This window comes from Candidatus Cloacimonadota bacterium, from assembly GCA_028706475.1.
GTDB lineage: Bacteria > Cloacimonadota > Cloacimonadia > Cloacimonadales > Cloacimonadaceae > UBA5456.
The window spans coordinates 1-46,582 of sequence record JAQWBI010000013.1 but is presented as its reverse complement, the minus strand read 5'-3'; the positions used below and the strand labels follow the sequence as shown (position 1 = coordinate 46,582).

Sequence of the window (46,582 nt, the reverse complement as noted above, 5' to 3'; positions counted from 1 at the left end):
TTTGGGATGTTCATGGTATGCGTAGTCGGGATAAGGATGTGAGTATCGACAAGAATCTAATTGACATAAAACCCAAGTTCGGAAGAATTGAACATAAGTTCACATCAAACACCGAACTCAATACCGATAAATAGGAGATAAGATGCCACGTGCCAAGAACTTACGTACACTGCAGGAGCTGCCAATAGTGAAGGGATTTCGCCCGTTATGGATGCGAACTAACTACAGGCAGGCGGTAACTCTGAATCTGGAAGAGTACGAAGTAATCCGGTTGATCGATTATGAAAATCTCATCCAAGAGCAGGTAGCAGAATTGATGAATGTCTCCAGACCCACCGTTACCCGCATTTACGAGAGTGCGCGCAGAAAGCTGGGAACAGCTTTGGTGGAAGGCAGAACTTTTGTGATCGAGGGTGGAGATGTGCAGATGTCCAATACATATTATCAATGCGAAGAATGTCAGCATCGTATAGCGCTTTGTCCTCATGAGGAAAGCCCCCGCGTATGTCCCGCTTGCGGTTCCGAACGCATCATTTCTTTGGCAGATTGCTTTATACGTGGTTGCCGTCGTTGCAGAAGATGTAGATAAAGGAGAATACATGAAAGTAGCAATTCCAGTAACACAGGGAAAACTCAGTTCACACTTTGGTCACTGCGAGGTTTTCGCGGTTTTCCAAATTGAAGATAACAGGATTGTTAAGGAAGAAATGGTAGATCCTCCGGTACACGAGCCCGGATCTCATCCCAGGTTCCTGCACGAGATTGGGGTTAGCGTGGTTATCTCCGGTGGGATGGGTATGAAAGCTCAGGAACTGATGAATCAGAACGGCATTGAAGTGATCATCGGAGTATGTCCCCTGCCCCTCAGAGAGATCGTGGAAATGTATTTGCAACACAAATTAGAAAGCGGCGAAAACCGCTGTGACCACTAATGCGCATCGCTATCGCCAGCGGTAAGGGTGGTACGGGAAAGACTACTCTGGCAGTAAACCTTGCTCTCTTTGCCGCCGAGAATGAGCCCGTCTTGCTGATGGATCTGGATGTGGAAGAGCCCAATGGCAGCATCTTTGTGGAAGGCGAATTGCAGAATGAGACTGTTGTCTATCGGGAAGTTCCACAGTGGGATCAAAGCGCTTGCACTCTGTGCGGAAAGTGTAGTTCCCTATGTGCTTATAATGCACTGTTAAAGCTGGGCGAAACAATTCTGGTGATGCCAAATTTATGTCATTCCTGCCATGCTTGCAGTGAGCTTTGCCCCGCGGAAGCCTTGCCAATGAAGCAAGAAAGCCTGGGCAAGCTGCGCCATCTGCAAAGTGGAGATTTGAGATTTGTGGAAAGCAAGCTGGATATCGGTTTGGAGCAAGCATCTCCCTTGATCGCAGAAAGTCTGAAGTATGCAGACAAGATGTTTCCCGACATAGGTTTACAGATTATTGACAGCCCTCCCGGAACAGCTTGTGCGATGCTCTCTTCGGTAAAAACTGCAGACTTTGTAGTGTTGATCAGCGAGCCTACTCCCTTTGGTTTACACGATCTGAATCTCGCCGTAGAGACGATACGCCAATTGAGCATTCCCTTTGGCGTGGTGGTGAATCGCGATGGTATTGGGAATGATGATATTTATAAGTACCTAGAGCAAGAAGGTATTGTGCTATTGGCGCGGATACCTCATCAACGCAGGATCGCCGAGATCTATTCGCAAGGAGGGTTGTTGTACAAAGCAATCCCGGAAATCCGGACTGCACTGGACAAAATACTCTGCTATGCAAAGGGAATACGATGAAAGAAATAGTAATCATATCCGGAAAAGGCGGAACCGGCAAAAGCTCAATCTGCTGTGCCTTGGCTCATTTGTGGAAGGATAATGCGGTAATCGCAGATTGTGACGTTGATGCTGCCGATATGCATTTGATTCTGCATCCGCAAAGCTCTGACAGCAAAGATTTCTTCAGTGGGATAAAGGCGACAATCGAAGTATCGACTTGCAGTTCCTGTGGTTTGTGCGCCTCGGTTTGCCGATTTGGCGCAATCTCCGAACATGAGGGCAAGTATCTGGTAAACCAGCTGGATTGCGAAGGTTGCGCATATTGCTATCGCATCTGCCCCACGGGAGCTATCAGCATCCCAGAGCAGAAAGTTGGGCAATATCACATATCACAGAGCAGGCTGGGCTGCACACTGATCCACGCACAACTGAATATCGGGGCGGAAAACAGCGGCAAGCTGGTCTCGAAAGTAAAAAGCGTAGCGAGGCATCAAGCCAAACAGGAACACAAGGATTTCCTTCTGGTGGATGGCTCTCCGGGAATCGGTTGCCCCGTGATTGCGTCTCTTTCCGGAGCACATTTAGTGATACTGGTTACAGAAGCCAGCAAATCTGGCTTTAGCGACCTGAAACGAGTGTGGGAACTGGTAAAAAGATTCAATATCCCGGGAGCTTGTATAGTAAACAAGGCAGACATAAATTCTGCTATCTGTAAAGAAATCAAAGAGTATCTACGTAAGGAAAAAATCCTGGCATTGGGTGAGATTCCCTATAGCGAGGATTTTCCTGCCGCCATCTCAATGGGAAGGACATTAATAGAACAAAACGAATCAACATGGCGTCCGATCTTTGAAAAGATGGGGAATGCCATAAAGGAGATATTGTGAAAATAATCTTTACATCCAGCGGAGAAGGCTGGGATGCCAAAATTGATCCCCGCTTCGGCAGGACAGACTTCATCTTGCTGTACAATGAAGAGACAGATGAACTGAGCAGCATAGATAACAGAGAAATCCAGGGCGTGGCACATGGTGCTGGGCCTAAAACGGCAGAAAAGATCTTCAACCTTGGCGCAGATGTCTTGATCACTGGTAACGGCCCCGGTGGCAATGCTGCCTCCATCTTGAGCAAAATGCCGCTGAGAATATATATCAAAGCTAGTGGAATGACTATTCGCGAAGCTTATGAGGCCTATAAGAACAATAAACTAACAAAAGGAGCATAGGATGCCTAGAATGGATGGAACAGGACCTTGGGGCATGGGACAATTGGGCAGAGAAATGGGCCCCTGCGGCAGGGGAGCCGGTTGTGGTAGAGGACGCGGTTTGGGTGCACGCTTCCGTACTCGCTTGACAGATAATGCTGGATTTTCAGACATGTACCCTTATAACAAAGACTCGCTTCAGACTCAGAAGCAAGAGCTTGAAGCTCAATTGAACTGGATTAATAATGAACTGAATAAGGAACAGTAAATGACAGACGAGAAAGACCAAAAAGACCTCCAAGTTCAAGCGAACCTGAAGAAAATCAAACACCGCATTATAGTAATGAGCGGCAAAGGCGGTGTGGGCAAAAGCTTTGTAGCCACAAACTTGGCTTATGGCCTGGCCATGCAAGGCAAAACCGTGGGCATTCTGGATGTGGATGTGCACGGACCTTCAGTGGTAAAACTCACAGGCATCGAAGGCATGGGAATCCCCACTGCTGTAAACGGCATGCCGGCACCTATTAAAGTACTGTCCAACCTCTATGTGCTTTCTGTGGCATCGCTGATCAAATCCGAAGATAGCGCACTGATCTGGCGCGGACCCATGAAGATGACCTTGATCAAGCAGTTCTTCAGCGATTTTGAGTGGCCGGAATTGGATTATTTGGTAATTGATTGCCCTCCGGGAACTGGCGATGAACCGCTTTCCGTAATACAAACCATGGGCACATTGGATGGCGCTGTGATAGTAAGCACTCCTCAGGATTTGGCTGTTTTGGACGTCAAGAAATCCGTGAATTTCGCCCAGCAATTGAATCTGCCAATCTTGGGACTGGTGGAAAACATGAAGTACTTCCGCTGTCCGGATTGCGGAAAGACAACCAGGATATTCAGTGGTAATGGGTTGGAAAGATTGATCTTCGACCATCAATTGGATCTCTTGGCTGAACTGGAAATGGATCCCAACATTGGCCTTTCTGCAGATCAGGGTAAGCCATACATCTATTTCTACAATAAAATGCCCTCGGCGCAGAACCTGATGGATATGGTGCTGAAAGTACTGGAAAAAGTAGAAGAAGCAAAATAACATCAAGGTCTATATTGCTAACCGGGTACAAACATCGACCTCACAGACAGAATGCCTGCCTTTGAGATACAAGGATATTTGGATCCGGTTCAGCATTTATAGAGCTTCAATTTTCCCATGTGACGATAAATTTATATTGACGGATTTCTGAATCCTCGATAGCATGCAAACGAAGTTAATTTTGTGTTATTATGTGATAAATCTATGCCTAAAATAGAGATCTTGACTGTGGAGGAAAGATGCTGCAAGGATCTTATGTTGCACTAGTGACGCCATTCAAAAATGGCAATGTGGATTGGAGTGCTCTAGAAAACCTGATTAATTTTCATTTAGACAACGGCACAGACGGGATACTGCTTCTTGGTACCACCGCCGAAGCAGCCGCCTTGGCAGGGGATGAGAAAGACGCCCTCCTTCGCTTCGCACAACAGAGGATTGCCAAAAAAGTCCCGGTAATGATTGGAACTGGTACGAATAACTACATGCAGAGTCTCGCCAACACCAAAAAGGCAGAGGAATTTGGTGCGGATTATGCCCTTGTAATCACTCCCTATTACATAAAACCCACTCAAAGTGGCATGTACGAATACTTTAAAAGCATAGCGTCCAAAGTAAACATCCCGATCGTGATCTACAATGTTCCCGGACGCACTGGAGTGAATATCTCCCCTGAGACCACCATACGCCTTGCTCGTGAATGCCCCAATATCGTCGGTATAAAAGAGGCCAGTGGCAACCTTGTACAAGCTACCTTTATCCTGAGAGACGCCCCAGATGGCTTTAGCCTGATGAGCGGGGAAGATGCCCTGAACATGCCTCTGATGGCGATAGGAGCCAAAGGGTGCATTTCGGTAACTGCAAATGTTGCTCCAAGATTGATGAGTGAACACATGTCCAGTTGCCTAAATAACGATTTCACCGCAGCCAAAGCTCAACATGCCTATTTGGCGCAGTTGAATCACTTGATGTTCATAGAAACAAACCCCATCCCAGCCAAAGAAGCACTGCATATGATGGGCTATATGGATCTGGAATTCCGTCTACCCCTCTGCAAAATGCAGGATAACCACCGCGAGATATTACGCGAAGGGTTGAAAGCATATAATCTCATCTGAAACAATCTTAAGGAATACACTCATGAAGAAAACCAAGCTATTACATGGCTTTGAGCTGATTCAAAGCCAGGAGATTAGCGAAATCAACTGCAACTACAATCGCTACCGTCACCGAAAGAGCGGAGCAGATCTGATTTTTCTGGCATGCTCTGACAACAATAAAGCATTCAATATCACCTTCAAAACCATCCCAGAAGACGATACGGGATGCCCGCACATTTTGGAGCACTCTGTGTTGAACGGCAGCAAGAACTACCCCGCAAAAGGCACCTTTATGGAACTGGTAAAGGGTAGCCTGAATACATTCATAAACGCCATGACCTCAGCCGACTGGACCAGCTATCCCGTTGCGTCCACAAATGATAAAGACTTCATAAACCTGATGCGAGTGTATTTGGATGCAGTGCTGTATCCCAGAATCTACGAAGAATCACGCATCCTGGATCAAGAAGGCTGGCACTACGAACTGTTTAGCGAAGATGCCGAGATAAACTATCGCGGTGTGGTGTACAACGAAATGAAGGGCGCATTTTCGTCTGTCGATAGCATAATAAACCGCTATTGTCAGCATGCTCAATTCCCGGATACTCCTTATGGCTTCGAGAGCGGTGGCGACCCAGATTCAATTCCGGAGCTTACACAAGAGAAATTCACACAATTCCATAGCAAGTATTATCACCCCTCAAACAGTAAAATTTGGCTGTATGGAGACATGGATATTGACGCCACGTTGAAGATCATCGATGAAGAGTATCTCAGCAACTTCGATGATCCCGGGATCAGGATTGAATTACCTGAACAAAAACCCTTTAAGGCGCTCAAACAAATAGATTGCCAATATCCTTTGGGCGACGATACGGATCCCACGGATCAATATTATCTGGCCTTGAATTTCACCTATGGGAAGGTCACGGATACTTATCTAGATCAAAAGCTCTCGCTTCTATGCGAATTACTGATGTACTATCCCGCTTCCCCTCTGAAAAACGTGATTCGGGAATCGGGCTTGTGCAAGGATTCCACCATTTCAGTGCAAAATGATATTCTTCAGCCCACAATCACAATCATCTGTAAACAAGTTCAAAAGGACAAGCTAAAACCTCTTAGTGAGCTCATCCGCAAAGAATTGAGCCGGATATCGAAAGAGGGATTCGACAAAAAGATGCTGGAAGCGATGATAAATTACAAAGAGTTCTTCCTGCGCGAAGCTCAATTGAATCGCTTTCCCAAAGGTTTATTCTACAATTTATACTGCTTGGGCTTATGGAATCATGGCGGCGACCCTAGCAACTTCCTGGCCTTTGAAGGTTACCTGAAAGAATTGCGTAGGGGCTTGAAAGAACCCATGTTTGAGACTCTTGTCCAAGAGGTCTTTTTGGAGAATACACACAGTACTGAAGTTCATTTTGAGCCGATTCCTGGATTGATCGCAAAGCAAGAAGCAATTACCAAAGCTAAGCTGGATGCATATAAGAAAAAGCTGAGCAAAAAAGAGATAAGCGAACTGATAGCCTACAACAAAGATTTGAAAGCTTGGCAAGAAGCTTTGGATAGCGATGAAGATATCCAGAAAATCCCGCTGCTCAACCTTAGTGATGTGGATTCCAAAGCCCAATCGCTACCCTGCGAAAGCGATATCCAGGGGACATACACAATACTGAAGCACCCCGTGCATACCAATGGGATAGTTTATCTGAAGGCTTTTTTCGACCTTTCTCATGCTAATGTCCAAGACCTGCCCTGGATAAAGCTCTATACACAGCTCTTGGGGCAAATCAACAGCGAAAACTTCAGCTTTGGTGACCTTTCCAACGAAATCAGCAACAATACCGGTGGCATAAACCTGTATGTTGATGTGGCAAACAGCTATCAGACTCCTGATGACATTCTGCCCAAACTGGTACTCTCCGGTAAAGCTATTGCTTCCAAGACTGCCAAATTGATGGATCTTTGTACTGAATATGCCCTGAGACCTGCCTTGGACAATCCCTCTCGTATCAAAAGCCTGATCATGGAATTTAAGACTGCCATGGAGCATAATGTGATAAACAGCGGAATGCAGATAACCGTGCAAAGAATGTTTGCTCCCTTCTCGCAGTATCATGCCTTCAAAGATAAAATCAACGGTTTGGACTATCTGAATTTTCTCCGTGATCTAGCCAATAACATGGAAAGTGATATCGATAAGATCATAGGAGAACTGAAATGGGTTCAGTCGCATTTCTTCAATATTCACAAAGCCATATTCAGCATAACGGCAAATGAAGAGCTGATAGATGATGTAGTAAATAAATTACCTGCCTTCACGAAAGAGTGTGGCACAGACGAACATCCGGCTGTGGAAAATGAATTTATCACGAGCAGCACCAATGAAGGAATTGCCGCTCCGATCAAGATCCAGTATGTAGTCCAGGGCGGAAACTTTTTCCGCAAAGGCTATTCCTACTCCGGCCGCCTGCGTGTATTGGCAAACATCCTCAGCAATGAATTCCTCTATAAAGAGCTGCGAGTGAAGGGTGGAGCTTACGGTGGCGGGACCAGTTTCGGTATGGACGGATATCAGTATTTCTATTCTTACCGGGATCCAAACCTCCGTGAAAGCCTGGATGTCTACAGTAATGTCCCGGAATTCATCCGCAGCTTCAAATGCAGTAAACGTGACATGAACAAATACATCCTGGGCGAGATTTCTCAGTTGGATTATCCCAAAACACCAGAAGCCATGGGAACTACTGCCGCGATGGATTATATCACCGGATTTACTCAGGAAGACCGTCAACAAATCCGCGATGAAGTACTCAGCACAAATCTGGAGGACCTGCGGCAATATGCAGATTTGATTCAAGCTATATTGGACAAAAATCATTACGCCGTAATGGGAAACGAAGCCAAGATCAAGGATGCGGCAGATCTGTTTGATATGATCACACCCTTGTTCAAAAAGTGAAACAGAAAGATAAGAAAAGAACCAAAAAATATACCGGCAGGCTGAAAAACATCTGTCTGCCGGATCTTGATATATTGGACGACGAACATCATGACATAGGCTTCAAAAGCTCTCGCAGCGCTCATAAACGAAACCTTGTGTTAAAAAGCGATACCGAGCTTAGAAAAGCCAGGGTAATCGAGGTGATGAGTAATTACCAATGCCGGATCAATCTTGACGACAAACAGGTCAACGCCTCAATCGGCGGACGTCTGAAACAGTTCAAGAATGAGAGTAGCGGCATTTTGGCCGTAGGGGACTATGTGGAAGTGGACATTACTTACGAACCCGACTACCGCATCGAGAACATTCTGCCGCGCAGAAACAGCATGATCCGCTACAGCGGCGGCTCTTTTCAAAAAGAGATCACCCTGGCTGCAAACATCGACCAAATTGTAATCACAAGCTCCTGGCGGATGCCAATCTTCAAACCGGGATTGGTGGACAGATATCTCATCATGGCAGCGAAATTCAACATCCGGCCCATTCTGGTGCTGAACAAGATTGACCTCTGTGAAGATTTTGATGAACTGGAGGATGAGATAACCTATTACAAGGATTCTGGCATCAGAGTGATTCTCACTTCTGTGGTCGATGGTCGTGGCATGGAAGAACTTAAAAATGAATTGAGGGATAAAGACTCTGTGTTTTCCGGACACTCCGGAGCAGGAAAAAGCTCTCTGATAAACTCTTTGGAGCCGGGACTGGAGTTGCTAACAGCCGAGATAAGCGATTTCAACGAGAAAGGCAAACATACCACCACTCAAGCTCTGATGTTACCCTTTAGTTTTGGCGGATACCTGATAGATACACCTGGGATCAAGACACTTACTCTACATCAGCAGGACAAAGAATACATCCCCAAGCTATTTCCGGGCTTCGATCGCTTCTATCCCCAGTGTCTGTTCCGGGATTGCACCCACATCCACGAAGAAGGTTGTGCGGTGCTGTCAGCAATGGAAGAAGGCAATCTAGACCCTTTTCGTTATGAATCCTATAGATGGATAATGGACAATATATGAGAAACTTCGCCGTTTACATAAATCCCGGTTTTGCAGACAAAGCCAGCATATTCTGTTTGCTGTACCGACTCAAGGATGAAGATAAGAGCCAAAACACATCCGGAAAGGAATTGCTTTTCTTTGGAGAACTCAGCCAGAAAGACATCCTGCAAGAGCCCGTTCAAGTAGTCGATTTTTACCACAAAAACAAGGGAGTATCCATAGATTGCATTTTAGTCTTTGGCGGTGATGGTACCATCCTGAAAGCCAAAGATTTGGCCTTGAAAACCGGAGCTCCCATTCTGGGTATCAATCTGGGTTATCTGGGCTTTCTATCCGAGAGCACACTTCCGGAGATTAGCGCTTCCATCCGCGATTTGGTAGCAGGCAAGTACAAGATTCTATCCCGCATGCTGATTACTTGTACGCTGAAACGAGGAGACCGGGTAATCCGGCAAGGACAGGCATTGAATGACGTGGTAGTGTATAAAGGTGAAAATCCCGGTTTGATAAATGCCCGCATCTTTGCCAAAGGACGCTATGTGTTCGATGCCCGTTGCGACGGAGTAGTGGTTTGCACTCCCACAGGTTCCACAGCCTATTCACTATCCGCTGGAGGACCCATTCTTGCACCTCAGATGAAGGCCATGGTTCTCAGTCCGCTCAATCCGCATTTACTCACGATTCGTCCCATGGTATTCCCCGCCGAGGAAAAACTGTGTCTCAAGATCTATAGACTCTCCCAAAACGCATGGCTTCAGATCGATGGCAGTAATGTCTGCCCGGTACAGGAACAGGATGAGTTACACATCACCGCTTCCCCCCACGAAGTTCGTTTTATCAAACTCTCCAAACGCACTTTTTACCGTATTCTGCGTAACAAGATGCACTTGGGAAAATAATGCTGAGCGAAATCTATATCAAGAACTACATACTCGTTCCTGAACTAAGGATGAAGTTCAATCCCGGTCTGAGCGTTATCACCGGAGAAACTGGAGCCGGGAAGTCGATCCTGGTAGGCTCCATCGGGATCATCCTGGGCGACAGCCCCGCAGGATTGGAAGCTTGGGACAAAGATCACGCCATCTACCTGGAGACATGCTTCAAGCAAGGTGATAACGACGAGCTTAATGCCCTCCTGCAAGAGATCAACAACGATCAGGAAGAAGAGCTCATCCTGGCAAGAGAGATCTCTCAGAATGGCAAGTCTGCCTACTACATAGGTGGACGCAGAGTCTCGGCAGCCGTAATGAAATCCATAAAGCCCCTGCTGCTGGATTTTCATCATCAGCGGGATCAACAGAAGATACTGCTCTCCTCCTATCAATTGGAGATAGTGGATCGCTTTGCCGGATGCGGGGACTTACGTGAGCGTTTTCGACGAGATTGGATAGCTCTGAAGCGGCTTCGGGCAGATTTGGATGCCATGCAAAAAGAGCAAGAAGAACAACGCCAGATGATCGAACTGTATCGCTATCAATTTGCGGAATTGGAGAGCGCAGCCATCAAACCGGGAGAAGATTTGTCCCTGCAAAAGGAATATGAATTACTCTCCCACTCCATGGATATCCTCAGCTTGGGCAACACCATGAATCAAGCTCTATTTGAAAGCGAAAACAGCATATTTGACCAGTTGGGACACTTTGCCTCACAGCTGGAGCAGTACAAGGGGCTGAACAACGCTCTTCAGAATGTAGTTCAGAACCTTACCGAAGCATTGGAAGCCCTGCGCTCCACCTCCTTTGAGCTTTCGGGTATTCTAGATAACCTCAATCCCGATCCCACCCGCATCAATGAGATCGAAGAACGTCTGAACCTGATCAACTCTCTTCTGCATAAGCACAGGGTAAAGAGTGTGGAAGATTTACTACAGCTATTTGAGCAACGCAAAGCCGAGATAGCTGCAGCGCAAAACATTGACAGTAGTATCATAGAAGCCCGTAAAAAGATGGATGAGAGCATCTTAGCCATCATCAAACAAGCAGACGAGTTAAGCCGAATCCGTAATGAAGCAGCACAAAGATTAAGCAGGGACTTGGAGCAAAGCATTCGCAATTTGGGCATGAATGATGCCCGCTTCAAGATTAAGATTGACAAAAAAAGAGAAATTGAAATAAACAAGCAAGATGCTTTACTTGCATATTCAGAAACAGGACAGGATAGCGTTGAATTTCTGTTCTCGGCAAATACCGGCAGCGAATTGAAGAATCTTGCTGCAGTTGCCAGTGGAGGAGAGATGAGCCGCATCCTATTGGGAATAAAGGAAGTATTGGTTAGCAAAGAGAGTGCAAGGCTTCTGATTCTGGACGAAATTGACGCTGGGATCGGAGGTAAGACAGCCGATAAAGTTGCCGCTTGCATTGCTCAGATAGCAAAAAAGCATCCTGTTCTTTGTGTTACTCATCTAGCACAGATAGCAGCCGTTGCAGACACTCATATCGCGGTTGTGAAAAGCGCAGAGTCCAGAACCAGCGTGAGCCTAAGCGTTCTAGACAGAGACGAGCGTATTGCCGAATTGGCCAGAATGCTTTCCGGCAGCGCTTCACCTCTTGCACTGAAGCACGCAGAGGAACTTATAAATAGACATAATAAAGAGGAATTAAGTGAGCAAAAGATCTAGAAGCAGAGCTAAAGGTATAGCAGTATTTGTGGTTTTTTTGGCACTGGTTGCCACCATTATCCAGTATGAAAAGAGCAATACCGGAAAGGTGAATATCGATTTTAAAACCAGCACCAATGAATACAGGGATCTGATGTTTATAAACAAAGCTCAGGTACAATTCAGCGCCAAAGATATCGCTGCAGCCCAGGAAGGAATAAACCGGATCATCAATGAAAAGGGAAAGCAACGTATCCGCAAACAAAACGAGAGCAACTTCGGGGCATACCTGTTTTCCGTTCCTCAAAATGAACTGGACGGGATTATCGCAGAATTGAAAACATTTGGTGTGATTAGCTCACAAACAGAGCAGATTGATACCTCTCTGGTAAATCTCGATTACGACACAGAAAGCGCACGCTTGGCCAGCTATGAAAATGAACTGACTGAACTCGACAAAGTCCGCTTTCCTTCAGAGCAGCAAAACCGCAGAAAAGAATCTTTACACCTGTTGATCCGGGAATCCGGTCAGAAGCTGGATAAGCTTCGTGAACAGGAGAATGTGTTGCTATACATCACACTAAGACCCCTCCAACGAAGTATCGGCTGGTTTGGTATGGTGAAGACTCTTGTTCTCATCTATCTCAAATGGCTCGGCATCTTTGCAATTGGCGTAGTTCTATTATTCTTTGGTTCAAAATTAGTAATGTATTTCCTTTCTGCCTTGGGAGTAAAGAACATCAATACCAGTGGATTGGGCGGCGGTTACACATATGGAGGCAACTATTCCAGTTATGGCCGTTACAATTCCCGCTACGGATCCGACTCCAGAAAGCGGAAAGTGAAGCGAATTTACAAGGATAAAAGCGCATCTTCAGAGAACAAGGACGATACAGAAAAATAAAAGTATAGCAGGAGATTATTATGGTTCTACTCGCCTGGCACATTTGGATGATCCTGGGGATTATCCTGATAATCATCGAAATCTTTGATCCTGCCTTCTTCTTTGTGTCCCTGGGTATCGGAGCTATAGTAACCGGCCTCTTTGCCTTGCTCCCCTTCGTTCAATCCAGCATCCTGCTGCAGATCATGCTCTTTGCCATATTCAGCTTCATCGCCTTTCTATTGATGCGCAAATTGGGCAAAAAGGTACTGGCTCATCCCGGGAAAGAAACCAACGTATATGCCTTGAAAGGCAAGTTCGGTCACATTGTAACGCCAATTCCTCCAGATGGAAAGGGATATGTGAAAGTGGGCGGTGAAGAATGGGTAGCAGTTACAGAAGGTCATCTACCCATAGACGCCGGAGAGAAAGTATTGATTACTGGTATCGACGGCAACAAGCTGATTGTCCAGAAACACGAATAACCACAATATGGAGCCCGGTTATGATCGGGCTCTTGCTTTAAACCAGGAGATGTTCATATGAAAAAAAAGCCGGTTTTATTGGTATTATGCCTTTTGGCCATTACCTTTCTCGCTTCATGCGGCAACAAAGAGAAGCCCGTATTGCGCATCGGCATGAATGCGGAATTCCCTCCTTTCGCTTCCATTGTGGACAGCACTTTTGTGGGAGTTGACGTGGATATCAGCCACAAAATCGCTGAAAAACTTGACCTACCCTACGAGATTGTCAACATGGAGTTTGGTACCTTGATCAATGCCCTGCAAGCTGATAAGGTGGATATAATCATCTCCGCTATGTCCATCACACCAGACAGAGCTCGCATACTGGAGTTCAGTGAACCATACTACAGGGCAACCCAAGTCTTGATCGCCGGTGAGAAGAGCCCGCAGATGCCGGATAGCGAAGAGCAATTGAAGAACTACAGGATCGGTGTTTTACATAGCAGCACAGCTCATAAATACATCAATGAGACTTTTGTGGACAAGGATATGATGCCCCATGACGCCTTATTACTGTATTCCACCAATGTTGAAGCGATCAACGACCTAATCGCGGGAAACATAGACTTTATGGTAAATGATAGCAGCGCAGCATACGGCTTCTCACAAAGCTACCCCGTATCTATGGGACTGCACCTCAATACAGTGGAAGAATATGCCATCGCAATGCCCCGTGATGGTCAATACAACGAAAAGATAAAGAAAGCCTTGCGAGAGCTTATCGATAGCGGAGAAGTGACCTCGATTATCTCTAATTACTTCTTCTAGTTTACAAAGTAAAAAACAGCAAAGCCGCTATAACTTTGCTGTTTTTATATCTCTAGCTTATTAAACTATTCGCTTATTGGCTCCACGCTTACGAACTTTTTACCAGCTTGCTTGGTTTCGAATTTCACGTGTCCGTCGATAAGGCTGAATATGGTAAAATCTCTGCCGAGTCCCACATTGGCTCCGGGATGAATCTTGGTGCCTTTCTGGCGCACAATGATATTGCCAGCGCTTACATATTCACTGCCGTATTTCTTCACTCCACGGTATTTGGGATTGCTGTTCCTACCGTTACGACTGCTTCCAACACCTTTCTTATGTGCCATATATGTATCCTTCCTTAAGCCCGAATCTCGGTAACTTTAATGTCGGTGAATTGCTCACGGTAACCCTTTTTTACACGATAGCCCTTACGGCGTTTGTGATGGTAAATTACCTTTTTCTTGCCTTTACCGTGGTCAATAACTTCTGCTACGATCGCGGCGCCTTCGACTACGGGAGTGCCGACAACTACTTCTTCGTCTTTACGAACCAGAAGTACGCGGTCAAATTCAAGAGTCTGACCGGGCTCTGCCGTATTCAGCAAGGGAACGCGTAGTACTGCGTTTTTTTCAGCCCTGAACTGAAATCCTTTAATGTCAACGATGGCGTACATCATATCTCCTTGTAAATTGTCTATGAAAGCTCATGTTTTTTAGTACCCAATATCTGTCAAGCAGAAAGCGCTGAGCTTTCCATAAGTCCCTACAATAAGCTCACTTAAGCTATACGATAAAAGCAATATCAGGTAATTGCACTATACATCCAGACATTCGGGCTGATAATGAATACAGCGATTTTTACCCGCCTGCTTGGCCGCATACATAGCTTGGTCTGCTTCCTGGACGATAGTTTCCCCAGTATCTATGCCCATGTGGTAGGAGAGTCCTATACTAACGGTAAAACTAAAGTCTCCATCGGGAACCGGTATCCGGATCTTTGCCACTTGCTCCCTTACCCTCTCGATTACTATCATTGCTCCTTTGCACGTGGTTTCAGGAAAGACAAAGAGAAACTCCTCGCCACCCCAGCGCCCCACATAATCGGTGGTGCGAATCTGTTCCTTCAAAACTTTGGCCAGTTCTATCAAAGCTACATCGCCAACATCATGCCCATATTGATCGTTAATTTTTTTGAAGTTATCCACATCTGCCATAGCTACTGCCAATCCGCGTTTACTACGAGATGAACGCTGAATTTCTTTATCCAAGATTTCAGTCAGAACTCTGCGATTGAGCAGTTGTGTAAGGCTATCATGCCTGGCAAGTCTACGTAGTTCTTCCATGGCCTGTTGTAGTTCTTGGTTCGACAAGCTCAGTTTGCTATTCAAATCCCTCAGGTCTGCTTCTGCTTGCTTTTGTGGATCGATGTCCACAAAAATCCCCACCAATCCTGCTGCTTGTCCTTCCCTATCTGTAACCCTGGAGACATGCAAATCTGCCCAGAAGTAAGTACCGTCCTTCTTTACATATCGCCTACTCAGGCGGATTCCGGGGAGCTCACCGGATATCAAACGATCATAGTTCGCTTTGCTGGACTGTCTGTCTTCCGGAGGAGTCACATCGTTCACATGCAATCTTTTAGCTTCCTCTGCAGTATAGCCCATCATGCTGCACCAGGCTGGGTTTACCATCACATACTTCCCTTCCGTATCGGTAAGCCCTATTGCTACTACGGCAGAATCGAAAATCGTTAAGTAAAGATCTTCCAGCTTCCAGTTTATCATGATTGCTCCTTTCTCCGAGGTGTATCAAGCATAAGGGGGAACCCATGGCCCATTATGCCGGGTTCCCCTGATTGCACTATTATCTTAGTTTTGTGCTTCGTTTACCGGGATATAGACACGTTGTGCCAGATCACGATCTATCATCATGATGCCATGTACATTATCTCCTACCATTTTTAGCATGTTTACTATTTTGTCCACCGAAGCTTCTTCTTCCACCTGCTCGTCGATATACCACTGCAGAAAGCTTCGAGTAGCGTGATCGTTGTCTTTAATCGCCAAATCCATCAGCTCATTGATGCTTTTGGAGATGAATTTCTCGTGCTCCAAAGCCATCTGAAATGCCTTAAGAGGGTTATCAAATTCATGAGTCGGCTCTGCGATTGCTTTCAGCTTCACTCTTCCGCCACGTTCTACCAGATAGTTGAAGAACTTCATGGCATGAAAGCGTTCTTCTTTGCCCTGAGCGTCCATCCAATTTGCCATGCCGTCCAGATTTTGGTCTGCAAACCATGCTTGCATAGAGATATACAAGTATTCCGAATATAGCTCACGGTTAATTTGTTCATTTATGGCATTTACCATTTTGTTGCTAATCATTGTTCCTCCAGTTTTGTTTTTATGCTTTGTTCCAATTTATGCTTTATACTTTCCAAGTCCTCTTTAGATGGGATGTACTGATGTTTGATAGGTTCCAGCATCTCAAACCCGCATTCCTTGGGATCACCCAGTAGTTGATGCAGGATGGGTATGCTTTGGCCGCCCCAACCGTAAGAACCAAAGGCAAGGCCGATGCGATCTTTGGGCGAAAGTCCTTTCAGATAATACAGGAATGCCGCCACTGTGGGCAGGATGGATGAATTCAATGTGGGTGAACCCACTGCGATGAATTTGGCATCGATGACATCAGTCATGATATCCGAAATATGGTTATGTTGCAAAGAGAGCAGTTTGGCTTTTATGCCCAGGTTTTCGAAGCTCTCGTGAATCGCCTCTGCCATCATCTGAGTAGATTTCCACATACTGTCGTAGATCACCAACCCGCGATGCTTATCGGACACATTATAAGCCCAATCCTTGTAGCCTGAAACAATCTGCTCGATATTCTCCTCCGTCCAGATCACACCATGACTGGGGCAGATCATCTTTATCTTCAGTGGCGCTGCCAGATCCAATACCTTTTGTACCTGTTTGGAATACGGCAGCACGATATTGGCATAATACTTCTTGGCTTCTTCCATCACTATGCCTATGGGTAGTTCGTTTGCGAACCTTTCGGATGAAGCTATGTGCTGTCCAAATGCATCATTTGAAAACAGGATTTCTTCCTCGGGACAGTATGTTACCTGATTATCCGGCCAATGTACCATCGGTGTAGTAATAAAGCTAAGCGTGCGCTTCCCGATGCTGATGCTGTCTCCAGTCTTTATCTCGCAAAAATTCCAATCCTGCTTGTAGTGAAGCTTTAGCCCCTTGATGCCGTTTGCATTGGTATAGATCTTGGCGTTGGGAATCAATTTTTGGAGCATGGGCAGACCGCTGGAATGATCCATCTCCACATGGTTTTGGATTACCACATCGATCTTGGCGGGATCTACCACATCCTTGATGCGGGCGATCATCTCATCGTATAGATAGTACTTTACATTGTCTATCAAAGTGATCTTTTCATCCATGATCAGGTATGCATTGTAGGTAGAACCCCTCTGAGTAAGGTATCCGTGAAAACTCCTCAGATCCCAATCCACTCCGCCTACCCAATAGATACTTTCCTGCAGTTTTATCGCTTTCATCCGTACTCTCCCGTAATAATAATGTTAACTGTTGGCAAACACAATATCTGATCCCCAAAATCTGGGGCAATACCTATATTATAGTGTGGATGAACTCAAAATCAAACGGTAATTTTCGCTTGAAGAAGATATCATACATCTGCCATCTGTACGATCATCCCGGAGCTTTTTTAGCTCATAATAATATTGTTACATCTCATCATAGAACTTCCTAACGCCACGATCTATTAACAATCTGAAGCACCCAAAAAAAGATAATCCTTGACCATTCTTACTACTCGTGCAGGCATATACCTAAATAATCTAAAGCAAGGAGTTCATAACACATGGCCAGCACCGCAGAAACAATGGAATACATTCTGGAGCGCCTTCAGGCACTACCCGGCGTGTACAGCCGCAAGATGTTTGGGGAATATGCTTTTTATTATATGGACAAAGTGATCGCCATGCTTTGTGACGATCAGTTGTTCGTAAAACCCACAATTGCCGGCAAGGCTTACCTTGGCAATCCGGAATACGCTCCGCCCTACTCCGGAGCAAAGGACTATTTCCTGATCCCCGAAGATATGTGGGATGACTCCATCTCCCTTTGCGAGCTGTTCCGTATATCCGAACCCGAGATCAAAAAGCCCGCCAGGAAAAAGCCAAAATCCACATAGAAGCAGAAGATACTACCTGCCGGTTTTATGGAATAACTATTTCTGGCACACGGGGCAGTAGAAGCTGGAGCGCCCTCCCAGTCGTATGTTTTCCAGCCTGTGTCCTTTGGGGCATTCCTTCTTTTGATACACTTGCAGATAGTTCTGAAATTCCCCCGTCTTATCATCAATCCGCCGATAATCCGAAATGCTGGTTCCTCCCACTTTCAGTGCCTCTTCCAAGACCGCCTTCCCGTGTTTGACCACCAGCTTCAGCTCCTTCTTTGTGATGGACTTCCCGGAGCGTTGGGGTCTCACCCTGGCCATATACAATAGCTCGCATACATAGATGTTTCCCAGACCCGCGACTAGTCGCTGATCCAGGAGCAGGTTTTTGATGGGTGCATTGCGCTCTGCCAGCATCATTTGCAGATAATCTGCACTAAAATCGTCAGATAGTGGTTCTACTCCCAGTTCGGGCATAAAGTATCTTAAATTTGTGCTTTTGATCAGGCTTATCTTGCCAAAGGTCCGCGGATCGATGAAGCGTATAACATCCCCGCCCTGAAGCAGTATGCGCGCCCGTTCGTGCTTGTGTGGCTGATGGGCGTTAGTATCGTACACCAGTTTTCCTGTCATCCGCAGATGCACAATCGCCGTAGTACCGTTATCCAGATTTAGCAACATATACTTACCTCTACGGATCGCGGAACTTAGAATTGCAGGGAAAGGATCGGCTCCCAGATCCGGATCCAGAATTACTGTACCCGGATAGTAGCATTCCAAGCCTGTGATTGTACGATCCTTCAATACAGATATCAGTCCGTCCAAAACGGTTTGTACTTCTGGCAATTCCGGCATCATGCACCTTCCATAATCTTACAGAGACTCTTTGATCTTTGCCACTATCATATGTTCCGGAGCTGCACCTTCCTGAAACCATTTCTCATTGATCAAAGTGCGGGGGACACCTTGAACATTGTATTTCTGAGCCAAGTGTGGAAATTCCGATATCTCCACCATATCCGCCTTTACCTTGTCACTGTAAAATGCCATCTGATGCGCCAGGATAACTGCTTTGGGACAATAGGGACATGTGGGCGTTACAAATACCTGCATGTGTACAGGCTTGGCCAGATTGTCCAAAAAGCTCCGTGTATCGTTGTTTAGCTTTGTAATACCAGTGGATACCATCAGGATCGCCGAGAGCAGCGATGAAAATTCATATCCCGCCGGGATGCCATAAAACCTGATCCCGTAATCCTTTTCTCCCATCACTGCGATCGCAGGGATCTTGTCCACATCGTACTTCTCTACCGCTTCTTTGTCGCTTTCAAACTGATGCACTTCAAGATTCAATAAGGGATTGGCAGAGCAAAGCTCTTCCAGTAATTGATGCGTCTCCTGGCAGTGTGCGCACTCAAAGGCTTGAGTAAAAAGCACCAAGCGCACTTCATTCTTCATATTTTGCAAAGCTTTCTTCACTTCGTCTATTACTTTATCATTGAGAATCGGCATTATATCCTCCTGTGGATTTATTAAATTACGATTAACAATATAATGAACCTTCGCCACATGGCAAATCTTTCCTGTATGCTCCATATATAGTTAGCACTATTGGTGCTTATGCCACCTGTTTTCAGAGATATGGGGATAAAAATGGAGGATTCCGCAGCTCCGAACTATAGCGGAGGATTCCGCTCCTCCGAGAATGAAAGAGACGTTGCATCGAAATGCTACAATACGGTATGGGTGCAGATTTCACTGACACTTAAATAGTTGAATCTGCGTGATCTGCGTTATATGCGTTCGATCACTCCAATATGCATCAAGCAGTGCCGAAGCCGATATAAAGCCGTTATCATGCAGTGTTCACTCGATGATCACCCGATGATATCTGCTTCATATCAAGACGAAGGAAAGACTATAATGAGGATTGCAGACTTCCGGATTTTGTGTCGCCCATGAAGGGCTCCGATGGTGGTTATATCACCCATTTCGAGGGGCTTTGCTATCGCTACGCACCCTCGCTGTGATCTGTCTCGCCCCTGACGGGGCTTGATCGCCGTCTCGCCATCAGCAGAGAGTAAAGCGAGTATTCAACTGCAGCACCGATCAACCACGAATGTTTAGTGGGGCTTCCGGGGTCCTCGCGCAAATGCGAAGTTTTCGTGGGGCGCTTCAACAGTGAAGCGAAGCGGAACATTCAGCGAAAAAGACATGCCGAGGCACGTGGACTAGCGTAGCTTTCCGTTCCTCCGGAAGCGTGCATCGGAATGATGCGATACGGTATAGATAACTCTTTACAAACAGTGTAAAACGCTTATATTGTATAGAAAACAGCACATCACCCAAAGAAAAAGGTTGACTAAGCCTTTGGAGGCAAAATTGTGTCCTTATAAGAGCATATTTATAGAAGTGACATCTCATGCCAGGTCGCTTGCAGGCACGCGAACCATGTATTCGCGATTGATTTTTATTCTTTTCTTTACCATCCTGATAGTCAACATCTCTGCTGAAGTACAGACAGAGGATTATCTTATGGTAAAGAATTGGGATTTGCCTGAGGATGCAGTTTTGCTTTCGGAATTGCATACCCAGGACAATCTCTTGTACCAGAATGATGTACCCTTTTCAGGCTGGACTTATGAACTGTATCCCGAAGGCAGTCTGCAAAGGGCCGTGGAATACAAAACCGGCTTGCAGAACGGATTGAACCTGTTGTGGTATCCGGACGGTAGCCCGCAAATGAGTGCGAACTATCGCAATGGAGTATTACATGGCCGTTTTGTAGGTTGGTATCTAAACGGCAAAGTGATTTATGACATGTTTATAAACAGAGGAACATATGCCTCAGACAACCTGGAGAGCAGAGATAATCTCCGGCAGGAAGAGGTGGAAATATATGAAAGAGAAGGTAATACCGATGACAGCACCGGCGAATAAGACTAATAGCGCACAAAGCTTTGCTCTTATGAAACAGAAGCATCAGAAGATCACGATGATCACTGCCTACAATTTTGCCGAAGGCCGTGTAGTTGCAGCTACCGATATCGACGTGATCCTGGTAGGCGATTCCCTGGGGATGGTGGTATTGGGTTATGACAGCACTCTGAAAGTGACGATGGAGGACATGATCTCGCATAGTGCGGCGGTTCGCAGAGGAGCGCCGGATAAATATATCATCGTGGATATGCCATACATGAGCTATCATCTGGATTCCCGTGAGACCCGGTTAAACGCATCCCGTTTGGTGCGTGACGGTGAAGCCAATGCAGTGAAGCTGGAAGGCGGATATACATCGCGTCTGAATGCCATCAGGGAAATCGTGGACATGGAAATCCCCGTATGTGCCCACATCGGACTCACTCCCCAATCCGTGCTGAAATTTGGTGGATTCAAGGTTCAGGGCAAGAGCGAAAGGGCTCACGAAGAGATCTTCAGGCAAGCTAAAGCCGTGGAAGAAGCAGGAGCCTTTATGCTGGTACTGGAGGGAATCCCCGAGCTTTTGGGCAAAGAGATCAGCGAATCACTGCATATCCCCACCATCGGCATTGGAGCAGGAAGATATTGTGACGGCCAGGTCTTGGTCTATCACGACATGCTGGGTTACAGCACAATGCAGGCGAAATTTGTAAGACAATATGCAAACTTGAATAAAAGCATTCCCGAAGCCATTATGGACTACAGCCGGGAAGTGCGGGAAGGGCTATTCCCCGCCCGCGAACACAGCTACTATCCCATAGATTAAGTGTGAGGAAAACGACATGGCAAACGAAAGAACAGAAAATATGAGTCCCGACGAGAAATTTACAGCAATCGCGAATCTTAAAGAGAAATTGGAAGACAACTTTGTAGCTCTGGGCGAGCTATTGAGTGAGATAAAGCGCAGCAAACTATATCGCTTCAAGGGTTATGACAGCTTCAAGGACTTTGTGGAAGCGGAATATCAGCTTTCCGGGTCTCTGGCGGGAAAATTGGCCTCAACCTTCGACCTCTATGTGGAAGAGATGGATGTGGACGAGGTAAGCGTGAAAGAGATAGGTTTTGAGCGCTTGCAACTGATCAAACCAATGGTACAAAAAGCTAATTGGGACGAGCGGGAACTCTGGATGCAGAAGGCTGTAGAGACACCTACAAATGAGCTTCGCAGCGAGATTAAAGAGCTGAAGAAGAAAGATAAAGAGGACGACTCGGACCTCAAAAAAGTGTTTATAGATCAATATCTGGAGAAGATGACAACATGGTTCAATTGCTCTAAAAGTGAGCTGAATTTCAAGCTCGCTCTTTACTTTCAGGAGAGTGACCTGGAAGCCGTAAAGAAATTGGTGAAAGAGCGCCAACGCGCTTTTGAACAGGAAATCCAAACGAACAAGGAGTAAGCTGCATGAAATTGATGAAAATACTCTGGGTCGATGATGAGATCGATCTTTTGAAACCATTCGTGCTCTTTTTGGAAGAGCGGAATTATACAGTAGATACCTGCAACAACGGGGCAGACGCCATCGAGCAAGTAGTGGAAAACAAATATGACCTCGTGATATTGGATGAGATGATGCCCGGTCTGGACGGTCTGGCTACGCTGCAGGAGATAAAACGCATCAACAATGCTCTGCCCATCGTGATGGTAACCAAGAGCGAGGAAGAGGGTTTGATGAACAAAGCCATCGCCTCGCAGATCTCGGATTATCTGATCAAGCCCATCAATCCCTCTCAGATCATCATGGCAATAAAGAAGATATTCCAAGCCGATGAAATAAGGGCAAATGAGATAGGTCAGCAATACTCGCAATATATGGCAAAGCTGAATCAGCGTCTGTTCTCCAATCCCGATTGGAATGAATGGGGCGAGATATATCGCGAGATGGCACAGTGGGAATTGCGTATTGATGAGGTGAACGATGATGGACTGCGTCAGACCCACTTTCTGGAAAAGCGTAATTGCAATTCTGAATTCACCAGTTATGTAGAACGCAACTACAAAGACTGGCTAAGGACTGATGAGCGTCCCAACCTTAGTTTTGACCTTATATCGCAGTATGTGGCACCTCACTTTGAGTCCAATGTGCCGATCTACTTTATAATCATCGACTGCATGCGCCTGGATCAGTATATGGCGATTCAGCCTTATGTTCAGGAGCTTTTTGAGGAAGAGCTGGATCTGTATTTCTCAATCTTGCCCACTGCTACGCCATACTCCCGAAACTCCATCTTCAGCGGACTCCTTCCCATCGATATTGCCAAGCGCTTCCCAGAATACTGGGTAAACTCGTCGGAGATGGACAACAGCCGCAATCGCAATGAACATCAACTGCTGAACGAGCATATCACAGAACTGGGTTATCAGATGGATCCCAGCTCCAAATATGTGAAGATATTCAACATGGATGAAGGTAATTTCGTGTTGCGCAAGATTGAAACCTGGAGCAAAGAGAACCTGATAGTTCTGGTTTACAACTTCCTGGATCTCTTGGCGCATCACCGTTCCCGCGACCAAATCCTGCAGGAAGCCATACCTCATGAAGAAGGCCTCAGAGCTTTCACCAAACACTGGTTCCTGCATTCATCGCTATATGAAGCCTTGAAACTGATCGCCAAACAAGACGCCATCGTAATCATCTCCACAGATCACGGTTCCATCAAAGTGAATCGCGCCACCCAGGTGATAGGCGATAAAGATACTTCAGTAACCGTTCGTTACAAAGAAGGTAAGAACCTCACTGCTAATGATCGGCACGCTCTCTTTGTGAAGAAACCTGCCGATTATGGCTTGCCTTCAAAGAGCATTGTGGACAACTTTATCTTTGCCAAGGATGATTACTATTTCGTGTATCCCAATAGCTATCACCAGTATCAACGCCAATACAACGGTACTTTCCAGCATGGTGGTGTCTCTATGGAAGAGATGATCCTGCCCATCGTGACCTGCCGCAGTAAAAAGAAAAGATAGGAGGGAATATGTATCTCTCAAATTTCTTGGATACAAGGACAATTCTGCATGAGAGTCAGATTCTTTCCAGAGAACAGATATATCGCATGCTGGTAGAACGTATATCCAAGTACAACCAACTACCTGTCTGCGGTGATAAATTAATCGAGCTGATTATGAAGCGGGACGAACAGAGTAGCACTGCTTATCCCACAGGAATCGCCATCCCCCACATCCGGATGGATGGTTTTCATGACACCGTGATTGGCATGGCTTTTCTGCAGAATCCGCTAATTTATGAGGAAACAAAGGTACATTGGGTCTGCCTCATCATCTCGGATAAAAGCTCGTCTAACCTGTATCTGAACATCGTGGCAAACCTCTTGAATATCTCCAAAGACACTCAGAAAATGGATAACCTGATGAATGCTCATGATGCTGCACAGGTGCTTCATTTCTTCAAAGACCCCGAGATTGTTTTGAAAAAAGAGGTTACACTATCCGATATCATGGTTACAGATATGGTAACAGTACACCCAAAAGCTCTATTGAGCGAATTGAGCGACGCTCTGTGCAGCCGTAACCTATCCTACGTTCCCGTAGTAGATGAAAACAATATCTATATTGGGGAAGTCAGCATATTGAACCTCCTTAAGGTAGGTGTACCGAATTATCTGATGATGCTGGACGATGTAAGCTTCCTGAGGTCATACGAGCCCCTGGAAAAGTTGTTTGAACAGGAAGACATCCTATGCGTTAAAGATGTGATGATACCGGATGGTCGGCATCTCAGCCCAGATACCTCCATCCCCGAAGCAGTATTTGAGATGATTCACAATAAAAAACGCTTCTATTCTGTTGTAGATGAAGAGGGCAAGCTGCAGGGGGTGGTAACTGCCATGGACATCTTTAGAAAAGTAATCAAGGCCTAAAACAAAATGACTCTAATGCTTATCGCTCTAGCCATTTTCGCCATCACATACGTCTTGATTATCACAGAATGGATCAACAAGATGCTGGCCGCACTGATGGGCGGTTTTGCAATAATACTTACTGGTATCGTGCATCAGGAGATTGCCTTTGCCGCCATCGACTGGAACGTTATCTTCTTCCTGATTGGGATGATGCTGGTGATATCTGTGATGCGCCAGACGGGACTCTTTATGTATATGGCCATCCGCATCGCCAAGATAGCAAAAGGCAGACCACTGTCCATCCTGATTCTGATGTATCTGCTTACTACCTTCATCTCTGCTTTCATGGGTAGCGTAACCACCATCATGATCCTGGTACCAATCGTGCTTTTGATCGCCAGTGAACTGAAAATAAGCCCCATTCCCTTCATTATTACCATGGTGATTGGGTCAAATGCCGGTGGCGCTGCCACAATGATCGGAGACCCGCCCAACATCCTGATCGGCTCTGCTACGGACTACAACTTCATGGATTTTCTGCTCAATCTCACACCACCGGTTCTTATAATCACAATATTCTCCGTGGGATTGATCTGGCTACTGTATCGCAAAGGCATGCAAGTTACCAATGAAGACCGCGCCAAACTATTGAGTTACAACGAAAAGAACCTGATTAAGAGTAAGCCCCTGCTGCGGATTAGCCTGATCGTGCTTGTCCTGATGCTTACAGCTTTTGCCCTGCAAGGAGTATTACATATTGAGACCGCCACCATTGCCATGAGCGCAGGACTCTTTTTACTGGTGATTTCTGACCGCAAGAAGGTAGAACACATCCTTTCCGACGATGTGGATTGGGTAACCATCTTCTTCTTTATGGGACTGTTTATGATCGTGGAATCTTTGGTGGAGACTGGCTTTATCAATATGATAGCGGAAGGAGTGATGATGATCAGCAAAGGAGAACCCCGCTCCACATCGATGCTGATTCTGTGGATCTCCGGGGTCTTCAGTGCGTTTATCGACAACGTACCGTTTGTGGCAGCCATGATCCCGGTGCTGGAACGTTTGGGCATCCTGATAGGAAAACCCGAAGTGATGCATCCCATCTGGTGGTCTTTGGCACTGGGCACTTGCCTGGGGGGAAACGGTACACTCATCGGTGCTTCAGCGAACATCGTGGCGGCGGGCATTGCCAATCGCAACGGCTTTCACATCAGCTTCAAAGAATTCACCAAAATCGGAGTTATCTTTACTTCAAGCTCCATAATCCTGAGTACCTTATACATACTGCTGAGGTATTATTAACAGCTGAATCTGACCGCAGGATCGGTCTGAGCCACAGCCTTATATCCTGCTAACTGGCATAGCCTTCAAAAAAAGCTTGCCAAAAGTAGCATAATTTGTTTTTAGGTTATTATATAATCCATATGAGGACGGATATCAAATGAAACGGCTTGCAATATGCATTCTGGCATTATTTACGCTATTTGGATGCGTGCATTATGAAGAAGAGCTCTGGCTGCATCGAGACGGCTCAGGCAAGGCAAAGCTATGCTTGATCAACCGCTCACCCTATGAGAACACGGAAGAGATTTTGCGCAAGGCAGATCTTCCGGGCATCAGCCTTGTAAGCTACGATGTAAGTCGTCAGGGTCAGAACGTGATATATGATATTGTCTTCAAATTCCAAGACATAGAATCCTTCAACAATGTAAATGACCAGTTGGGCGCTGCAGATTTTTGGGGCAAGATTACTCTAAACAAAGAGCCGGGGCGGCGCATCACTTTCAAGCGCAGAATTGCTCTGGGCAGCCAGGATAATGATGATGAATTGGAAAGCTTCTTCACCCAGATGTCGGGAGAAGGGCTTACCTGGACTTATAAACTGAACGTTCCCTGGGAGATAGTGGATACCAATGCCCTGCCGGAAAACGTGGATGTGAAAGGCAAAAGCATCTTGTGGAAATACGATACTGCTCAGATGTGGAATTCTCACGAGTTTATGACTGCGGAGTTTCGTAAGGAACTGCCGTGGTTCGTTTTTGTGATTGGCTTTATAGGGCTTTTCCTGATTGTGTTTGTGATCTTTTGGCTATTCAAAATCAGCCGTAAATCACATCTGTTGGAGCGTCTGAAACACCAATCCTAATGCGCTTCAAACCAGTTTTTGCCCACTCCGGTGTCAACCGCCAGCCTTACGATCTTACGATAATCTGAAGGCATAGCGTCCTCCATCTCTTTCTGTACCAAGCTGATAGCCTCTTCCACATAGTCTTTGCGCACCTCAAAGACCAGCTCATCGTGAACCTGCATAATCATCTTTATGCGCTCATCATCCCGTATTGTAGCATGGATACTTAGCATCGCTCGTTTGATGATATCGGCGGCGCTTCCCTGGATGGGCATATTTACCGCCACCCGTTCTGCTTCGCTTCGGATACCCTGGTTTTTACTGTAGATTCCAGGGAGAGCCAACACTCTGCCAAAGAGCGTACGCACTTGTCCTTCGGCCTTGGCTTGAGCAATGCAAGCCGCCCGGTACTCCCGTATTGAAGGAAATTGGGCAAAATATCTCTCTATCATTGCTTTTGCCTCGGCCGCGCTGATGCTGAGTTCACTGGCCAGCTTCCTCTGTCCCATACCGTACAAGAGGCCAAAATTGATGGTTTTTGCTGCCCGGCGCTGCTCGGAACTCACCGCATCTACGGATATTCCGCCTATCTGTGCAGCGGTCTGGCGATGGATATCTACATTGTCCCTGAAAGCCTGTAACAGCATTTGGTCTCCGGACATCAATGCCAAAAGGCGAAGCTCTATCTGAGAGTAATCCGCCGCCAGGATCACGCTGGAATCGTCCCCTGCAACAAAGGCTTTGCGTATCTCTCTACCGATCTTGGTCCTTACCGGGATGTTCTGCAGATTAGGGTTGGTGGAAGACAATCTCCCGGTGGAGGCCACGCACTGATTGAAGGAGGAATGAATGCGGCCGGAATTGGGATTCACCAGCTTTGGCAACGTACTTACATAGGTGCTTTCCAACTTCACCAGCTGCCTGTATTCGATGATCTTGCCTGCGATCTCATATTCTTCCGAGAGTGCTTCCAATACGCTGTTGTCGGTAGAATATCCGCTTTTGGTCTTCTTCTTTGCAGGCAGCCCCAAATCTTCAAACAAGAGTTTTGCCAACTGTTGCGTGCTATTCAGGTTAAATTCGTAACCCGCTGCTTCATAAAGCTCCTCGCTGAGGCTCTTGATCTGCTCATTCAGATGGTGCGAGATGTCTGCCAGGATCCTCTCATCGATGCTTACACCATTATCTTCCATCTTCATCAGTACGGGCAAGAGCGGTATATCCATCTGATAAAACACATCGCGGGCAGGGCTTTTTGCAATGCGATCCTTATAGATTTCATACAGCCGAAAAGCCGCCCAAGCATCTTCCGCAGAATAAAAACATGCATCATGTTGAGACACAAGATCAAAGCTGATCTGCTTTTTGCCACTACCAATCAAAGCCGAGATCGGCAACATGGTATAATTCAGTTCCTGTTTCGCACATTCATCCAAAGAAAAGCTGAAACTACCGGCATCTAGGATGTATGCGGCAATCATGGTATCGAAGTATTTCATGGGTATTTGCCAGCCATATCGCGTCAGCACCATGAAGTCATACTTGAGATTGTGTCCTATTATCTCTTTGCCTTTCAGCGCTTTGTGCAGTGCTTCCAAGCTCTCCTTCAAGGGTAGATTATCCTCCATCTGATGTCCCAGAGGCAGGTAATATGCCCGCTCCGGCCGCGTACAAAGCGAAATCCCCACCAGATTCGCCTCCCTGGCATCCAGAGAATCCGTCTCCGTATCCAGGCTGACTACTGCGACTCCGGAGATCTCTTTTAGCACACTGTCCAGATCGTTCACAGTTACTAATTGCACTTCGAAGGGAGCTTTGGAACCTGCCTCAATCTCAGGAGCAAGCGAATCCGGAACCGGGTTGGTAAAGATGTCGGCCTGCTCTTCTTTGATGCTTTGTACAGGTTCATTGGCATGGATGCGCGCTTCTATCTTCTTCTGTAAACTGCTAATCTCGTAGCGTTTCAATAGCGGCAAGGATTCGGAAAGCCGGGCAGCATCAAAAGAGAGTTCTTCCGCCCGAGGTATTTCCAACTTGGCATCCCGTACTATCCGTGCCAAATGCTGCGAGAGGTAGGCATTGTCTTTGTTCTCTTCCAATTTCTGGCGATACTTCGGCTCTACCTTGTCCAAATCCGCATAGATCGCATCCAGACTCTCATGCTGCTGCAAAAGCTTAGTGGCAGCCACAGGTCCTATGCCTCGTACCCCCGGGATGTTGTCAGAGCTATCCCCTACCAGGGCCAAATAATCCACAAATTGATCCGGTCGTACGCCATATTTTTCGAGCACCGCTGCTGCATCCATTATGTGGTCTTTCATGGGATCATACATCACCCCCGCTTCATCCACCAATTGGCAATAATCCTTGTCGCTGGTTACGTACACAATGTCAAATCGATCCCGAAAATGCGTTCCAAGAGTGCCCAAAGCATCATCTGCCTCATAGCCGTCTGCTCCGATCTGCGGCACTTTGATGAGGCGGAAGAACTCAATTACCGGCTCTATCTGACTCTGCAGATCATCCGGCATCGGGGGGCGGTTTGCCTTGTAATCTTTGTAGTCCTGATGTCGAAAAGTAGCTGCTTTACGGTCAAACGCTATTGCCACATAGGCGGCATCCATCTTGTCCACAAGGGTGATGAAGGAATTCAATACACCAAAGATGGCAGAGGTGTTCTCCTGTTTGCTGTTTATCAGCGGATTGCGGATGAAAGCAAAGTAGGCGCGATACAATAGCGCCGTACCGTCGATAAGATACAGTTTATCTTTCATTTTGTCCCACCATCTTTTTGTTACTCAGTGCTTTGCCATGGGCAGTTATGCTCTGCTCAAGGCTGAATATCCTTCAGCTTTTGTAAAGGAAAATCTTCCCTACGCACCAAAAAGACGCTAGTATAGTATGCTGATCTTCAGATGATAAAGTTATGTCGAAGCTGATATAATCGAGTTCTTGTCGAGTGAACACTAGATGATAACGGTTTTATCTTGATCAACAAAGGAGAGTCCAAGGAGGGAGGAAAGCACTTTAAGAGGAGATCGGAATGGAGGGACTAACTATTCCTTGCTGCGCGGATGCCCCTTTTCATAGGCTTCTTTGATCTCTTCCAGAGTAAGGTGAGTGTAGATCTCGGTGGTGGAGAGTTTGGAATGCCCCAGCATTTCCTGAATGACACGCAATTCTGCACCTCTGGAGAGTAAATGAGTGGCAAAGGAGTGCCGGATAGTGTGCGGAGAGTAGCCCTTATCCCGTGCGATAAGATCCAGGTAGCGGGAGAGAATTCTGTTCAGTTGCGTCCGGTCAAAATCCTTGCCGGATTTGGTGAGAAAAACGCGGTTGGAGCTGTATTCATAAACCAGCATATTTCTCTTTTCCAGATACTGTTTCAAAGCGTCAAAGGCCTTTGATCCCACGGGAATCATTCTTTGTTTTTTGCCCTTGCCCATTACCCGGATTATCCGGCGGCGAAAGTCGATATCCTCCAGGCTGAGATTTGCCAATTCCATCAAACGCAGGCCGCAGCTGTAGAGCAGCTCCAGCATTGCCAGGTTTCTGATACCGAAGATGTCTGAAGTATCTGGTATTTTTAGGAGCAGTTCCATCTCTTCTTCGCTGAAGACCTTTGCCAGGGGAATCTCAAACTTCGGCCTACGAATCCCGCGCATCGGGTTATCGCTTCTAAGTCCCCGGTATTTCAGAAATTTGAACCATGAGTTCAAGGAGGCAAGTTTGCGAGCTAGGCTGCGGTTGCAATCCGGCAAACCGGAAAGCCACTGCAGGAAGGCGCGGATGTGGAGCTTTTGAATATCGGCTGGATTTTGCAGTTGAAAGGACTCCAGCAAGAAGCTGGCAAACTGTTCCAAATCGCTCTGATAGGCATCCAGAGTATGCTGACTTTTACCCTCCAATTTCAGGTATTGCCTGTGTTTTTCAATCCACTCTTTCATGCAAAAAAACTCCTTATCTACTGCTATGCACATTTTTTGCTTGCCTTAATCCTTGTCTATAGAAAACTTGCTCAAGTGAAATGGAGGTAATATGAACCATCATATAGATTGCAGTGCCAGCTTAGGAAAAGATGTTACGATCGGTTTCAACAGCGTGATACTGGAAAACGTGACAATAGGCGATAACTGCCTGATAGGCCACAATGTAGTTATTCACGCCAATAGTGTCATCGGAGCAAATGTGCGCATCGATGACAATGTGATAATCGGCAAGAAACCTCTTTCCTCTCCGCGCAGCATATTCAAGATTCCCGAAAACCTGGCTCCGGCAAAGATCGGCAGCTATTGTCAAATCGGTGCGAATGTGGTGATATATGTGCAAAGTGAGATCGGTGAACGCAATCTGATAGCGGATATGGTCACCATTCGCGAAAATGTGAAAATAGGCGATTTGAACATCATCGGACGCAACGTAACCATCGAAAACTATGTTGAGATAGGTTCTCGCAACAAATTCGAGACAAACTCCTATATTACCGCATATTCGAAGATTGAAGATTACTGTTTTGTGGCGCCCTGCGTTGCCACCAGTAATGATAACTATATGGCTCGCGATCCAGAACGCTTTAAACACTTCCAGGGCATCACCATGAAAAGCGGTGCCCGCATCGGTGTGAATGCCACCATCCTTCCCGGAAAGACCATCGCCACAGACGGCACAGTGGCTGCAGGAGCGGTTGTCACCCGGGATGTAGAAGCAGGCAAGATCATGGTTGGCAACCCCGCCAAGGCGTTTCGCAATGTGCCGGAATCCCAACTGCTAAAGAATAATATGGATAAGTAATGAAAACTCTGGTAATAATACCCACTTACAACGAAGTAGAAAACATCGAATGCCTGCTGGGCATATTGCTGAAGAACAATCCGGATCTGGAAATCCTGGTGCTGGACGACAATAGCCCGGATGGGACTGCCGGGGTAGTGAAACGGATGATGGAGCAGGAAAACAGAATCCATTTGATTGAGAGACCCAGAAAAATGGGATTGGGCTCAGCTTATGTTACCGGCTTTAAATACGCTTTGGATAGCGGCTTTGAATACATTATGGAGATGGATGCCGATTTTTCGCACAATCCGGACGATGTCCCGCGCCTTATAGAAGCTGCGCAGAAATATGACCTCGTGATTGGCTCTCGGTATTCAAACGGTGTAAACATCATCAACTGGCCTTTCAAACGTCTGTTGATCAGCTATTTTGCCTCAAAGTATGTCAGGATCATCACATCCATGCCCATCAAAGATCCCACTGCCGGATTCAAATGCTTCCGGCGCAAAGTATTGGAAAGCATAAACCTGGACAAAATTCTCTCTGATGGCTATGCTTTCCAGATCGAGATGAACTTTCGTACTTGGGCAAAGGGTTTCCGCATCAAGGAGATTCCCATTGTCTTTACCGAGCGCATCAACGGTGTATCCAAAATGAACAGACATATCGTATGGGAAGCAGCCTGGATGGTATGGCACCTGCAGTTCCGTAAAATACTGGGCACACTGCATTAGGAGGCAGATCTTGAAGAAATTCATTGTAGTACTCTCTTTCGTACTCTTGGCTTTTAGCCTTGCAGGGATAACGATTCCTCGCGTTTACGTGCAGAAACTGGTACTGAACGATGGCAGCAATCCCGTGGTGACAGCCACAGAGAAGAAAAGTGCAAACGAGTATGTACTGCGTGCATGGATGCAGGCCAATCCCGATGAAGTAATCTCCACCGAAACGCATCCCATTCATACTATTGCCATCAAAGAAGTTGGAGACGGTATGAAGTTTTCCAAAACCGTGATAGTAAGTATCCAATTGGGCAATTTCAAACGCCAATGGCAGGCCGGAGACACGATGCACATGATGCTGACCCATAAAGCCAGCGGACAGACCAAAGGCTGGCAAATAGTCATCCCGGAAGGAACAAACCTGATCAAGCTCTTGGATGAACCGCTCGTGATTCCTCCATACAAACAGAAGTAACATGCTGGAAAGAATAAACAATCCCGCCCTACAAACGGATGAAACTGAATTTGACCACGCACTGAGACCGCGAACTTTAAGTGACTTTGTAGGACAGAATCACATCAAAGAACAGCTGGACATCAGCATCCAAGCAGCCCGCCTGAGGGGTGAACCGTTGGATCATGTACTGTTTTATGGCCCTCCCGGACTGGGCAAGACCACACTGGCATCCATAATTGCCCGTGAAATGGGGGTAAACATCACAGTATCCAGCGGTCCTGTAATCGAAAAACCATCGGATTTGGCGGGCATACTCACCAATCTGGGCAGGCAGGAAGCACTTTTCATCGATGAAATCCACCGTCTCTCACACGTGATTGAAGAGTACATCTATCCTGCCATGGAAGACTACGAGATGGAGATCATTCTGGATAGCGGACCTTCGTCACGCACGCTGAAGATACCCATCGAGCCTTTCACTTTGATAGGGGCCACCACTCGCGCCGGATTGCTGACACCGCCATTGAGAGACCGTTTTGGTATTGTACTGAGGTTGGATTATTACGACCAGGCATCCATCGAGCGCATCATCAAACGCTCTGCCATGCTCTTAAACATTCCCACCGATGAGCAAGGAGTGCAAGAGTTGGCACGCCGCAGCCGGGGTACGCCACGCATCGCCAATCGCTTGTTGCGCCGGGTACGGGATTATGCCCAGATCAGAGGAGACGGCATCATCACACTGGAGATAGCCAATGCTGCTCTCACGATGCTGCAGGTGGATCATGCAGGATTGGATGAGATGGATAAACGCATATTGGCAACTATCATAGAGAACTACCGTGGCGGTCCGGTAGGCATCAAGACCATTGCTACCGCCATCGGCGAGGATTCCGGAACCATCGAGGAGATCTTTGAGCCTTATCTGGTGCAGCAGGGCTTTTTGGAGCGTACTACACAGGGTCGCAAGGTTACTTTCAAAGCCTATCGCCACCTGGGTCTCAGCCCCATCGCGGAACAAGCTGAGATATTTTAGAGATACATGGGCTACAGGAAAAACATAGGTCACAACCTCTTTACGCAAGCTCTGAAGATCATCTTTGGAGTAGTGACCGGCATAGTAGTTGCCCGGGCGTTGGGGCCTGTACGCCAGGGTTATGTAGCCTACATCATCCTGATATTCACCCTATTGGGCAATTTTGGACATCTGGGCATCACATCCGCTGCAGCCTTCCATCAGAAACGGAGCAACGTCGAGCGGATGGTGATCTACAGTACAAACATGAATGTTTTAGGCTTCCTCTCCGTGTTTTTCATAACAGTAGTGATCTTGCTGAAATACTTCGGGATTATAATGCAGGATTACAATTGGCTAATGGTAATCGGCGGCCTGGTGATGATGGTATCCTACTTCTTTATCGGGCACCATCAAGCGTGGCTAACTGGTGACGAACGCATCATTCTGAACAATCAGATCGGATTGATATCCTTCTTTGTGAAAAGCGGGGTGATAGTCCTGCTGTGGCTGTTGGGCATGCTGACCGTACAATCATTCTTCTTCACTACGGTAATTGCCTTGCTATTATGGTTCATTCTCATCCAAATCAAGCTGAAAGAAAACTACTCTGCTGGGATATCGATTCCCCTTATAAAGATGGAATTCGCCTATGGTAGTGTGTCCTGGGCCTCTGCGCTGTTTTCTTACATGCATTACAGGGTAGATCAGATCATGATCAAGAACTATCTGGGCACGGAAGACCTGGGAATCTACACCATCGCCGTAACTATTGCCGAACTGATGTTTTTATTGCCCAATTCCATCAATATCGCCCTCACGGGTAGGCTCTTCAACCTTCCTGAAGGAGATGACGGCAAGGAGCTTTTGGCACGCACAAACCGCATCAGCTTCAGCATCTGCATTGGCTTGTGTCTCATAGCAATCCCCGGCAGTCTGCTAATCCCCTGGGTATATGGAGCGGATTACGCTTTGGCGACACGTCTGATGCTGATCCTCTTGCCCGGCATCCTCTTTGCCTGCATTCCCAAAGTGGTCTCTCCATGGTTTTTCTGCTCCGGAAGGCCCAAAGTACATCTATACATCACTCTTGGCTGCCTGATCCTAAACATCATCCTGAATATGGTCTTCATCCCCCTTTGGGGAAGCCAGGGCGCAGCATTTGCATCCAGTATCTCCTACATCCTTTATGGAATCTACTATCTGGTAATTCTGAAAGTTGGCGATGGCTTCAGCATAAAAGAGATGATGCTGCCAACCCACCGATCTTGCCATACTGCTCAATCTGAGACGTAAATGATAAAAAGTAAAAGCGGCTGGGAACAGCTCTCGAACCTTCATTTTATAGGTTATCTCTATGATGATGAGGGCAATAAGGCAGATCTAAGTGATATATTTCAACGCTTTAGCGAGGGAAAAAGCATCCCGGAGATAGAAGCCGAGTTACAGAAGGCAAATGGTTGTTTCGCGATGGTGATCGAGGGGAAGGACTATGTATTGGCCGCAGTGGATCGCATCCGTTCCATCCCGCTGTTTTGGGACTGTGAGGGCAATGTGGCAGATAGTAGCGAAGCCTTACATCATCTGGATATCGATACCCTCAAATCCGGTGATCCCATGATATTAGCAGAATTTTTGATGACGGGATATGTGTGCCGGGATGAGACTTTGGACCCTAATGTAAAACAAATCCCGGCAGCCAGTTATCTGCTGATCAACAAGGGAGAAATGCCGCGGCTGCAACGGTATTATACATACGTTCAGCCAGAAGTTAGCGACAGCAGCACGGAAGAGCTGTGCCAAAGGCTGCATGTACTGCATCAACAAGCAATAAACAGGTTAATACACTCGCTTGAAGGACGCCCTGCGGTAATACCTTTGAGCGGTGGATACGACTCCCGCCTGATTGCCTATCTGCTTAAACAAGCGCAGTATCCCAAGATATTCTGCTTCACATACGATGCCAAAACGAGCCCGGAAGTTCGCATTTCCCAAAAAGTGGCAAAATACCTGCAAATTCCGTGGATATTTGCCGAGCACAGCCGGGATAGCTGGTTTCAGGTATATTTCTCGGAAGAGCGTAAGCAGCATTATAAACACGCTGTAAATGCTGTATCCAGCGCTCATATCCAGGATTGGCATGCAGTGCGGGACATGCAAAAGAAAGGCTTGATTCCAGCCGATAGCGTGTTTATCCCCGGTCATTCTGCGGATCTGCTGCAAGGCGCTCACATGCCGCCACTGTACATGGAACAAGAGAGCTTCAGCGATGCAGAGATTATCGGGCAGATTAGCAAACAGCATTACAGTCTGTGGCGAGATTTATCACCACTGTGGCACGAGAGATTTGCCCAAAGGATAAAAGAGACCATCGATATCCCCAAAGAAGCGGATGCTCGTTGGACTGCGATGCTTTGCATGGATTGGAATATCTGTGAGCGGCAGGCGAAATTCATCGTGAATTCGGTGCGTGTCTATGAATATTTTGGTTACCAGTGGTGTTTGCCCTTGTGGGATGCTGAGCTTATGGATTTTTGGGCGAAAGTCCCGCTTCATCTGCTGGTGGGCAGGAAGCTTTGGTATATATATCGCCAAAAGTACCTTCCGATTCCACTCCCCGCCTTTCGGGATTTCAACATTCCGATGCGAATCCGTAACAAACTGCTGCGCATCGTGTTTGGAGAGATTATGAACATCCGCTACGGACGCTTTGCCCCATATCGTAATCCCATCCAATATGCCTCAGAAAAGGTAAATAGCTATCTTAGGGATGATCTTCAGTATCCGGATTTTATTGATCCCCGTCGCCCCCTGTTACGCTGTCAGATAAATGCGATACAGGCTTTACGTGCGATTTATGAACTATGAATAGTCCAAAATGCTGCCCTCACCTCTGTGACTCGTCAAGGCATGAATGACGTTTTGCTACTGGACAGCCACACCCAAATTTGGCAGATAATCTACCGAATAGCTCTAGGGCTTTATTCCTCCTCTGGTTTATCTATACTTGAACCAGTTATTATCGGGTTATCATCTAGCGGGCACTGAATGATAACAGCTTTATATCAGCTTCGGAAATGCTTGATATAGAGGGGATGAATATCACGCAGATTCAGAAGTTCCCTTCGGTCGCTGTGGCAATACTGAGATTACTACACTAAGTTTAACTTGGATAATGCGATTGAAGTCCATTTGACCTTATGTGTCTTATTGTATACCTATATGTTATAAATTAAGCGGACTTCAATATCTGGGGTAGATTCTATGCATTGCCCGATTCCAAGCCTCCCTTAATTTGTTTTACATATATAGATAGCATAGGTGTCTTGAACTCCGTATATTATTTGGCTTTATCCGAAGCTGCCGTTTAGCTTCAGGGTGATGCCAGTGCTTTGGGGCTTGACCATATTCTGATACAGAACCGCTTTCAGACTAAAACCCCGCCATTGATATGTGCTTTCAAACTCCGCCCGAAGCGTGGAATCTCCCAGAATCTCATAGCCCTCATCGTTGTCCTGATACAGTATCATCTTGTAATTCACGCTGGAACTTGCGGCTATGCCCACCTTCATCTTGAGAACCCGATGCCGGTAACCAATGTGTTGAGCCCAATATGAACCGCTGCGAAGGCTTGCATTATGCTTTTGGTGATGATAACGAGCCTTCATCTGGATATCCCAAACGGGATTGAGCTGGTGTTCAGCAGACAGAGCAAAGCGCCAGTGGTTGGGACGGCTATCCGCATATGTGGAATCTACCATTGCAAGGATTTCTCTGTCAATCGTCTTGATGACCATGCTAAGCATGCTGTGTTGATCGCGATAAGTGAGTTTCAGGCTGTTATGAGCCAGCCAGTCGGGATCGGATACATCTCCCCGGCGATTGTTCAGCACAGTTCCAAAGGCGATGTTCATGTGTTTCAAGGCTTGATAGCCGATCTCTGCCCGGAGTTCTTCCCGCCTATCCAGAGAGCTGATCAGCATGGCTTTAGAAGCATAAGCAGGACGTTGATAGCGCTTCATCATGGTGTAAGCCCACATACTCTGCACTTTTCCCTGGCTGAATTGCCAGTCCGCCTTTAGTGAAGGAGAGCCATCTTGCAGCACCAACTCTGTCATTAGCCTATGATGCTTGGTATGCATACCCAGATACGCACTGAAAGCATGAAGCAAAGAGTCCGTTTCAGCATTTACAAAGCCACGGTCGTAACCCTGGCGATAGTAAAGAGCTCCGGCTGCGGTATGCTCCTCTGCATAGTATAAGCCTATAGCACCGATTCTTTCCCAGCTTGAATTCAGGTAATTCCGTTTATTTTTAGGCAGTTGTGAGATGTTGCCTTCATTTAAAACCACATCCCGATCCACTTGCGAAAGCGCAGCCAATAGTCCCCAATTTCCCTTATTCAGATTGAATGCCAGTCCTGAAAGCGAAAAAGTTTGGGGATTGGGTGGATTGAGCAGAGCGGGAGTATAAGTGCTTCTATTTAAAAGCAGTCCGTTTCCCCAGGATACTCTATATGCACCTAGCACAGCATAATCCCGAAACATTAGCTGCAGATTAGCGAGAGTGCTGTTTTCCCCCCGCAATCCGCCCCGCACTTGCCAATTGTCCTTTTTCAGATGCAGGTAACCGCTTGCACTGTTGCTGCCGGTGTGGGATCCGGAGATGGAGAAGGCAGTGTTGAAAGGCTCATAAGTTCTATAATAGTCATCTGTTACGGCGTCAATCAACTCGTCCTGCGCCAATTCCGGAAAGCCCAGTAATTCACCGGGAAGGCTTTGAGCACAAAGCCCGGAGCAGATCACCAGAAAGACTAGCCCCAGGGCAGCTTTCACCAATAGATATCCAGTGAGACCGCATGTCCCGGATCCAGCGTGCTATGGCTGCGGATCGAATACATCAGACTCCAGGTGTGTGTATTCACCTGAACGCCCATACCAAAACGATTGGGATCGCTTTGCCAGGAGCCGTAAAGGGTGATCAAACTGAGAAGGTTAGCGGTAACAGCTACGCGAAAATAGTCATTCTGTTCCTTCTGTTGCACATATCCCAGGGCTGCATCCAAGTCTTCACTGAGACTCCCCTTCAAGCTATACGCAGTCTGTTGAAGTGGGCTTTTGCATCGCAAGAGCTTGATCTCAGCGGCATAACTGCCTCTATTGAAAGCTGTACCCAGATCGTAATACCATTCGTATTCGCCGTCCTCACCAGCTACAGAGTCGTAAATCATATGCCCGGTAGCGCCCACGCTAATACCCCGGAGGAGGTAATGTGCGTTCAGATAGGTATTGTGCTTGGTATAGTCTGAATGATATAGATAGCTATTCCCAACCCCGATGAAGAGATTATTCAAACTTATCGCATTATGCAGGCCATAAATGCTAATATCCGGTGAATTGAAGGGACGCATATAGTTTGTGCAAAAGCCTCTGATCTGCATCACCGGAGAGATACGGTAATCCGCCACCGAATTCGAGAGTAGGCTAAGCCCGGAGAGGGCATTGGCCATGGCTGAATCTTCGTCTATCGACGCTGCCAGAGGAAGCACACAGATGAGCAGCATCCACAGAAGGAAGCGCTTCATCTCAATACAGGGCGAGCTCGCTTTCAGGATCGAAGAAATGCGCCTTCACCATATCTACGGTTACGGGAAGTACGGCACCAACCTTGGGCAGTTCCTTGGGATCAAATCTGGCAACAAAGCTGTATTGCCTGGTTTTCAATACCACGTGAAATTCGCTGCCCAGCGGCTCAACGAGATCACAAACCGGGTTGAACTTCTGAGGATATTCTGCCATGCTGTCGTGGCGGGCATCATAGATGTCCTCGGGGCGAATACCCATGATAATGGCCTTGTTCTCATATTTTTTGAGCTTTGTAGCCTGATCAGGAGTGAGGGTGAGCTGATAATCCGTGCTGTCGAAGCAAAGAGCGCCGTCTTTTGCTACAAGCTTGCCGGTAACCATATTTATGGCAGGACTACCGATGAAACCTGCCACAAAGACGTTTATGGGATTGTTGTATATATTCAATGGACTGTCTATCTGATGGATGATGCCGTCCTTCATCACCACGATGCGATCTGCCATAGTCATGGCTTCCACTTGGTCGTGAGTAACATAGATCATGGTGTTTTCCAAGGTCTGGTGCAGCTTCACGATCTCTGCGCGCATGGCCACACGCAGTTTGGCATCCAGGTTTGAAAGGGGTTCATCAAAGAGGAATACTTTAGGATTGCGCACGATGGCTCTGCCTACGGCAACACGCTGACGCTGACCGCCAGAGAGTTGTGCAGGCTTGCGTTTCAGCATGCTCTCTATGCCCAAAAGAGAAGCAGCTACATCTACTTTTTTGTTGATTTCCGCCTTGCTTTCACCACGTAACTTCAGAGCAAAAGCCATGTTGTCAAACACTGTCATATGGGGATAGAGAGCGTAGTTTTGAAACACCATAGCGATATCGCGATCCTTAGGCGGCTTGTTGTTTACCAGGTTATCACCTATATAAATATCCCCGCTGGAGATTTCTACCAAACCGGCAATCAGGCGCAACACAGTAGTTTTACCGCAACCCGAGGGGCCTACTAACACCATAAACTCCTTGTCTTCAGCTACAAAACTAACGTCCTTTACAGCGTGGAAACCGTTATCATAATACTTGTTTAGATTCTTTACGACTATCTTTGCCATGGCATTCTCCTTATCAGGAAAGGAATTTCGCTTATGTGTTGTTTGTCAAGCAGGATTTTTCTCGGGCATATACACTTCGACCCGGTTACGCCCGTTCTCTTTGGCTACATACAAGGCTTTATCGGCATGCTTCACATATTGCATGAGGTCATTGAATTCAGTAGCAGAATACATCAAATTGCAGGCCAGGCCTATGCTAATCGTTATCTTTATTTTGTGTCTTTGATACTTGAAGGTACTTGCTTCTATCTCAGTCCGCAATTCCTCCATCATAGCCAAGCACTTATCGGGCATAATATCAAACAGCACCACGAGAAACTCTTCACCTCCGTAGCGGATGATTATATCACTCTTGCGGAAGGCTTTGCCCAACATCTTCCCCAATTCCTGCAGGACAAGATCCCCGGCAGCATGCCCATAGATATCGTTTACCTTCTTGAAGAAGTCTATATCCATCATAGCAAAACTAACCGTAGCTTTATGCCTGAAAGCCAGCGCAACGATCTGAATCAGGTTGTTTTCCATGTATCGTCTATTACGCAAACCGGTTAGAGTATCTCTGAGAGAGAGCTCGCCCAGCTCCCGGTATAGCTCGTCAATCCGGTCGAAATTTGCCTGCATGTTTTCCACATAGCTGTTGTTTCGCATACTGGTCTGGTGACTGAGATCCAGATAGAGTTTATCCATATAGCCGATACACACTTTGTAGTCACGATTGCTTACATGCATCCTCAGGTATTTCGATATGCCAATCAGACGCTCCCAGCATTTATACAGATAGTAGTTTGACGATTTGAAGCTCTGGATGCTATCCCTGAAATTTTCATTCCTGCCGCTCACATAGTTGCCGGCAAAGAAATGCAGCGCATGCAGTTGCTCCGCATTCAGCATACTCTCTTTGAGGGACATAAGCTCGTTTAAAAGCTGCATCTTCGCTTCCGGCAAAGTCATCCTGTCGTCCATGGAAAACAGTTCGTAACCCACGATGGCGCTATTCACGTTCTGATGACTCTTTACAATCGCATAGAGGTTGTTCAACAGAGCCCGATAATATGGAGTAGGCCTCAGAATGTCCAGTGAGCTAATCCAACGGCCCATCAGGAATAAAGCGCACTCTTCACCTTCATTGCGGAAAATATGAGTAGTGAGTTTCAAGAGGATCCTGATTTTGGCTTCCACATTGCTGAATGCATCCATGATCTTGAAACGGCATATCTGATATAGAGTGTAGAAACTGAGATGTTCTTCGGTAATCTCCTGCTCCAATTCCGTGGCCAGAGCAGCGGCGGCATCGAAGTGCTTAATTTCCACAAACAGATAGAGGAGTTGCAGCTTATCAAACAGCTTGATCACTGATGCATTTTTATTAAAGTAATGTGAGAGTATCTCCAGGATCTGCCCATAGAAGGGAGATTGTTCCAGCACAGGCAGATGATTCATGATCACAAAGAACTTGTAGAGCTCACTATCATGGTTCTTGCGCGGTTTGCTCAAAGCTTTAAAACAGGCATCGAAGAATACTGCAATAATTGCTATAAAGCGCTGGGGATCCTCGATCATGTTGAGATGCTGTACTGTTAGATTCACCAGGCTTTCAATGTTATCTTCGAGGTTGGAGGAGTCTTTATCGAAGAGTTCGCCGGCTAAACGTTGAAGCTCCGCGACAGCCCGGGGCTTAATCTCGCTCATTTCAGGGATATCGTAGGGCAATTTCATCGTTCATTCTCTTTAGATGGGACAAATCTAAAGACCTTCTCACCCGGTTTCGTAAGGCCAAACTGTTCCCGGGCTGCTTTTTCGGCAGCCTCCGGATCCGTCTTCAAGCGCATGTTTTCTCTGGCCAGAGAGTCGTTTACCGCTTTCAGAAATTCAGCTTCTTTCTCCAAACCTTCCACTTGGCGCTTCAACTGGTAGGTATTCCAGAAGCTGTTTCTGCCTAGCACCAAGATCCAGAGTATGAGGAGCACTATGGCGATTGCGTAAAGATAGGACAAAATCCGGGGACTTTCCCTGGACTTCACTTTCATCGTGTAAACCTCTGTGCAATAAAAGATTTGTGAATATCTATGGCTTGTGTGGGGCAGAGTTCATGACAACACATGCACTTGATACATTTATCTCTATTCACCATGGGATAGCCGTTGTCCTGCCAGGAAACAGCCTCCACCGGACAACTGCGCACGCATACACCACAACGCACACAACGCGAGCTAACCACCGGATAGTAGTAATATACTTGTTTAAAAGCATAGCGTAGTGCTTTGGGCAAGTAGATTAAACCGGTTTTACTAAGCTTCACTATGCGGGTATCCACACCGGGAATTGAGTGATGCAAAAAGCTATGTGGAACTTGGATCTGCGAAGGGATGATGCCCTCCATATGCAGAGCATCCCAGAGATAGGGCACGTCTTTGATTTTGAGCCCCATCATGCGTGAGGCCACCGTATCCAGCGCCGGAATGCTGGATGAACCCATCAAAAGTCCAAAATGCCTGGGATTCCCCGCCGATGGTCCTGCTCCGTCCATCCCCATGATGCCGTCGATGATATTATAAGTGATCTTGGAGCGGCAGAGACCATAGATGGCAAGTAGCAACCTGGCGAAGCTTCTGGTATCCGGATTCTGCCGGTGATATTCACTTTTCACCATGCCCGGAACCAAGCCATAAAGATTCTTCAGGGCTCCAGTATAAGACATCAGGGAATGAGTTTTGTACTTCGCTACGTTTATCACGATTCCGCATTTGAACAGTGCTTCGGAGATCTTTACCTCAGTTCCCTCATAGTTCAATTCACGATACTTTTCTGTGGACAGGTTTACCAAGCGGATGGGATAGCGATCGGCAAGATCCTGCAGACCACAGGTTTCCCACACTTTCTTCACGGATACAGAGCCCCCGGGGCTATCTCCCAACCATACCTCTTTCTTGAGTGCCAGGAAATAGCGGATAATGGCTTCAAGAACCATCGGGTGAGTGGTTACGGCGCGCTCCGGCGGATAAGCTCCCAAGAGATTTGGCTTTATCAATACCCGCTTGCTGCGTCGTACTTTATTGTCTTTAAGTTCTGAAAACCAAGCCTTTACAGCATCTTCCAGTATGGGCAGATCATAGTTTTCTATGGCTCTTATCTGTACTATGGGATGCTTCATCGTCTTTCTGGCAACTCTTTGGAAAAGAAGGTGTTTAGCTTTATCCCAAGCCCGATATTAAACTGAGTTTGAGGGTTGTCCCCAATAATACAATGCATGATGGATGCATCGATCTTACCATGCTTGAATAGGTAGGAAATCCCGGCTGTAATGAAGTGTTGAGAGTCGTTCTTGACCCTCATGCTGGTCGGTACATCTTCCCAAAACATAGATGTATCCGCATTAGCGGTGGTGTTTAGAGGTAACATGATCTCGCCTTCCCATACATCGGAGCGATACATATATCCTGCCCTGAATATGCGGTTCTCTCTATGACGCTCTCCTCCAAGGTGCAGGCTGAAGCGATCGTTGAATCTGCCATCGAGGGCAGAGTCGTTTATAAAGCCACAATCTCCGGAAAGACGATATTCCCCTTTGGTATAGCTGAGTCCACCGCTAAGTTCCAGGGGCAGATCGTAGTCGTAATTGCCATAGCGCAAATCCACTTCGATCGGAGTGGGCAAAGTAGCAGAAAGCCCCGCCATGAAAGGCCCGTGTTCCATCAGGATTCCAGGCTGCAATCTCAGAGCGGCTACAGACTCTTCCACCCGGTCGTATGAGTGCAGAAAAATAGGATCGAAGTAATTGTGCAATTGATAATGTGCTGCCAGACCCAAGCGGATGCTATCGATAACCCTGTAATTTGCCAACGCACTGAATTGGTGAAGATTGTACTTTGGCGAGCGCACCACCAGATCTGCTCCCTGATTGATCTCGATAATAAAGTCTTGTAGCTGTATGCTCTTGGGATTGGAGTACATTGCAGACAGTACCATCCTGCTTCCCACGGGGAAACCGAAACCAAAGATACCCAGAGGCATTGGTGACACATAATTTGCGTTAAAGATTAATCCATCGACGTCTTGAGATGGTTTGACGCTGATCTCCGCAAAGGCATACGCGGAATCCGCCATCATTACTGCAGGATTGATCAGACCAGCTTCAGCACCACCCAATACAGCAGCTCCGGTGTATCCTCTCCCTGCCGCTTCGGCACCGTGAAAATTGCGGGAGTAGGATTCATAGAATGGGTTTGCGTACATGGATACATTCATTACGGACAGCGTGTCTGCAGATTGGGCAAAAAGACCCGTGCAGACTAGCATCAGGATAAAGACTAAACGGGTTTTCATGGTATCCTCCCAGTATCTCACTTTTTTGTATGAAAGGTCTGACTGCGCTCTTTGCCCACCGACACTATCTTTATCGGTGTTTCCAGCAAATCTTCGATGGCTTCAAGATAGATCTTTGCATTCTGGGGTAGAGCGGAGAATGAGCGCACTTTTGCCAAATCTTCATCCCAACCCTTGAGCAACGTGTAGATAGGTTCTACTTTCTGCAAGTCCAAGGGATGCGATGGCGGACTGGTCAGCACCTTTTTTCCAAGTTTATAGCCTATACAAATCTTCAGCTCTTCAATGCCTGAAAGCACATCCAGCAGGGTAAGAGCAATACCGTCCAAAGTATTCAGCTTGGATGTGAACGCAGCCATCACTGCGTCAAAATGCCCGATTCTTCTGGGTCTGCCAGTGGTAGCGCCAAATTCGTTGCCTTGCATCCGGATTTTGTCTGCCAAATCCCCAAACATCTCTGTAGGGAAAGGGCCTTCGCCCACTCTGGTGCCGTATGCTTTAAACACACCCAGAACCTCGTCAAGAAGCCGGGAAGAGTATCCCGCTCCTACGCCAATGGCATCTACAATCGTATTTGAGGAGGTCACATAGGGATAGGTGCCCCAAGAGCGATCCAGCAAGGTTCCCTGAGCGCCTTCAAAGAGAATCTTGGCATCCTGCAGACGGGCCTCATGCAAGAGTTCATAACTCTGTACTACATTCTTTTCAATTAACTTCCAACAATCACTCAGCCGTCCCAAGAGCTCTTTCAATAGAGTGGGATCTGCTTTGAGACCATGGTATTCGTAAAGATCGGTAATTCTTCGTTTCAAATAGGCAGGATGGGCCAGATCGATCAATCTAATCCCGGTTCGCGCGGTGAGATCGGCATACGCTGGCCCGATTCCGCGCCCAGTAGTACCTATCTTTGCGTCTTTCAGCAAGCTTTCACCCCTGCGATCCAATTCCATGTGCAGAGGCAGGACAAGCCCGGTTCGCTCATCGATGAACAAGCGTTGATTAAAATCAATACCCACAGCTTCTAAACTGCGAATTTCATCCATCAAGGCAAAAGGATCAACCACCACTCCGGGGCCGATTATGCACTTTGTGCCGGGATACAATATCCCGGACGGTACTGTGTGAAATACGTACTTCTTCCCATCTACAACGATGGTGTGACCGGCATTGCTGCCCCCCTGAAAACGCACCACAAAATCGGCATCGCCTCCAAGGTAGTCCACAATCTTTGCCTTCGCCTCATCACCCCACATGCAACCCAAGACAGCTATAGCAGGCATCACTTTCTCCTGATTTCTTTAGGACTTCACAACATATACAAAGACATCTTTTGTCAATGCAAATTTGTTTTACTGGCATTCCCCCATTTTTAGAGACTGTTCAATACCTCCCACTTCATTATGCTACTTTCCTTGTGTTCTTAGAGAAAAGCAGGTCGAGATGGTTCCAAGCGAGCTTTTCTTGACAAATATGGGAGATATTTAGACTGGCGATCAGC

Annotated in this window: 46 protein-coding genes; 29 read left to right on the top strand and 17 right to left on the bottom strand. The window is 46.7% G+C overall.

Annotation, left to right across the window (positions count from 1 at the left end):
* Positions 1 to 142 precede the first annotated feature (142 nt).
* The 15 genes from PHF32_04100 to PHF32_04030 all read left to right on the top strand — a co-directional run bounded on the left by PHF32_04100 (position 143) and on the right by PHF32_04030 (position 13,935).
* A complete protein-coding gene (locus PHF32_04100; protein ID MDD4559910.1) occupies positions 143 to 589 on the top strand; it encodes a DUF134 domain-containing protein in 447 nt (148 codons plus the stop codon).
* A 10-nt stretch (positions 590 to 599) separates the two neighbouring features.
* Positions 600 to 932 carry a NifB/NifX family molybdenum-iron cluster-binding protein gene (locus PHF32_04095; GenBank protein MDD4559909.1) on the top strand — a complete coding sequence of 111 codons (333 nt, stop codon included), beginning with the start codon at positions 600 to 602 and terminating at the stop codon, positions 930 to 932.
* The gene (locus PHF32_04090) at positions 932 to 1,783 is read left to right on the top strand and encodes an ATP-binding protein (protein ID MDD4559908.1); all 852 of its coding nucleotides are present in this window, start codon (positions 932 to 934) and stop codon (positions 1,781 to 1,783) included. Before PHF32_04095 ends, PHF32_04090 begins: the two co-directional genes overlap by 1 nt.
* Entirely contained in the window at positions 1,780 to 2,652 is an 873-nt protein-coding gene (locus PHF32_04085; GenBank protein ID MDD4559907.1) for an ATP-binding protein, read from the top strand. The genes PHF32_04090 and PHF32_04085 overlap by 4 nt, the downstream gene beginning before the upstream one ends.
* Entirely contained in the window at positions 2,649 to 2,990 is a 342-nt protein-coding gene (locus tag PHF32_04080) for a NifB/NifX family molybdenum-iron cluster-binding protein (protein MDD4559906.1), read from the top strand. The genes PHF32_04085 and PHF32_04080 overlap by 4 nt, the downstream gene beginning before the upstream one ends.
* A gap of 1 nt (position 2,991) precedes the next feature.
* Positions 2,992 to 3,237 carry a DUF5320 domain-containing protein gene (locus PHF32_04075; protein MDD4559905.1) on the top strand — a complete coding sequence of 82 codons (246 nt, stop codon included), beginning with the start codon at positions 2,992 to 2,994 and terminating at the stop codon, positions 3,235 to 3,237.
* Positions 3,238 to 4,059, top strand: a complete 822-nt coding sequence (locus PHF32_04070) for an Mrp/NBP35 family ATP-binding protein (protein MDD4559904.1) — start codon at positions 3,238 to 3,240, stop codon at positions 4,057 to 4,059.
* A 239-nt stretch (positions 4,060 to 4,298) separates the two neighbouring features.
* The gene (gene dapA / locus PHF32_04065; GenBank protein MDD4559903.1) at positions 4,299 to 5,174 is read left to right on the top strand and encodes a 4-hydroxy-tetrahydrodipicolinate synthase; all 876 of its coding nucleotides are present in this window, start codon (positions 4,299 to 4,301) and stop codon (positions 5,172 to 5,174) included.
* Between the two features lie 22 nt (positions 5,175 to 5,196).
* Positions 5,197 to 8,121 (top strand): insulinase family protein, encoded by a 2,925-nt coding sequence (locus PHF32_04060; GenBank protein ID MDD4559902.1) that lies wholly within the window; start codon positions 5,197 to 5,199, stop codon positions 8,119 to 8,121.
* Positions 8,118 to 9,182, top strand: coding sequence for a ribosome small subunit-dependent GTPase A (rsgA, locus tag PHF32_04055; protein MDD4559901.1), 1,065 nt, complete (start codon positions 8,118 to 8,120; stop codon positions 9,180 to 9,182). Before PHF32_04060 ends, rsgA begins: the two co-directional genes overlap by 4 nt.
* Entirely contained in the window at positions 9,179 to 10,063 is an 885-nt protein-coding gene (locus PHF32_04050) for an NAD(+)/NADH kinase (protein ID MDD4559900.1), read from the top strand. Before rsgA ends, PHF32_04050 begins: the two co-directional genes overlap by 4 nt.
* Positions 10,063 to 11,781, top strand: coding sequence for a DNA repair protein RecN (gene recN / locus PHF32_04045; GenBank protein ID MDD4559899.1), 1,719 nt, complete (start codon positions 10,063 to 10,065; stop codon positions 11,779 to 11,781). The genes PHF32_04050 and recN overlap by 1 nt, the downstream gene beginning before the upstream one ends.
* Complete coding sequence (locus tag PHF32_04040; protein ID MDD4559898.1) at positions 11,765 to 12,664, top strand: hypothetical protein; 900 nt, start codon at positions 11,765 to 11,767, stop codon at positions 12,662 to 12,664. Before recN ends, PHF32_04040 begins: the two co-directional genes overlap by 17 nt.
* A 20-nt stretch (positions 12,665 to 12,684) precedes the next feature.
* Complete coding sequence (locus tag PHF32_04035) at positions 12,685 to 13,128, top strand: NfeD family protein (protein MDD4559897.1); 444 nt, start codon at positions 12,685 to 12,687, stop codon at positions 13,126 to 13,128.
* Between the two features lie 57 nt (positions 13,129 to 13,185).
* Complete coding sequence (locus tag PHF32_04030; protein ID MDD4559896.1) at positions 13,186 to 13,935, top strand: ABC transporter substrate-binding protein; 750 nt, start codon at positions 13,186 to 13,188, stop codon at positions 13,933 to 13,935.
* 65 nt (positions 13,936 to 14,000) lie between these two features.
* Here the strand turns inward: PHF32_04030 and rpmA are convergent, their stop codons facing one another.
* The 5 genes from rpmA to PHF32_04005 all read right to left on the bottom strand — a co-directional run bounded on the left by rpmA (position 14,001) and on the right by PHF32_04005 (position 17,493).
* Positions 14,001 to 14,261 carry a 50S ribosomal protein L27 gene (rpmA, locus tag PHF32_04025; GenBank protein MDD4559895.1) on the bottom strand — a complete coding sequence of 87 codons (261 nt, stop codon included), beginning with the start codon at positions 14,259 to 14,261 and terminating at the stop codon, positions 14,001 to 14,003.
* A 14-nt stretch (positions 14,262 to 14,275) separates the two neighbouring features.
* Positions 14,276 to 14,590 (bottom strand): 50S ribosomal protein L21, encoded by a 315-nt coding sequence (gene rplU, locus PHF32_04020; protein ID MDD4559894.1) that lies wholly within the window; start codon positions 14,588 to 14,590, stop codon positions 14,276 to 14,278.
* Between the two features lie 141 nt (positions 14,591 to 14,731).
* Complete coding sequence (locus PHF32_04015) at positions 14,732 to 15,700, bottom strand: diguanylate cyclase (GenBank protein ID MDD4559893.1); 969 nt, start codon at positions 15,698 to 15,700, stop codon at positions 14,732 to 14,734.
* A gap of 84 nt (positions 15,701 to 15,784) precedes the next feature.
* Entirely contained in the window at positions 15,785 to 16,300 is a 516-nt protein-coding gene (locus PHF32_04010; GenBank protein ID MDD4559892.1) for a ferritin, read from the bottom strand.
* Positions 16,297 to 17,493: a flavodoxin domain-containing protein gene (locus PHF32_04005; protein MDD4559891.1), complete on the bottom strand. Its 1,197-nt coding sequence runs from the start codon at positions 17,491 to 17,493 to the stop codon at positions 16,297 to 16,299. The genes PHF32_04010 and PHF32_04005 overlap by 4 nt, the downstream gene beginning before the upstream one ends.
* 326 nt (positions 17,494 to 17,819) lie before the next feature.
* Here PHF32_04005 and PHF32_04000 point away from each other — a divergent pair, with 326 nt between their 5' ends.
* Positions 17,820 to 18,152, top strand: a complete 333-nt coding sequence (locus tag PHF32_04000; protein MDD4559890.1) for a TfoX/Sxy family protein — start codon at positions 17,820 to 17,822, stop codon at positions 18,150 to 18,152.
* 36 nt (positions 18,153 to 18,188) lie between these two features.
* Here the strand turns inward: PHF32_04000 and mutM are convergent, their stop codons facing one another.
* On the bottom strand, positions 18,189 to 18,995 hold the full coding sequence (gene mutM / locus PHF32_03995) for a bifunctional DNA-formamidopyrimidine glycosylase/DNA-(apurinic or apyrimidinic site) lyase (GenBank protein MDD4559889.1): 807 nt from the start codon (positions 18,993 to 18,995) through the stop codon (positions 18,189 to 18,191).
* Positions 18,996 to 19,010: 15 nt separating this feature from the next.
* Positions 19,011 to 19,649 carry a thioredoxin family protein gene (locus PHF32_03990; protein ID MDD4559888.1) on the bottom strand — a complete coding sequence of 213 codons (639 nt, stop codon included), beginning with the start codon at positions 19,647 to 19,649 and terminating at the stop codon, positions 19,011 to 19,013.
* A gap of 870 nt (positions 19,650 to 20,519) precedes the next feature.
* On the opposite strand from PHF32_03990, the gene PHF32_03985 reads away from it, so the two are divergent.
* The 7 genes from PHF32_03985 to PHF32_03955 all read left to right on the top strand — a co-directional run bounded on the left by PHF32_03985 (position 20,520) and on the right by PHF32_03955 (position 27,123).
* Complete coding sequence (locus PHF32_03985; protein ID MDD4559887.1) at positions 20,520 to 21,077, top strand: hypothetical protein; 558 nt, start codon at positions 20,520 to 20,522, stop codon at positions 21,075 to 21,077.
* Entirely contained in the window at positions 21,058 to 21,882 is an 825-nt protein-coding gene (gene panB, locus PHF32_03980) for a 3-methyl-2-oxobutanoate hydroxymethyltransferase (GenBank protein ID MDD4559886.1), read from the top strand. Before PHF32_03985 ends, panB begins: the two co-directional genes overlap by 20 nt.
* Positions 21,883 to 21,898: 16 nt before the next feature.
* Positions 21,899 to 22,513 (top strand): hypothetical protein, encoded by a 615-nt coding sequence (locus PHF32_03975; GenBank protein ID MDD4559885.1) that lies wholly within the window; start codon positions 21,899 to 21,901, stop codon positions 22,511 to 22,513.
* A 5-nt stretch (positions 22,514 to 22,518) separates the two neighbouring features.
* A complete protein-coding gene (locus PHF32_03970; protein MDD4559884.1) occupies positions 22,519 to 24,081 on the top strand; it encodes a bifunctional response regulator/alkaline phosphatase family protein in 1,563 nt (520 codons plus the stop codon).
* Positions 24,082 to 24,089: 8 nt separating this feature from the next.
* On the top strand, positions 24,090 to 24,992 hold the full coding sequence (locus PHF32_03965; GenBank protein ID MDD4559883.1) for a PTS sugar transporter subunit IIA: 903 nt from the start codon (positions 24,090 to 24,092) through the stop codon (positions 24,990 to 24,992).
* Positions 24,993 to 24,998: 6 nt separating this feature from the next.
* Positions 24,999 to 26,279: an ArsB/NhaD family transporter gene (locus PHF32_03960; GenBank protein ID MDD4559882.1), complete on the top strand. Its 1,281-nt coding sequence runs from the start codon at positions 24,999 to 25,001 to the stop codon at positions 26,277 to 26,279.
* Positions 26,280 to 26,418: 139 nt separating this feature from the next.
* A complete protein-coding gene (locus PHF32_03955) occupies positions 26,419 to 27,123 on the top strand; it encodes a hypothetical protein (protein MDD4559881.1) in 705 nt (234 codons plus the stop codon).
* On the opposite strand, the gene polA is transcribed toward PHF32_03955, so the two are convergent.
* Positions 27,120 to 29,879 (bottom strand): DNA polymerase I, encoded by a 2,760-nt coding sequence (polA, locus tag PHF32_03950; GenBank protein ID MDD4559880.1) that lies wholly within the window; start codon positions 29,877 to 29,879, stop codon positions 27,120 to 27,122. The two genes, PHF32_03955 and polA, sit on opposite strands and share 4 nt — an antisense overlap.
* Before the next feature lie 282 nt (positions 29,880 to 30,161).
* Complete coding sequence (locus PHF32_03945; protein ID MDD4559879.1) at positions 30,162 to 31,052, bottom strand: tyrosine-type recombinase/integrase; 891 nt, start codon at positions 31,050 to 31,052, stop codon at positions 30,162 to 30,164.
* Between the two features lie 91 nt (positions 31,053 to 31,143).
* Between PHF32_03945 and PHF32_03940 the strand changes: the two genes are divergently transcribed.
* The 6 genes from PHF32_03940 to PHF32_03915 are packed head-to-tail and all read left to right on the top strand — an operon-like array spanning position 31,144 to position 36,940.
* Positions 31,144 to 31,896 (top strand): acyltransferase, encoded by a 753-nt coding sequence (locus PHF32_03940; GenBank protein MDD4559878.1) that lies wholly within the window; start codon positions 31,144 to 31,146, stop codon positions 31,894 to 31,896.
* The gene (locus PHF32_03935; protein MDD4559877.1) at positions 31,896 to 32,612 is read left to right on the top strand and encodes a polyprenol monophosphomannose synthase; all 717 of its coding nucleotides are present in this window, start codon (positions 31,896 to 31,898) and stop codon (positions 32,610 to 32,612) included. Before PHF32_03940 ends, PHF32_03935 begins: the two co-directional genes overlap by 1 nt.
* 10 nt (positions 32,613 to 32,622) lie before the next feature.
* Positions 32,623 to 33,075 (top strand): hypothetical protein, encoded by a 453-nt coding sequence (locus PHF32_03930; GenBank protein MDD4559876.1) that lies wholly within the window; start codon positions 32,623 to 32,625, stop codon positions 33,073 to 33,075.
* Position 33,076: 1 nt separating this feature from the next.
* The gene (ruvB, locus tag PHF32_03925) at positions 33,077 to 34,093 is read left to right on the top strand and encodes a Holliday junction branch migration DNA helicase RuvB (GenBank protein MDD4559875.1); all 1,017 of its coding nucleotides are present in this window, start codon (positions 33,077 to 33,079) and stop codon (positions 34,091 to 34,093) included.
* Positions 34,094 to 34,099: 6 nt separating this feature from the next.
* Entirely contained in the window at positions 34,100 to 35,368 is a 1,269-nt protein-coding gene (locus PHF32_03920; GenBank protein MDD4559874.1) for an MATE family efflux transporter, read from the top strand.
* The gene (locus PHF32_03915) at positions 35,369 to 36,940 is read left to right on the top strand and encodes an asparagine synthase-related protein (GenBank protein ID MDD4559873.1); all 1,572 of its coding nucleotides are present in this window, start codon (positions 35,369 to 35,371) and stop codon (positions 36,938 to 36,940) included. It begins immediately after the preceding gene.
* Positions 36,941 to 37,422: 482 nt separating this feature from the next.
* Here PHF32_03915 and PHF32_03910 read toward each other — a convergent pair whose 3' ends face one another.
* From PHF32_03910 to PHF32_03875, 8 genes are read right to left on the bottom strand one after another with little or no spacing between them, the layout of a single operon-like run.
* The gene (locus PHF32_03910; GenBank protein MDD4559872.1) at positions 37,423 to 38,910 is read right to left on the bottom strand and encodes a hypothetical protein; all 1,488 of its coding nucleotides are present in this window, start codon (positions 38,908 to 38,910) and stop codon (positions 37,423 to 37,425) included.
* Entirely contained in the window at positions 38,904 to 39,656 is a 753-nt protein-coding gene (locus tag PHF32_03905) for a hypothetical protein (protein MDD4559871.1), read from the bottom strand. Before PHF32_03905 ends, PHF32_03910 begins: the two co-directional genes overlap by 7 nt.
* Before the next feature lies 1 nt (position 39,657).
* Entirely contained in the window at positions 39,658 to 40,761 is a 1,104-nt protein-coding gene (gene ugpC, locus PHF32_03900; GenBank protein MDD4559870.1) for a sn-glycerol-3-phosphate ABC transporter ATP-binding protein UgpC, read from the bottom strand.
* Positions 40,762 to 40,806: 45 nt separating this feature from the next.
* Complete coding sequence (locus PHF32_03895; protein MDD4559869.1) at positions 40,807 to 42,477, bottom strand: GGDEF domain-containing protein; 1,671 nt, start codon at positions 42,475 to 42,477, stop codon at positions 40,807 to 40,809.
* Positions 42,474 to 42,788, bottom strand: coding sequence for a septum formation initiator family protein (locus PHF32_03890; GenBank protein ID MDD4559868.1), 315 nt, complete (start codon positions 42,786 to 42,788; stop codon positions 42,474 to 42,476). The genes PHF32_03895 and PHF32_03890 overlap by 4 nt, the downstream gene beginning before the upstream one ends.
* Entirely contained in the window at positions 42,785 to 43,912 is a 1,128-nt protein-coding gene (locus PHF32_03885; protein MDD4559867.1) for a DUF362 domain-containing protein, read from the bottom strand. The genes PHF32_03890 and PHF32_03885 overlap by 4 nt, the downstream gene beginning before the upstream one ends.
* Positions 43,909 to 45,084, bottom strand: a complete 1,176-nt coding sequence (locus PHF32_03880; protein ID MDD4559866.1) for a hypothetical protein — start codon at positions 45,082 to 45,084, stop codon at positions 43,909 to 43,911. The genes PHF32_03885 and PHF32_03880 overlap by 4 nt, the downstream gene beginning before the upstream one ends.
* 17 nt (positions 45,085 to 45,101) lie before the next feature.
* On the bottom strand, positions 45,102 to 46,364 hold the full coding sequence (locus PHF32_03875; GenBank protein MDD4559865.1) for an adenylosuccinate synthase: 1,263 nt from the start codon (positions 46,362 to 46,364) through the stop codon (positions 45,102 to 45,104).
* Positions 46,365 to 46,582 lie beyond the last annotated feature (218 nt).

Coding starts and splice junctions, on each gene's coding strand:
- PHF32_04100 (MDD4559910.1), top strand. CDS start 143: ATGCCACGTGCCAAGAACTTACGTACACTGCAGGAGCTGCCAATAGTG.
- PHF32_04095 (MDD4559909.1), top strand. CDS start 600: ATGAAAGTAGCAATTCCAGTAACACAGGGAAAACTCAGTTCACACTTT.
- PHF32_04090 (MDD4559908.1), top strand. CDS start 932: ATGCGCATCGCTATCGCCAGCGGTAAGGGTGGTACGGGAAAGACTACT.
- PHF32_04085 (MDD4559907.1), top strand. CDS start 1,780: ATGAAAGAAATAGTAATCATATCCGGAAAAGGCGGAACCGGCAAAAGC.
- PHF32_04075 (MDD4559905.1), top strand. CDS start 2,992: ATGCCTAGAATGGATGGAACAGGACCTTGGGGCATGGGACAATTGGGC.
- PHF32_04070 (MDD4559904.1), top strand. CDS start 3,238: ATGACAGACGAGAAAGACCAAAAAGACCTCCAAGTTCAAGCGAACCTG.
- dapA (MDD4559903.1), top strand. CDS start 4,299: ATGCTGCAAGGATCTTATGTTGCACTAGTGACGCCATTCAAAAATGGC.
- PHF32_04060 (MDD4559902.1), top strand. CDS start 5,197: ATGAAGAAAACCAAGCTATTACATGGCTTTGAGCTGATTCAAAGCCAG.
- PHF32_04050 (MDD4559900.1), top strand. CDS start 9,179: ATGAGAAACTTCGCCGTTTACATAAATCCCGGTTTTGCAGACAAAGCC.
- recN (MDD4559899.1), top strand. CDS start 10,063: ATGCTGAGCGAAATCTATATCAAGAACTACATACTCGTTCCTGAACTA.
- PHF32_04035 (MDD4559897.1), top strand. CDS start 12,685: ATGGTTCTACTCGCCTGGCACATTTGGATGATCCTGGGGATTATCCTG.
- PHF32_04030 (MDD4559896.1), top strand. CDS start 13,186: ATGAAAAAAAAGCCGGTTTTATTGGTATTATGCCTTTTGGCCATTACC.
- rpmA (MDD4559895.1), bottom strand. CDS start 14,261: ATGGCACATAAGAAAGGTGTTGGAAGCAGTCGTAACGGTAGGAACAGC.
- rplU (MDD4559894.1), bottom strand. CDS start 14,590: ATGTACGCCATCGTTGACATTAAAGGATTTCAGTTCAGGGCTGAAAAA.
- PHF32_04015 (MDD4559893.1), bottom strand. CDS start 15,700: ATGATAAACTGGAAGCTGGAAGATCTTTACTTAACGATTTTCGATTCT.
- PHF32_04010 (MDD4559892.1), bottom strand. CDS start 16,300: ATGATTAGCAACAAAATGGTAAATGCCATAAATGAACAAATTAACCGT.
- PHF32_04005 (MDD4559891.1), bottom strand. CDS start 17,493: ATGAAAGCGATAAAACTGCAGGAAAGTATCTATTGGGTAGGCGGAGTG.
- PHF32_04000 (MDD4559890.1), top strand. CDS start 17,820: ATGGCCAGCACCGCAGAAACAATGGAATACATTCTGGAGCGCCTTCAG.
- mutM (MDD4559889.1), bottom strand. CDS start 18,995: ATGATGCCGGAATTGCCAGAAGTACAAACCGTTTTGGACGGACTGATA.
- PHF32_03990 (MDD4559888.1), bottom strand. CDS start 19,649: ATGCCGATTCTCAATGATAAAGTAATAGACGAAGTGAAGAAAGCTTTG.
- panB (MDD4559886.1), top strand. CDS start 21,058: ATGACAGCACCGGCGAATAAGACTAATAGCGCACAAAGCTTTGCTCTT.
- PHF32_03975 (MDD4559885.1), top strand. CDS start 21,899: ATGGCAAACGAAAGAACAGAAAATATGAGTCCCGACGAGAAATTTACA.
- PHF32_03970 (MDD4559884.1), top strand. CDS start 22,519: ATGAAATTGATGAAAATACTCTGGGTCGATGATGAGATCGATCTTTTG.
- PHF32_03965 (MDD4559883.1), top strand. CDS start 24,090: ATGTATCTCTCAAATTTCTTGGATACAAGGACAATTCTGCATGAGAGT.
- PHF32_03960 (MDD4559882.1), top strand. CDS start 24,999: ATGACTCTAATGCTTATCGCTCTAGCCATTTTCGCCATCACATACGTC.
- PHF32_03955 (MDD4559881.1), top strand. CDS start 26,419: ATGAAACGGCTTGCAATATGCATTCTGGCATTATTTACGCTATTTGGA.
- polA (MDD4559880.1), bottom strand. CDS start 29,879: ATGAAAGATAAACTGTATCTTATCGACGGTACGGCGCTATTGTATCGC.
- PHF32_03945 (MDD4559879.1), bottom strand. CDS start 31,052: ATGAAAGAGTGGATTGAAAAACACAGGCAATACCTGAAATTGGAGGGT.
- PHF32_03940 (MDD4559878.1), top strand. CDS start 31,144: ATGAACCATCATATAGATTGCAGTGCCAGCTTAGGAAAAGATGTTACG.
- PHF32_03935 (MDD4559877.1), top strand. CDS start 31,896: ATGAAAACTCTGGTAATAATACCCACTTACAACGAAGTAGAAAACATC.
- ruvB (MDD4559875.1), top strand. CDS start 33,077: ATGCTGGAAAGAATAAACAATCCCGCCCTACAAACGGATGAAACTGAA.
- PHF32_03920 (MDD4559874.1), top strand. CDS start 34,100: ATGGGCTACAGGAAAAACATAGGTCACAACCTCTTTACGCAAGCTCTG.
- PHF32_03915 (MDD4559873.1), top strand. CDS start 35,369: ATGATAAAAAGTAAAAGCGGCTGGGAACAGCTCTCGAACCTTCATTTT.
- PHF32_03905 (MDD4559871.1), bottom strand. CDS start 39,656: ATGAAGCGCTTCCTTCTGTGGATGCTGCTCATCTGTGTGCTTCCTCTG.
- ugpC (MDD4559870.1), bottom strand. CDS start 40,761: ATGGCAAAGATAGTCGTAAAGAATCTAAACAAGTATTATGATAACGGT.
- PHF32_03895 (MDD4559869.1), bottom strand. CDS start 42,477: ATGAAATTGCCCTACGATATCCCTGAAATGAGCGAGATTAAGCCCCGG.
- PHF32_03890 (MDD4559868.1), bottom strand. CDS start 42,788: ATGAAAGTGAAGTCCAGGGAAAGTCCCCGGATTTTGTCCTATCTTTAC.
- PHF32_03885 (MDD4559867.1), bottom strand. CDS start 43,912: ATGAAGCATCCCATAGTACAGATAAGAGCCATAGAAAACTATGATCTG.
- PHF32_03880 (MDD4559866.1), bottom strand. CDS start 45,084: ATGAAAACCCGTTTAGTCTTTATCCTGATGCTAGTCTGCACGGGTCTT.
- PHF32_03875 (MDD4559865.1), bottom strand. CDS start 46,364: ATGCCTGCTATAGCTGTCTTGGGTTGCATGTGGGGTGATGAGGCGAAG.